The sequence below is a fragment of the Desertibaculum subflavum genome (assembly GCA_003576705.1).
In the GTDB taxonomy this organism is placed as follows: Bacteria; Pseudomonadota; Alphaproteobacteria; order Ferrovibrionales; family Ferrovibrionaceae; genus Desertibaculum; species Desertibaculum subflavum.
This window is the reverse complement of record QOZS01000025.1, coordinates 1-56,055: the sequence shown is the minus strand read 5'-3', so window position 1 is coordinate 56,055 and position 56,055 is coordinate 1. Positions and strand designations below refer to the sequence as shown.

The 56,055-nt window shown below is 67.9% G+C and carries 55 protein-coding genes and 2 tRNA genes (1 of these 57 only partly in view); 24 read left to right on the top strand and 33 right to left on the bottom strand.

The features are described from left to right. The 3 genes in view from DT074_RS14710 to DT074_RS14700 are tightly spaced (at most 24 nt apart) and all read left to right on the top strand, a layout consistent with a single transcriptional unit that may run on beyond the window. Positions 1–850, top strand: partial view of a URC4/urg3 family protein gene (locus tag DT074_RS14710; RefSeq protein ID WP_119420610.1) — the 3' portion only. It extends 428 nt beyond the left edge of the window; only the last 850 of its 1,278 coding nucleotides appear in the window; its start codon lies off the left edge, out of view; it ends in the stop codon at positions 848–850. Between the two features lie 24 nt (positions 851–874). Continuing rightward, positions 875–1,507, top strand: a complete 633-nt coding sequence (upp, locus tag DT074_RS14705; protein WP_119420609.1) for a uracil phosphoribosyltransferase — start codon at positions 875–877, stop codon at positions 1,505–1,507. A 22-nt stretch (positions 1,508–1,529) separates the two neighbouring features. Further along, positions 1,530–2,324 carry an alpha/beta fold hydrolase gene (locus DT074_RS14700; RefSeq protein ID WP_162914911.1) on the top strand — a complete coding sequence of 265 codons (795 nt, stop codon included), beginning with the start codon at positions 1,530–1,532 and terminating at the stop codon, positions 2,322–2,324. A 6-nt stretch (positions 2,325–2,330) separates the two neighbouring features. Here the strand turns inward: DT074_RS14700 and DT074_RS14695 are convergent, their stop codons facing one another. The 3 genes from DT074_RS14695 to DT074_RS14685 are packed head-to-tail and all read right to left on the bottom strand — an operon-like array spanning position 2,331 to position 4,369. Next, the gene (locus tag DT074_RS14695; RefSeq protein WP_119420607.1) at positions 2,331–3,215 is read right to left on the bottom strand and encodes an amidohydrolase family protein; all 885 of its coding nucleotides are present in this window, start codon (positions 3,213–3,215) and stop codon (positions 2,331–2,333) included. Further along, positions 3,212–3,436, bottom strand: a complete 225-nt coding sequence (locus tag DT074_RS14690; RefSeq protein ID WP_119420606.1) for a sulfurtransferase TusA family protein — start codon at positions 3,434–3,436, stop codon at positions 3,212–3,214. The genes DT074_RS14695 and DT074_RS14690 overlap by 4 nt, the downstream gene beginning before the upstream one ends. Positions 3,437–3,457: 21 nt before the next feature. Continuing rightward, the gene (locus DT074_RS14685; protein WP_162914910.1) at positions 3,458–4,369 is read right to left on the bottom strand and encodes a hypothetical protein; all 912 of its coding nucleotides are present in this window, start codon (positions 4,367–4,369) and stop codon (positions 3,458–3,460) included. Between the two features lie 114 nt (positions 4,370–4,483). On the opposite strand from DT074_RS14685, the gene DT074_RS14680 reads away from it, so the two are divergent. Beyond that, positions 4,484–5,719 carry an acyl-CoA dehydrogenase family protein gene (locus DT074_RS14680; protein ID WP_119420604.1) on the top strand — a complete coding sequence of 412 codons (1,236 nt, stop codon included), beginning with the start codon at positions 4,484–4,486 and terminating at the stop codon, positions 5,717–5,719. On the opposite strand, the gene hemN is transcribed toward DT074_RS14680, so the two are convergent. Further along, entirely contained in the window at positions 5,716–7,113 is a 1,398-nt protein-coding gene (hemN, locus tag DT074_RS14675; protein ID WP_368744680.1) for an oxygen-independent coproporphyrinogen III oxidase, read from the bottom strand. The two genes, DT074_RS14680 and hemN, sit on opposite strands and share 4 nt — an antisense overlap. Before the next feature lie 54 nt (positions 7,114–7,167). Here hemN and DT074_RS14670 point away from each other — a divergent pair, with 54 nt between their 5' ends. Both DT074_RS14670 and DT074_RS14665 read left to right on the top strand, forming a co-directional pair. Continuing rightward, entirely contained in the window at positions 7,168–7,392 is a 225-nt protein-coding gene (locus DT074_RS14670) for a hypothetical protein (RefSeq protein ID WP_119420603.1), read from the top strand. A 67-nt stretch (positions 7,393–7,459) separates the two neighbouring features. Beyond that, entirely contained in the window at positions 7,460–7,684 is a 225-nt protein-coding gene (locus DT074_RS14665; protein ID WP_119420602.1) for a hypothetical protein, read from the top strand. 23 nt (positions 7,685–7,707) lie between these two features. On the opposite strand, the gene DT074_RS14660 is transcribed toward DT074_RS14665, so the two are convergent. Continuing rightward, a tRNA-His gene (locus tag DT074_RS14660) sits at positions 7,708–7,784 on the bottom strand. Between the two features lie 108 nt (positions 7,785–7,892). On the opposite strand from DT074_RS14660, the gene DT074_RS14655 reads away from it, so the two are divergent. Beyond that, positions 7,893–8,936, top strand: a complete 1,044-nt coding sequence (locus DT074_RS14655; RefSeq protein ID WP_119420601.1) for a hypothetical protein — start codon at positions 7,893–7,895, stop codon at positions 8,934–8,936. 402 nt (positions 8,937–9,338) lie between these two features. Here the strand turns inward: DT074_RS14655 and DT074_RS14650 are convergent, their stop codons facing one another. From DT074_RS14650 to DT074_RS14640, 3 genes are all read right to left on the bottom strand, one after another. Next, positions 9,339–10,103: a methyltransferase domain-containing protein gene (locus tag DT074_RS14650; RefSeq protein ID WP_119420600.1), complete on the bottom strand. Its 765-nt coding sequence runs from the start codon at positions 10,101–10,103 to the stop codon at positions 9,339–9,341. A 76-nt stretch (positions 10,104–10,179) separates the two neighbouring features. Continuing rightward, a complete protein-coding gene (locus tag DT074_RS14645) occupies positions 10,180–12,069 on the bottom strand; it encodes a bifunctional sugar phosphate isomerase/epimerase/4-hydroxyphenylpyruvate dioxygenase family protein (RefSeq protein ID WP_119420599.1) in 1,890 nt (629 codons plus the stop codon). Between the two features lie 116 nt (positions 12,070–12,185). Further along, positions 12,186–12,851, bottom strand: a complete 666-nt coding sequence (locus DT074_RS14640; RefSeq protein WP_119420598.1) for a TetR family transcriptional regulator — start codon at positions 12,849–12,851, stop codon at positions 12,186–12,188. Positions 12,852–13,073: 222 nt separating this feature from the next. On the opposite strand from DT074_RS14640, the gene DT074_RS14635 reads away from it, so the two are divergent. The 11 genes from DT074_RS14635 (at position 13,074) to DT074_RS14585 (ending at position 25,013) form a co-directional block, all read left to right on the top strand. After that, positions 13,074–13,943 (top strand): shikimate dehydrogenase, encoded by an 870-nt coding sequence (locus tag DT074_RS14635; RefSeq protein ID WP_119420633.1) that lies wholly within the window; start codon positions 13,074–13,076, stop codon positions 13,941–13,943. Between the two features lie 66 nt (positions 13,944–14,009). After that, positions 14,010–15,011 (top strand): TRAP transporter substrate-binding protein DctP, encoded by a 1,002-nt coding sequence (gene dctP / locus DT074_RS14630; protein ID WP_119420597.1) that lies wholly within the window; start codon positions 14,010–14,012, stop codon positions 15,009–15,011. A 66-nt stretch (positions 15,012–15,077) separates the two neighbouring features. Continuing rightward, positions 15,078–15,596: a TRAP transporter small permease gene (locus DT074_RS14625; RefSeq protein WP_368744678.1), complete on the top strand. Its 519-nt coding sequence runs from the start codon at positions 15,078–15,080 to the stop codon at positions 15,594–15,596. After that, a complete protein-coding gene (locus tag DT074_RS14620) occupies positions 15,593–16,894 on the top strand; it encodes a TRAP transporter large permease (protein WP_119420596.1) in 1,302 nt (433 codons plus the stop codon). Before DT074_RS14625 ends, DT074_RS14620 begins: the two co-directional genes overlap by 4 nt. Positions 16,895–16,917: 23 nt before the next feature. After that, positions 16,918–17,367, top strand: coding sequence for a type II 3-dehydroquinate dehydratase (locus DT074_RS14615; protein ID WP_162914909.1), 450 nt, complete (start codon positions 16,918–16,920; stop codon positions 17,365–17,367). Between the two features lie 72 nt (positions 17,368–17,439). After that, positions 17,440–18,369, top strand: coding sequence for a DUF3500 domain-containing protein (locus DT074_RS14610; RefSeq protein ID WP_162914908.1), 930 nt, complete (start codon positions 17,440–17,442; stop codon positions 18,367–18,369). A gap of 91 nt (positions 18,370–18,460) precedes the next feature. Next, entirely contained in the window at positions 18,461–20,407 is a 1,947-nt protein-coding gene (locus DT074_RS14605) for a flavin-containing monooxygenase (protein ID WP_119420594.1), read from the top strand. Positions 20,408–20,458: 51 nt separating this feature from the next. Further along, positions 20,459–21,223 (top strand): FRG domain-containing protein, encoded by a 765-nt coding sequence (locus DT074_RS14600; protein ID WP_119420593.1) that lies wholly within the window; start codon positions 20,459–20,461, stop codon positions 21,221–21,223. A gap of 166 nt (positions 21,224–21,389) precedes the next feature. Further along, on the top strand, positions 21,390–22,379 hold the full coding sequence (locus DT074_RS14595; protein WP_119420592.1) for a TAXI family TRAP transporter solute-binding subunit: 990 nt from the start codon (positions 21,390–21,392) through the stop codon (positions 22,377–22,379). Between the two features lie 13 nt (positions 22,380–22,392). Continuing rightward, positions 22,393–24,276: a TRAP transporter permease gene (locus DT074_RS14590; RefSeq protein WP_119420591.1), complete on the top strand. Its 1,884-nt coding sequence runs from the start codon at positions 22,393–22,395 to the stop codon at positions 24,274–24,276. Between the two features lie 125 nt (positions 24,277–24,401). Beyond that, positions 24,402–25,013, top strand: coding sequence for a LysE family translocator (locus tag DT074_RS14585; RefSeq protein WP_119420590.1), 612 nt, complete (start codon positions 24,402–24,404; stop codon positions 25,011–25,013). 129 nt (positions 25,014–25,142) lie between these two features. On the opposite strand, the gene DT074_RS14580 is transcribed toward DT074_RS14585, so the two are convergent. The 7 genes from DT074_RS14580 to DT074_RS14550 all read right to left on the bottom strand — a co-directional run bounded on the left by DT074_RS14580 (position 25,143) and on the right by DT074_RS14550 (position 33,128). After that, positions 25,143–25,595 carry a YybH family protein gene (locus DT074_RS14580; RefSeq protein WP_119420589.1) on the bottom strand — a complete coding sequence of 151 codons (453 nt, stop codon included), beginning with the start codon at positions 25,593–25,595 and terminating at the stop codon, positions 25,143–25,145. A gap of 4 nt (positions 25,596–25,599) precedes the next feature. Beyond that, positions 25,600–26,754 (bottom strand): phytanoyl-CoA dioxygenase family protein, encoded by a 1,155-nt coding sequence (locus tag DT074_RS14575; RefSeq protein ID WP_119420588.1) that lies wholly within the window; start codon positions 26,752–26,754, stop codon positions 25,600–25,602. A gap of 119 nt (positions 26,755–26,873) precedes the next feature. Further along, a complete protein-coding gene (locus DT074_RS14570) occupies positions 26,874–28,115 on the bottom strand; it encodes a hypothetical protein (protein ID WP_119420587.1) in 1,242 nt (413 codons plus the stop codon). A 4-nt stretch (positions 28,116–28,119) separates the two neighbouring features. Beyond that, positions 28,120–29,610 carry an MBOAT family O-acyltransferase gene (locus tag DT074_RS14565; RefSeq protein ID WP_119420586.1) on the bottom strand — a complete coding sequence of 497 codons (1,491 nt, stop codon included), beginning with the start codon at positions 29,608–29,610 and terminating at the stop codon, positions 28,120–28,122. Positions 29,611–29,614: 4 nt separating this feature from the next. Next, entirely contained in the window at positions 29,615–30,379 is a 765-nt protein-coding gene (locus DT074_RS14560) for an SDR family NAD(P)-dependent oxidoreductase (protein ID WP_119420585.1), read from the bottom strand. 91 nt (positions 30,380–30,470) lie between these two features. Further along, complete coding sequence (locus DT074_RS14555) at positions 30,471–31,568, bottom strand: mandelate racemase/muconate lactonizing enzyme family protein (protein ID WP_119420584.1); 1,098 nt, start codon at positions 31,566–31,568, stop codon at positions 30,471–30,473. A 27-nt stretch (positions 31,569–31,595) separates the two neighbouring features. Beyond that, positions 31,596–33,128, bottom strand: coding sequence for an alkaline phosphatase D family protein (locus tag DT074_RS14550; RefSeq protein ID WP_119420583.1), 1,533 nt, complete (start codon positions 33,126–33,128; stop codon positions 31,596–31,598). 111 nt (positions 33,129–33,239) lie between these two features. Here DT074_RS14550 and DT074_RS14545 point away from each other — a divergent pair, with 111 nt between their 5' ends. The 4 genes from DT074_RS14545 to DT074_RS14530 are packed head-to-tail and all read left to right on the top strand — an operon-like array spanning position 33,240 to position 37,288. Continuing rightward, positions 33,240–34,634, top strand: coding sequence for a class II 3-deoxy-7-phosphoheptulonate synthase (locus DT074_RS14545; RefSeq protein WP_119420582.1), 1,395 nt, complete (start codon positions 33,240–33,242; stop codon positions 34,632–34,634). Between the two features lie 22 nt (positions 34,635–34,656). Next, entirely contained in the window at positions 34,657–35,796 is a 1,140-nt protein-coding gene (locus DT074_RS14540; RefSeq protein WP_119420581.1) for a beta/alpha barrel domain-containing protein, read from the top strand. Between the two features lie 8 nt (positions 35,797–35,804). Next, complete coding sequence (locus DT074_RS14535; RefSeq protein ID WP_162914907.1) at positions 35,805–36,602, top strand: enoyl-CoA hydratase/isomerase family protein; 798 nt, start codon at positions 35,805–35,807, stop codon at positions 36,600–36,602. Next, a complete protein-coding gene (locus DT074_RS14530) occupies positions 36,599–37,288 on the top strand; it encodes a rhomboid family intramembrane serine protease (RefSeq protein ID WP_119420579.1) in 690 nt (229 codons plus the stop codon). Before DT074_RS14535 ends, DT074_RS14530 begins: the two co-directional genes overlap by 4 nt. A gap of 3 nt (positions 37,289–37,291) precedes the next feature. Here the strand turns inward: DT074_RS14530 and DT074_RS14525 are convergent, their stop codons facing one another. From DT074_RS14525 to DT074_RS14490, 8 genes are all read right to left on the bottom strand, one after another. Further along, positions 37,292–38,275, bottom strand: coding sequence for a glycerophosphodiester phosphodiesterase (locus tag DT074_RS14525; RefSeq protein WP_119420578.1), 984 nt, complete (start codon positions 38,273–38,275; stop codon positions 37,292–37,294). Positions 38,276–38,327: 52 nt separating this feature from the next. Beyond that, positions 38,328–38,690: a nuclear transport factor 2 family protein gene (locus tag DT074_RS14520; protein WP_119420630.1), complete on the bottom strand. Its 363-nt coding sequence runs from the start codon at positions 38,688–38,690 to the stop codon at positions 38,328–38,330. Positions 38,691–38,883: 193 nt separating this feature from the next. Next, a tRNA-Ala gene (locus tag DT074_RS14515) sits at positions 38,884–38,959 on the bottom strand. Between the two features lie 98 nt (positions 38,960–39,057). After that, entirely contained in the window at positions 39,058–39,780 is a 723-nt protein-coding gene (locus tag DT074_RS14510) for a DnaJ domain-containing protein (RefSeq protein ID WP_119420577.1), read from the bottom strand. Further along, complete coding sequence (locus DT074_RS14505; protein WP_119420576.1) at positions 39,777–40,481, bottom strand: VWA domain-containing protein; 705 nt, start codon at positions 40,479–40,481, stop codon at positions 39,777–39,779. Before DT074_RS14505 ends, DT074_RS14510 begins: the two co-directional genes overlap by 4 nt. 90 nt (positions 40,482–40,571) lie before the next feature. Next, positions 40,572–41,318 carry an acetoacetate decarboxylase gene (locus tag DT074_RS14500; RefSeq protein WP_119420575.1) on the bottom strand — a complete coding sequence of 249 codons (747 nt, stop codon included), beginning with the start codon at positions 41,316–41,318 and terminating at the stop codon, positions 40,572–40,574. Positions 41,319–41,344: 26 nt separating this feature from the next. Further along, a complete protein-coding gene (locus DT074_RS14495) occupies positions 41,345–42,427 on the bottom strand; it encodes a patatin-like phospholipase family protein (RefSeq protein WP_119420574.1) in 1,083 nt (360 codons plus the stop codon). 46 nt (positions 42,428–42,473) lie between these two features. Continuing rightward, positions 42,474–43,259 carry a 3-hydroxybutyrate dehydrogenase gene (locus DT074_RS14490; protein WP_119420629.1) on the bottom strand — a complete coding sequence of 262 codons (786 nt, stop codon included), beginning with the start codon at positions 43,257–43,259 and terminating at the stop codon, positions 42,474–42,476. Between the two features lie 250 nt (positions 43,260–43,509). Here DT074_RS14490 and DT074_RS14485 point away from each other — a divergent pair, with 250 nt between their 5' ends. Then, positions 43,510–44,880, top strand: a complete 1,371-nt coding sequence (locus DT074_RS14485) for an alpha/beta fold hydrolase (RefSeq protein ID WP_438503681.1) — start codon at positions 43,510–43,512, stop codon at positions 44,878–44,880. 14 nt (positions 44,881–44,894) lie between these two features. Here the strand turns inward: DT074_RS14485 and DT074_RS14480 are convergent, their stop codons facing one another. From DT074_RS14480 to DT074_RS14445, 8 genes are all read right to left on the bottom strand, one after another. Then, positions 44,895–45,254 carry a hypothetical protein gene (locus tag DT074_RS14480; RefSeq protein ID WP_119420572.1) on the bottom strand — a complete coding sequence of 120 codons (360 nt, stop codon included), beginning with the start codon at positions 45,252–45,254 and terminating at the stop codon, positions 44,895–44,897. A 100-nt stretch (positions 45,255–45,354) separates the two neighbouring features. After that, on the bottom strand, positions 45,355–45,777 hold the full coding sequence (locus DT074_RS14475; protein ID WP_119420571.1) for a DUF1489 family protein: 423 nt from the start codon (positions 45,775–45,777) through the stop codon (positions 45,355–45,357). Beyond that, the gene (locus tag DT074_RS14470) at positions 45,777–47,165 is read right to left on the bottom strand and encodes an SLC13 family permease (protein ID WP_119420570.1); all 1,389 of its coding nucleotides are present in this window, start codon (positions 47,163–47,165) and stop codon (positions 45,777–45,779) included. The genes DT074_RS14475 and DT074_RS14470 overlap by 1 nt, the downstream gene beginning before the upstream one ends. Before the next feature lie 217 nt (positions 47,166–47,382). Next, entirely contained in the window at positions 47,383–47,910 is a 528-nt protein-coding gene (locus DT074_RS14465; protein WP_119420569.1) for a hypothetical protein, read from the bottom strand. Between the two features lie 29 nt (positions 47,911–47,939). Then, positions 47,940–48,842 carry a hydroxymethylglutaryl-CoA lyase gene (locus DT074_RS14460; protein WP_119420568.1) on the bottom strand — a complete coding sequence of 301 codons (903 nt, stop codon included), beginning with the start codon at positions 48,840–48,842 and terminating at the stop codon, positions 47,940–47,942. Between the two features lies 1 nt (position 48,843). Then, the gene (locus DT074_RS14455) at positions 48,844–50,859 is read right to left on the bottom strand and encodes an acetyl/propionyl/methylcrotonyl-CoA carboxylase subunit alpha (RefSeq protein ID WP_119420567.1); all 2,016 of its coding nucleotides are present in this window, start codon (positions 50,857–50,859) and stop codon (positions 48,844–48,846) included. Between the two features lie 4 nt (positions 50,860–50,863). Beyond that, positions 50,864–51,661: an enoyl-CoA hydratase-related protein gene (locus DT074_RS14450; protein WP_119420566.1), complete on the bottom strand. Its 798-nt coding sequence runs from the start codon at positions 51,659–51,661 to the stop codon at positions 50,864–50,866. 15 nt (positions 51,662–51,676) lie between these two features. Beyond that, on the bottom strand, positions 51,677–53,284 hold the full coding sequence (locus tag DT074_RS14445; RefSeq protein ID WP_119420565.1) for a carboxyl transferase domain-containing protein: 1,608 nt from the start codon (positions 53,282–53,284) through the stop codon (positions 51,677–51,679). A gap of 139 nt (positions 53,285–53,423) precedes the next feature. Here DT074_RS14445 and DT074_RS14440 point away from each other — a divergent pair, with 139 nt between their 5' ends. Further along, complete coding sequence (locus tag DT074_RS14440; RefSeq protein WP_119420564.1) at positions 53,424–54,197, top strand: SDR family NAD(P)-dependent oxidoreductase; 774 nt, start codon at positions 53,424–53,426, stop codon at positions 54,195–54,197. Here DT074_RS14440 and pcaD read toward each other — a convergent pair. After that, entirely contained in the window at positions 54,194–54,982 is a 789-nt protein-coding gene (pcaD, locus tag DT074_RS14435) for a 3-oxoadipate enol-lactonase (protein ID WP_119420563.1), read from the bottom strand. The genes DT074_RS14440 and pcaD overlap by 4 nt on opposite strands. Before the next feature lie 13 nt (positions 54,983–54,995). Next, positions 54,996–55,931: a DMT family transporter gene (locus DT074_RS14430; RefSeq protein WP_119420562.1), complete on the bottom strand. Its 936-nt coding sequence runs from the start codon at positions 55,929–55,931 to the stop codon at positions 54,996–54,998. Positions 55,932–56,055 lie beyond the last annotated feature (124 nt).

Below are 56,055 nucleotides of genomic sequence, written 5' to 3'. Positions count from 1 at the left end.
TGCGCGCTCCGAAGGCCTCGCGCTGGCGAGCCTGGAGCTGTTCCGGCGCGGCACGCTCTCCGACCAGGAGGACGACCCCTATCGCAGCGACGCGGCGACCTTGTCGCAGCTCGCCACCGCCGATGTCGGCAGCGCGTTCCAGGTATCGGACAGCAACCCGCTGGTCGGCCTGGAGGACCGGGTCGATCTGCTACGCCGCCTGGGCGCCTCGCTGATCGCCAACCCGACCCTCTTCGGCGTGCTGGAGCCGCGGCCCGGCCGTCTTGCCGACGCCGCGCTGGCCGCCTCCCGCGAAGGCCGCATCGCCGCCGCCACCCTGTTCTGGATGGTGATGCAGATGCTGGGGCCGGTCTGGCCGCGCCGCGTCGCGCTGCGCGGCATCTCGCTCGGCGATGTCGGCCGCCATCCGGCAGCGACGGCGACCGACGCGACCGCCGGCCTGGTGCCGTTCCACAAGCTGTCGCAGTGGATGACCTATTCGCTGCTCGAGCCGCTCGAAGCGCTCGGCCTCACCATCGACGGGCTCGATCAGTTGACCGGCCTGCCGGAATACCGCAATGGCGGCCTGTTCATCGATCTCGGCGTGCTGGTGCCGAAACATGCCGCGGTGTTGGGCCAGCCGCAGGCCGCGACCTCGGAAGTGGTCGTCGAGTGGCGGGCGCTCACGGTCTGCCTGCTCGACCGCGTCGCGGATGCCGTGCGCCGAACGCTCGGCCGGAACGCCGTGCAGATGCCGCTCGCCAAGGTGCTGGAAGGCGGCACCTGGGCGGCCGGGCGCCAGATCGCCCGCGACCGCCGGCCCGCCGGCGGCCCGCCAATCGAGGTGATTTCCGACGGCACGATCTTCTAACCGCGTCCCCGGGGGAGTTGGCGAATGAGCGCGCGCGTCACCGTGATCGATCACCCGCTGGTGCAGCACAAGCTCACCAACCTGCGCCGGCGCGAGACGCCGGACTGGGACTTCCGCCGCTATCTGCGCGAGCTCGCCATGCTGATCGCCTATGAAGTGTTGCGCGACCTGCCGATCGAGATGGTGGAGATCCAGACGCCGCTGACGCGGATGATGGCGCCGTCGCTGGCTGGCCGGCGCGTCTGCTTCGTCTCGGTGTTGCGCGCCGGCAACGGCCTGCTCGACGGCATGCTGGAAGTGCTGCCGACGGCGCGGGTCGGCCATATCGGCCTCTACCGCGATCCGGAGACGCTCGCCGCCGTGGAGTACTACAGCAAGCTGCCCGAGGATGTGAGCGAGCGCGAGGTGATCGTGCTCGACCCCATGCTGGCGACCGGGCACTCATCGGTCGCCGCGGTGTCGCGGGTGAAGGATGCCGGCGCCACCTCGATCAAGTACGTATGCGTGCTGGCGGCGCCGGAAGGCATCAAGACGCTCGGCGAAGGGCATCCCGACGTGCCGATCTTCACCTGCTCGATCGACAGCCATCTGAACGACCACGGCTACATCATGCCGGGCCTCGGCGATGCGGGGGATCGTATCTTCGGCACCAAGTAAACAACGAACCGGGGAGAGGGACATGCCCAAGGCCGATATCGGCGACGGCGAGATCTATTACGAGAAGGTGGGATCGGGCCCGGCGCTGATGCTGGTGCCGGGGCTTTCTGGTGTCGGCGTCGCCGGCTGGCGGCCGCAGATCGAGGCCTTTGCGCCCCACTTCACCGTCATCACCCACGACCATCGCGGCTGCGGCCAGAGCACGCATAGCCGCATCACCTATTCTGTCGACCAGATGGCGGCGGATGCACTGAAGCTGATGGATGCCCTCGGCATCAAGCAGGCGCATTACGTCGGCCATTCGACCGGCGGCGCGATGGGCCAGATCATCGCGGGCAAGCATCCCGACCGTATCGGGCGGCTGGTGCTGAGCGCCACCTGGCGCGTCGCCGACCCCTTCTTCAAGCTGCAGTTCAAGGTGCGCAAGCGGTCGCTGCTGGACAGCGGCGTCGAGGCCTATGCGGAAGCCGCGGCGCTCGCGCTGTACCCTCCCGCCTATATCCGCGACCACGCCGACCAACTGGAACGCGAGCGCCAGGCGGGCCTCGCCGCGGCCTCGGCGCCGGAAATCACCGCCAGTCGGATCGACGCCATCTGCGCCTTCGACGGCACGCCCCATCTCAAGTCGATCCGGGCGCCGAGCCTGATCGTGGTGGCGGAGGACGACACGGTGACACCGCGCTATCTCTCCGACGACCTGAAGGCGCATCTGCGCGAGGCCCAGTACGAGATCCTGCCGCGCGGCGGCCATCTGGTGCCGCGGGCCGAGCCGGTGGCCTACAACGCCGTGGTGCTGCCCTTCCTGCGCGGCGAGTAGGCCCGGTCAGAGCTTCAGCAGCCGCAGCAGATTGTCTTCCGCCACCGCCTTGCGCGCGGCCGGGCTCAGCTGGGCGAGGAAGTTCTGCACGCTTTCGATCTTGCCGCGGTCGAGGGCCTGATTTCTCTGCGTGGCGTCGGTGCCGACCAGGAACCGGGTCGGCATCGCCTCGATCAGCTTGAGCCATTCCGGCCAGACCTCGGCGCCGTTGCGCAGGATGGTGTAGTCCGGCGAGCGCGGATGCTGCGGCCAGGTACGTGCGCTCAGCTCGTAGTGCAGGTTCGGATGCCGGCGCAGCATGCGCTCGGCCAGGAATAGCGGCGAATAGCCGCCATGCGCCCAGATCACCTGCACCTCCGGATGGTGCTCCAGCAACTCGGAGAATTCGCGCAGCCGCGTGATCTCGCAATGGATCAGCACCGGCAGATCGTACTGTTTCGCCAGAACCATGATCCGCTGCATCACCGGCGAGAGCGGATCGAAATCGGCCTCGGGAAAGCCGGCGCCCGGGAAGTGCACGACCGAGATCTCGCCGATGCCGCGGAACTTGCCCGTCGCGAGCTGTGCCTCCAGCTCGTCCAGGCGCGGCGGCGCCGTGTCGGCCGTGTCGCGCGTCCACAGCGCGCGATAGGCCTGCCGCTCCGGCGAGATCGAAACGAAGGGAATGAACAGGTCCGGATGCGCGGCGGCCGCGGCCAGGATCGAGTCGTTGCTGCTGCTGCGTCCCCAGAACACCACGGCGCGCTTGATGCCGTACTCGGCCATCAAGGCGCGTTGCTGTTCGGGATTGTTCAGGTGCACATGGGCATCGATGAACGGGATGCGTTCCGCTCCCGTCGCGACGGGCCCGCCGGCCAGCAGCAGGAGCAGGCCGGCGATCGCGCCTCTCATCTGCCGCGGCGGATGCGCAGGCGGAAGCCGCCCTCGATGGTCTCGTCCGACAGCAGCTCGTGGCCGTCCATGATGCAGAGGTTGCGGATCTCGATCGGCGCCTGCGGATCGCTTGCCTCGACCTCCAGCACGTCGCCGGGCAGAAGCCCCGACAGCACTTTCTTGGTGCGGAACAGCGGCAGTGGGCAGGTCAGGCCCTTGGTATCAAGCTGGTGGTCCATGCCGCCAGCCTACCAGCAATCTCAGTACCGGATCACCAGGTCGGCATAGAGCCGCCAGTTCAGCAGGTCTTCCCGGTCGGTGACCGGAACCTCGTAGCCGAGGCCGAGCAGGATGTGCTCGTTGAAGCGGTAGCGGGCGCCGATCGCCGCCGTCACCACGGTGCCGGAATCGGTGGCGCCGAAATTGACCAGGTCGGTGCCTTCGAAATTGCCGGCCGTGCGGCGGCCCTTGTCGATGGTGGTGAAACCGTTCAGCTCGATCATCGGGAAGAAGTTCGGCAGCGCCTCGTAGTTCATGCTGGCGGAGTAGTGCAGCATCGAGCTGTCGTGACCGGCGTCGAGGGCGAGATTGGTCCCGATGCTGCCCTGCAGGCCGAGCCTGCCGAAGGCGGTGGCGCCGGTCAGGAACAGGTCGACGAAGCCGTCACCCTTGCCTTGCAGGCTGATCCCGCCGGTCTTGAGGTTGCCGCTCGGCGGCTCGTACTCGGCGCCGACGGTCAGGATCGTGTCGGTCTTCGGATCGGAGACGATCGCATATTTCAAACCGGCGGAGATGTTGGCGAAGCCGCTCTCGTCCGGCAGCGTGTGCTTGAAATCCAGGTCGGCATAGCCGTCCTTGGAGGCGATGAAGCCGAGCCGGTCGGTGATGGCGATGCGGATCTCGGCGGCGCCGAGGTCGATATTGCCGCCGCCGGTCAAGAAGCCGTTCGGGATGTCCTGGTGCAGGTAGATCGCGCGGAGTTCCGTCGTGATATACGGCGTCTCATTGAACAGCGGGTTGGCGATGCCCGGCACGTAGCGCTTGTGGCCGCCGGTCGCGCCGAACGAGCCTTTCAGGTCGAAGGCCCCAAGCAGATCCTGAGCGGCGGCAGGGCCGCCCGCGGTCAGCAGCGCAGCAGCAATGGAGGCCGGCAATAGTTTCGAGACGCTCATTTTTCACTCGCGAACGGAATTGCGACGCGCGCACTGAATGCTTCCTGGCGGCCTGTGCCATTGACACATGTCAAGCGCATCGGGAGGCTCGGCCTAACGAAATTGGAGGAAACCATGGCGGCGATCGGCTTCGACCTGCCCGAGGAGGTGCGCGCGGTGCGCGACGGCGTGCTGCGCTTCGTGCGCAGCGAGGTACTACCGCGCTACGAGCGCCACCACGACCTGCTGAACGACGGGCGCCGCCTGTACCAGGAGGACGGCCGTTATGCGCCCGCGGTGCGCGAGCTGATCCGCGAGATCCGCATGCGCTCGGCCGAGGCCGGCTTTTACGCCATGTGCGCGCCGCCTGCGATCGGCGGCGGCGGGCTCGGCTATCTCGCCTATTTCACCGCCTGGGAGGCGATCTACCACGCCTGCGGTGGGCACTCTGTGCTGACGCCCTGGGTGATCGCGCACTGGGCCTTCGGGCCGAGCCCGGTACTGACCCAGGTGACCGAGCGCGCCCGGGCCGAGATCCTCAAGGACATGCTGGCCGGGCGCACCTCGATGTGCTTCGGCCTGTCGGAGCCCGGCGCCGGATCCGACGCGGCGGCGATCAAGACGCGAGCGGTGCAGGACGGCGACGGCTGGCGCATCACCGGGCGCAAGCTCTGGACCACCAACGCGCCGACCGCGGAATGGTGCATCGTCTTCGCCGTCACCGATCCGGACAAGGCGGCGCGGCGCGAGGGCGGCATCTCGGGCTTCCTGGTGCCGACTTCGGCGCCCGGCTTCACCGTCGAGAGCGTGATCAAGCTGCACGGCGCGGTCGGCGGGCACGAAGGTGCGCTGGTCTTCGAGGATGTGAATGTCGAACCCTGGCAGCTGGTCGGGCAACTGCATGACGGCTTCAAGGTCGCCTTGCTCGGCGTTTCCCTGGGTCGCGTGTACAATACCGGCCGTGCCGTCGGCCAGGGCCGCTGGGCGCTGGAGAAGGCGCTCGACTATGCCAAGCAGCGCGAGACCTTCGGCCACAAGATCGCCGAGTACCAGGGCGTGAGCTTTCCGCTCGCCGAGGCGGCGACCGAGCTGCACGCCGCGCATCTGCTCGGGCTCAACGCCGCCATGCTGCTCGACCGCGGCGAGCGCGCGGTGAAGGAGCTCTCCATGGCCAAGGCCTATGCGGTGCAGGTCTCGCTCAAGGCGATCGACCGTGCGATCCAGGTGCATGGCGGTATGGGCCTGACCAACGAGGTCGGCCTGGTGCATGCCTGGCAGGACATCCGCATCGTCAACATCGCCGACGGGACCAACGAAATCCTGGCCCGCACCATTGCCCAGCGTCTGCTCGCCGGCGACGTCGAGCTCTAGACCGCAGCGGCGTGGCGGGCCGCGCTCGCTTCGAGGTAGCTGTCGAACACGGCGGCGACGGTGCGCACCGCGATGCGCGCCGCCGGCGGCACACTGATGCGCCAGCCGTCGATCTCGACCAGGCCGCGCGCCGCCAGCGGCCGGAGCCGGACGAGCTCCGGCGCGAAACGCTCGGGCGTCGCGCCGTGCCGGAGCGCCACCTCGGCCAGATCGACCGCGAGATTGCACATCACCGCCTCGATGACCTCGCGATGCAGACGATCGTCGGCGGAGAGCGCGATGCCGCGCAATGTGGCCGGCCGGCCGGCATCGATAACGGCGGCCCATGCTTCCGTCGCCGGCGCGCTCTGTGCATAGCCTTGGGCGAAGGCGGAGATGCTGCTCGGCCCGAAGCCGATCAGGGTCTCGGCCGCGTCGGTGGTATAGCCCTGGAAGTTGCGGTGCAGCCGGCCGGCGCGGGCGGCGACGGCGAGGGCGTCGTCGGGTTGCGCGAAATGGTCGAGGCCGACCGGCTCCAGCCCCGCGCCCTCGAGCGCTGTCCGCGCCGCCATGGCGAGCGCCGCACGGGCCGGCGCGTCGGGCAAGCCGAAGCGCTCCAGCGCCTTCTGGTGCTTCTTCATCCACGGCACATGGGCATAGCCGAACAGGGCGATGCGGTCGGGCGCGAGCCGCATCAGCCGTTCGACTGTCGTCCGCATGGTCGCCTCGCTCTGGCGCGGCAGGCCGTAGAGCAGGTCGAAATTGATGCCCTGCACGCCGGCGGCGCGGAGCTCCCAGACCGCGCGCTCCACCGTCTCGGCCGGCTGGATGCGGTTCACCGCGCGCTGCACGTCGGCATCGAGATCCTGCACGCCGAGGCTTGCCCGCGTCACGCCAAGCTGACGGAACATCGCCAGCATGCCGCGCGAGAGCGTGCGCGGGTCGATCTCCAGCGCGAACTCCATGCCAGGCCGGAAATCGAAATGCCGGCGCAGCGCCTCGACGATGGCGGCGAGTTGTTCCGGGCGGAGCAAGGTCGGCGTCCCACCGCCGAAATGGATCTGTGAGACGGATAGCCGGGTCGGCAGATGCCCGGCGATCAGCTCGATCTCGCGCAGCACCGTGGCGGTGAAGCTGGCGAGCGGCCCCTCCTCCCGGGTGATCTCGGTATTGCAGGCGCAGTACCAGCAGAGCCGCCGGCAATAGGGCACATGCAGGTAGAGCGAGACCGGCCGGGCCGGGTCGATGGCGGCGAGCCAGGCCGCGTAGCGCTCCGGCCCGATGCCGGCGTGGAAATGCGGCGCGGTCGGATAGCTCGTATAGCGAGGAATCCGGGCATCGAGGAGCGGCAGCCAGTCGGGACGCATGCGGCGGATGCTGCCGGTCCGGCCGGCCGGCGCCTTGACTTGGCGCAAGCGGTGCGTCCGGCCATGCTGCCGCGACGCCTTGTCCACGATTCGGGAACCCCGATGAACAACCTGCTGAGATTGATCGCCGTCGCGCTGATCGCCGCCGGCGTGGTCGGCCTCGTCTACCGCAGCTTCACCTATACCAAGGAGACGCACGAGGCGAAGCTCGGGCCGCTGCAGCTCCAAGTGCAGGAGAAGGACAGCTTCACCGTGCCGACCTGGGCCGGCGTGGCGGCCATCGCAGTGGGCGGCGGCATGCTGCTGTTCGCGGGCTTCCGCCGCTAGCCGGCGGCGGCGCAACCTTTACGGCCAAGCTCGCGTTGAGCATCCGGTCAACAACTGGGTGTGACGCATGAGCGGCTTGCGCATTCTGGCGATCGCCCTGATCGCCGCCGGGGTCCTCGGGCTCATCTACGGCAGCTTCAGCTACACCAAGGAGACGCACGAGGCCAATCTCGGCGCCCTCAAGCTCGAAGTGAAAGAGGAGGAGACGGTCAACGTGCCGGTCTGGGCCGGGATCGGCGCCATCGTGGTCGGCGCCGGGCTGCTCTTCGCCGGCGGCCGCGTCAGGGCCTGATTCAGCCGCTTCCGCGGGGGTGATGGGGCGAGCGACCGGGATCGAACCGGCGACCTCGAGAGCCACAATCTCGCGCTCTAACCGACTGAGCTACGCCCGCCATACCAGGGCGCGGGATTTAGCCGTCCCGGCCCCCGGGGTCAAGGCGCGCGGCCCCGATCTCCGGCTTTGCTATGCTGCCGCCCTGACAAACCGGGGAGGGACCGCCATGGCCGGGCAGCAGGGCCAGGTGCATCTGATCGGCAGCGTGCCGCTGGACAGTGCGGAAGCGGTGTTCCGCCAGGTTGCCGCGACGCTCGGCCCCTGGCTTTCCCGCCTGCCCGATGGAGAAACCGGCGAGCGGGCGCGCTGGATCCGCTATCAGCAGCTGATGCTGCAATCGCATCCGGACATGGAGCCGGATACCGACGCCCCCACCCTGAAATTCGTCCAGTGGGACGGCAAGCTGGTGCGCGAATGGCACCAGGTGCGGTTCCGCCAGGGCGTCGACCCGAAGCAGGTCGTCTTCGATATCGGCTACGACCGCGCGGCGGTCGAATCCTACGCGGTGTTCAAACGGCTGCGCGACCAGGGTGCGATCCCGAAGGGCGTGCGCTTCCAGGTCTGCCTGCCGACACCGCTTGCCATCGCGGTGATGTATGTGAGCCCGAACGCTCGACCCGCCTTCACCGAGGTCTACGAGCGCGCCATGCTCGCGACCATCCGGCGCATCCTGGAGAGCATCCCGGCCGCGGATCTCTCGATCCAGTACGACGTCTGCCAGGAGGTGCTGGTGTTCGAGAACTACTTCCCCGGCCGCCCATCGGATTACAAGCGCGAGGTGTTCGAGGGCCTTGCCCTGCTCGGCAACCTGGTGCCGGACGGCGTCGATCTGGGCTTTCACCTCTGCTACGGCTCGCCCGCCGACGAGCATCTGGTGCAGCCCAAGGACGCGGGCGTCCTGGTCGAGCTGATGAACGGCATCGGCGAGGGCGTGACGCGCCGCATCGACTTCCTGCACATCCCCGTGCCGAAGGACCGCACCGACGATGCCTTCTACGCGCCGCTCAAGGCCTGGCGCCGGCGGCCGGAGACACGGCTCTATCTCGGCCTGATCCACCATGCCGACGCGGCCGGCGACCGGAAGCGCATCGAGGTGGCGCGCCGCTTCGTGCCCGAGTTCGGCATTTCCAGCGAATGCGGCTGGGGCCGCACCGACCCGGCCCGCCTGCCCGGCCTGTTGGAGGCGCATGCCCGGGCGGCGGCGTTCTGAGGGCGGCCTATGGCCGCCTATGGCTGCCAATGGCGTCCTATGAGAGCCAATGATTGCCTATGGGAGCCTATGGAATCCTATGATTGCCTATGGCGTCCTATGGGGACCTATGGCAGGGAACGGTTGCGTCATCTAACTGGCTGATCCCGTAACTGGCTGATCCCGCTGCATCAGCGCTGTGCAAGTGTTCCCCGGGCGCAGTCCGGCGTCGTGCCGGTGCGCAAATGCCGATCTTCACCTGTCAAAGAGCGAGGTCCGCCGTGACGCGAACCTTCAGCGCATATGGTTGCGCCACGAGGGAATTTCAAGTGGCCGGCCGCTCTTCCTGAAGCAATCGAGACGGGGTTTGGGCGGTCAAAGCTCGGCACTTCCCATATCGATCTGGCGTGTGTCCGCCTTCCCCTACTTCCGGCAGATCGGCACGGCGTCGAGGTGGCGTTCGCCCGGCATGGCGGGGCGACAGGTTGCCGTGGCGTTCGGGAAGATGGTGCGGTCTTCGTAGATCCAGGGCTGCGTCGCCTGGTCGACCTCGGCCGACGTGACCAACTCGACCTCGGCGAAGCGCTCGCGGTAGCGGTCGTAGTAGTCGAGGCCGGGCGCGCGCACATGACCGTCGCCGTCGGTGACGCCCGGCGGGTACTCCACCGTCTTCGGCGCGACGATCGGGACCGGCAGGATGGCGATGCCCCCCGGCTTCAGGATGCGGTGCACCTGGGCGATGGCGGCGCGGTCGGCGGGAATGTGCTCCAGCACGTGGCTGGCATAGACAAGGTCGAAGGCGTCGTCCGGCAGTTCCATGCGGGTCATGTCGAGTACGATCGAGCCCTGCCTCGGCATGATATCGGCGGTGATGAAGTCGGCGCAGAGGCCGCACAGCACCGGCGTCATCGGATCCGGCGCGAATTGCAGGCCGCGCGCGCCCGCCGGCAGCCGGTCGCGGATGCGCTCGATCACCAGCCGCTGCAGCCGATGGCGCTCCGCCGCGCCGCATTTCGGGCAGCGGCAATAGCGCCGGGGCGCGTTGGCGCCGTAGGTGGTCGGGAAGCTGCCGATGAAGCCGCAGACCGGGCAGCGAAAGCGCGGGCCCGGCAGAATGCCGGCCAGTGCCATCGCCCGGCCGGCGCCATGCATCGCCTTGCGTCTCACCCGGGCGGCCAGCGCTTGCATGGCGGCAAGCTAGGCCGCACGCGAAAGCTGCGCCAATGACCGCGCCAGGACATCGCCGTGACCGAAAGCGGCCTAGCTAGATCTCCAGTCGTTGCTTCTGCGGCAGGCTGCGCTTCTGCGCGGCGATGCGGAACGGCGCGTTCGGCGCGCCATAGCCGCCATAGCGTCGCCGCTCGACGATCTCGAAGAAGAAGCCGTCGCCGTAATTGGGGCTGTAGATCTGGAAGTATTCGCCCTCGCCGTCGCGGTCGTACAGGATGTTATCGGCCTTGAGCCGGTCCAGCAGTTCCGGGTCGAGACCGAAGCGCGCCTCGATGTCGTCGTAGTAGTTCGGCGAGATGGCGAGCGGGCGGAAGCCGTTCGCCTTCATCGCCGCGACCGTGCGGAAGATGTCGCCCGTGGCGAAGGCGAGGTGCTGCACCGCCGAGCCGAAGCTTTCGGCGATGAAATGCCCGGCCAAAGTGCGGCGGTTTTCGGCACCGTTGAGCGTGATGCGGAGCGCGCCGCCCTCGCCCTCGATCACCTGGCTGCGCACCAAGCCGGCCGGATCGACGATGTCGACCATCGGCGTCTTACGGGTGGCGAAGATCGAGGTGTAGAACAGCACCCAGGTCAGCATCTCCTCGTAGTTCATGGTCTGCGCCAGGTGGTCGATGGCGAGGAGGCCGGCATCCTGGACCGTGCCGTCGTCGTCCACCGGGCCGAACTCGATCTCCCAGACGCGGCCAAGCTCGCTCTTGCCGTCGATGAAATGCATGACGCCGCCGCCGACGCCGCGGATCGCGGGAATGCCGAGCTCGCCCGGCCCGACCGCCTGCTCGAACGGCTCGGCGCCGAGCGCCCGCGCCCGCGCCACCGTCGCCCGCGCATCCTCGACCCGGAGGCCGATATCGCAGACCGAGGTGCCGTGCATGAGATAGGCGGAATGGGCGAAGCCTTCCTTCTCGGTATTGATGACGAGGTTGATGCCGCCCTGCCGCCAGAGCGTCACGTCCTTGGCCTTGTGCCGGCCTGCCCGGCGGAAGCCGAAGGTGCGGAACAGGCCGGCCAGTTCCTCGGCTTCGCGCTCGTCGGCGGTGAACTCGACGAACTCGACGCCCTCGGTGCGGATGCGGTCAGGGAAATCCGGAATAGGAATGCGGGTCCCGGATTCCTGCCGGCGCACGCGGTCCATCAGATTGACCAGCGAACGCTTGCCGTCGACCGCCACGGCCTTGGGCGAGCCGCCGCGGAACTGGTCGTTGAAGATCTCGAGCGAGAGCACGCCGTCATAGCCGGTCGCCGCCACGGCGCGCATGAACTCGGCCACCGGCAAGTCGCCCTGCCCCGGCATGTTGCGGTAGTGCCGGCTCCAATGCAGCAGGTCCATCTCGATCAGCGGCGCATCGGCGAGCTGGACGATGAAGATCTTCTCGCGCGGGATCGACCGGATCGAGTTCACGTCGATCCGGCGCGCGAGCGTGTGGAAGGAATCGAGGATCAACCCCACATTGGGGTGATCCGCCCGCCGGACGATCTCCCAGGCATCGCGGTGGTCGCTGATATGCCGGCCCCAGGCGAGCGCCTCGTAGCCGACCTTGAGGCCGCGCTTGGCCGCGCGCTCCCCGAGCGCGCGGAAATCGTCGGCGGCGCGGTCGATGCCGCCGAGGGCCAGCGGCGACACGTTCGAGCAGATCAGCATCAGGTCGGTGCCGAGCTCCTGCATGATGTCGAACTTGCGCTCGGCCCGGTCGAAGGTGCGGCCGCGCTGCGGCTCCGGCATGCCCTCGAAGTCGCGGAACGGCTGGAACAGCGTGATCCTGAGGCCGGCATCCGCCACCATGCGGCCGACCTCGCGCGGCGAGCCGTCGAAGGCGAGGAAGTCGTTCTCGAAGATCTCGACGCCTTCGAAGCCGGCGGCCGCGATGGCCTGCAGCTTCTCGATCAGCGTGCCGCTGATCGACACCGTCGCGATCGAGGTCTTCATGGGCGGCGGCTCTCCGTGCTCCCGGGGCGGCGATACCCGGCCCAGGCATGAACGTACGAGTTCGTACAAACTAGGATCGCAGGAGCCCGGGTGTCAAACGCGCAGCCGTGCCGCGATCAGACGGGGGATTTCAGGACGTTGCGGAGAATCATCTCCACCACCTGCGCGCGCAGGCGCGTGAGCGCCTTCTTCGAGGTGAGGTCGACGCGGAATATGCGGGAGAATGTCGCGCGGTTGGAGACGTTGAAGAAGCAGAGCGCGCTGATCTGCCAGTGGAGGTCGATGGCCGCCAGCCCTTTGCGGAACACCCCCGCCTGCAAGCCGCGCTGGTAGATGCGATCGAGCTCGCCGATCACCGAGACATTGAGGTCCTGAATGGTGCGGGATCGGGCCAGATAGTCGCCGTGATGGATGTTCTCGATCATCACCAGGCGGATGAAGGCCTCGTGCGAGTGGTGGTGGTCGAAGGTGAACTCGACCAGCCTGCGCAGCGCCTCGACCGGCGGCAGATGCTCGAGGTCGAGCTCCGTCTCCGTCCTGCGCACGCGGCGATAGGCCTCCTCCAGCACGGCGAGGTAGAGCCCCTCCTTGTCGCCGAAGTAGTAGTAGATCATTCGCTTGCTGGAGCCGGTCTTCTCGGCGATCTCGTCGACCCGCGCACCCGACAGGCCGTTGCGCGCGAACTCGCGGGTGGCGACGTCAATGATGTCCTGCCGGGTCGCTTCCGGGCTCCGTATCCGGGTCCCGGCTCGCTGGCGTCCGGCGCTGGGCGCTTTGTCCATCGTGTCGACTTCTCGCAGGCCCGTCCGGCGCGTTCAGGTGAGCGTTCTCGCGGCTCGGCGCATCATGCCGCGGCGACCGTGCATTGCAAACCGTACGCCCCGCCTTCGGTGCAATGCCGGCCAGAAATTGACTAAACGAACTGTTTCGTACATTGTGGCAGCGTAACGCTCCGGGGAAGCGCCGACGTGGATGAAGCCTGTCTCGACCAGCTGCGCCGGGTGGTGGCGGCGCATCCGGCGGCGGCGCGCGCGGGCGGCCGCTCGGTCCTGGTCGGCCTGATCGGCCGCGGCATCCAGCTGTCGCGGACCCCGGCGATGCACGAGCGCGAGGCGGCCCGGCTGGGTCTCGGCTGCGCCTATGTGCTGGTGGATTTCGATGTGCTGGGCCTGCCGGATGCGGCCCTGCCCGGCATCCTGGCGGCCGGCCGCGCGCTCGGCTTCCAGGGCTTCAACGTCACGCATCCCTTCAAGCAGGCGATCCTGGCCTGCCTGGACGAGCTGGCGCCGGAGGCGGCGGCGATCGGCGCGGTGAACACGGTGGTCTATGCCGAGGGGCGCACCACCGGGCACAACACCGACAGCTGGGGCTTCGCCGAGGGCTTCAAGGCCGGGCTCGGCGATGTCCCGCGCGGCATGGTCGTGCAGTTCGGCGCCGGCGGCGCCGGCGCCGCGGTGGCGCATGCGCTGATGCAGCTCGGCACCGGCGCGCTCGGCCTGTTCGACAGCGCGCCCGATCGTGCGCATGCCTTGGCGGACCGCATGCGGCGAAACTGGGGCGACCGGGTGCGGGTGGTCGAGGACGCGGCCGGGGCGCTTGCGGCGGCCGACGGGGTAGTGAACACGACGCCGGTCGGCATGGCCAAGTATCCCGGCACCCCCTTCCCCGACGGACACCTGCGCCGCGAGCTCTGGGTCGCGGAGATCATCTACTTCCCCGCCGAGACCGCGCTGTTGCGCGCCGCCCATGCGCTCGGCTGCCGCACGCTCGCCGGCACCGGCATGGCGATCGGCCAGGCCGTGCGGGCTTTCGAGCTGTTCACCGGGCGGAAATCGACCATGGCGTCGATGGCCGGCCATTTCGAGGCGGCGTGAGCCGCCATCGGAGGAACCGAGCGTAGACCACCGGACCTCAACCCAGCGGATCAAATGGGAGGAAACATGACCGCACAGACCACGCGCCGCCGCTTTCTCGCCGGCACCGGCATCGCCGCCGCTGCCCTGACCTTCCCTGCCCTGGACTTTCCGGCACTGGCGCAGAGCAAGCCGAAGCTCCGCTTCTCCGCGGTGTTCTCCGAGCAGGACATCCGCGCCGAGATGATGAAGCAGTTCGCGGCGTCCATCGCCAACGACTTCGCCTTCGAGGGCTATTACGGTGGCAACCTGTTCAAGCAGGGCACCGAGCTGGTCGCCATCCAGCGCGGCAATCTCGAAATGGGCAACATCTCGGCGCAGGACATCTCCAAGCAGATCCCGGCCTGGTCGATCCTGACCGCCGCCTATCTGTTCCGCGACGCCAACCACCTGGCCAAGTTCTTTGCCAGCAATGCCGGCGCCGAGATGAAGAAGATGGCGGACGAGAAGCTCGGCATCCACATCCTGGGACCGACCTATTTCGGCTCGCGCCAGCTCGGCCTGAAGCCGACCAAGAAGATCAACACACCGGCCGACATGGCCGGCATCAAGCTGCGCATGCCGCCGGGCGAAGCCTGGCAGTTCCTGGGTGAATCGCTCGGCGCCAATCCGACGGCGATGGCCTATGCCGAGGTCTATACCGGCCTGCAGACCGGCGCCATCGACGGCCAGGACAACCCGCTGCCGAACGTCGAGAACATGAAGTTCTACGAGGTGATGTCGCAGATCGTGCTGACCTCGCACCTGGTCGGCTTCGACCTGCTGACGGTGTCGAGCAAGGTCTGGAAGGGCATGCCGGCCGACGGCCAGAAGCGCTTCCAGGCGGCGGCCGATGCGGCGATCGACTTCTCGACCAAGAAGCATCTCGCGCGCGAGAAGGAGCTGGTCGACCTGTTCAAGGGCAAGGGGCTCAAGATCTACGAGCCGGACCAGGCGGCGTTCCGCAAGCATGCCCAGCAGAAATATCTCGCTTCCGACCTGGCCAAGGATTGGCCGAAGGGCATGGTCGACAAGATCAACGCACTCTAGTCCCGTGGTGGGAGCCGCGGTCGGCGCGGCTCCCGTCCCGTTTCCTGCGAGCCGCCGGGGGCGCGCGTGCATCCGAGACTGATCGGCCTGGGCGGCTTTCTCCACCGGCGCGCCGAGAACGTGCTGGCCGCCATGCTGGCGGTGATGTTCGGCGCCTTCATCCTGCAGATCGTGTTCCGCTACCTGCTCAACCTGCCGATCGGCTGGACCAACGAGCTGAGCAGCATCCTGTGGATCTGGCTGGTCCTGTGGGGTGCCGCCTTCGTGCTGCGCGAGGACGAGGAGATCCGGTTCGACATCGTGCTGGGCCAGGCGGGGCCGCGGGCGCGACGGGCGATGCTGCTCGCCTCTTCCCTGGCGCTGATCCTGCTCTACGGCCTCTCGCTGCCCGCCGCCGCCGACTACGTCGCCTTCATGAAGGTGGAGAAGACGGCCTATCTGAAGATCCGCATGGACTGGCTCTACGCGATCTACATCGTCTTCGTCGTGGCCGTCCTGGTGCGCCATCTCTGGCTCTGCGCGCGGGCGCTGCGCGGCGGCTCGCCGGACCGTGCCGATCCCGCCAAGCCGGCCTCGGGCATATGACCTTCGCCAGCCCGTTCTCGATCGCCATCGTGGCGATGACGGCGCTGGCCCTGCTCGGCCTGCCGATCGGCCACGCCATGATCGCCGGCTCGATCGTGTACCTGCTGCTCGCCGGGCTCGACATGGGCACGGCCGCCGAACAGCTGCTCAACGGCATGATGTCGAACTACATCATCCTGGCCGTGCCGCTGTTCATCCTGGCGGCGGAGCTGATGAATATCGGCTCGATGACCGAGCGGCTGCTGCGCTTCTGCGACGCCCTGGTCGGCCGGTTCCGCGGCGGCCTCGCCCAGGTCAACGTGCTGCAGAGCATCATCTTCGCCGGCATGTCGGGTTCCGCCATCGCCGATGCGGCCGGCACCGGCAAGATGATGCAGAACATGATGACGGCGGGCGGCAAGTACCGGCCGGCCTATGCCGCTGCGCTCACCGCCGCGACGGCGGTGATCGGGCCGATCATCCCGCCCTCGATCCCGATGATCCTCTACGCCTTGGTCTCCGATGCCTCGATCGGCTACCTGTTCCTCGGCGGCGTGCTGCCGGGACTGCTGATGGCCGGCGCCCAGATGGCGATCGTCGCCATCGGCGCCCGGCGCGGCAACTTTCCGGTCGAGCCGCCGACGCCGCTCCGCGACCTGCCGCGCGTCACCTTTGCCGCCTTCCCCACCCTGATGATGCCGGTGGTGCTGCTCGGCGGCATCTATAGCGGCGCCACCACGCCGACCGAGGCTGCGGCGGTCGCCGCGGCCTATGCGCTCGCCATCTCCGCCCTGCTCTACCGCAGCGTCTCGTTCCGCGACTTCTACCGCTCGATGCTGGACAGCGCGCGCACCGCGGCCTCGGTCGGCATGCTGATCGCCGGCGCGCTGGTGTTCAACTATGTGGTGACGGTCGAGAACATCCCGGAGGCGATCAAGACCTGGCTGACCGGGCTCGACCTCTCGGTCATCGGCTTCCTGATCCTGGTCAACCTGCTGCTGCTGGTGCTCGGCTGCCTGCTGGAAGGCACCACCATCCTGCTGGTCGTCGTGCCGGTGCTGATCCCGACGGCCAAGGCGCTCGGCATCGACCTCGTGCATTTCGGCGTGATGGTCGTGGTCAACATCATGCTGGGCCTGATCACGCCGCCCTACGGGCTGCTGCTTTTCGTGATGACGCGGATCGCCGCAGTGCCGATCCGCGACATCGTGCGCGAGGTGCTGCCCTTCCTGTTCGCCATGGTGGCGGCGCTGGCCGTCATCACCTTCGTGCCGGAGATCGTGCTCTGGCTGCCGCGCCAGCTCGGCTACCAGGGCTGAGCGAACACACCGAGGAGGCCGACTTGACCGCCGAAACGCCGATTTTCGTGCTGAACGGACCGAACCTGAACCGGCTCGGCAAGCGCGAGCCCGAGATCTACGGCCACACCACGCTCGCCGAGGTGGAGGCGATGTGTCGCGCGGCGGCGGGCGCGCGCCCGCTCCGCTTCCACCAGTCGAATTACGAGGGCCAGATCGTCGACTGGATCCACGAGGCGATCGAGGGAGGTGCCGCCGGCATCGTCATCAACCCGGCCGCCCTCACCTTCACCTCGATCGCCGTGCTCGACGCGCTGAAGATGTTCCCCGGACCGATCATCGAGCTGCACATCTCCAATATCCACCGGCGCGAGGCGATCTATCACAACTCGCTGGTCTCCAGGATCGCGACGGCGGTGATCGCCGGCCTCGGGCCGCAGGGCTACGGCGTTGCCGTGCGCGCCCTGCTCGGCTTGATCACGCGGAAGTCATAGCCCGACCGGCGAGGCCGGTTGCGCGACCGGTCCGGCCTGCCGCAGTTTTGGCCGCCGGACCGGAGGCGGATGATGGTCGCGCGATTGCTGCTCTGTGGAATGATCCTGCTGCTGGGCGCCGGCCCGGCGCTGGCCGATCCGATGGCGACCGCACAGGCTTTCCTGGATGGCCTCTCACCCGAGCAACGTGCGAAGGCCGTGCAGCCCTTCGAGGCGCGCAACCGGCAGGACTGGTACTGGGTGCCGCGCGACCGGGCCGGCATCAGCCTGAAGGAGATGGGCCCCGAGCAGCGCGAGCGCGGCTTCGCCATGGCCGGCGCGGTGCTGAGCGAGACGGGCCTCGCCAAGGCGCGCGCCATCATTGCCCGTGAGAGCGTGCTGGCGCGGACCGAGGGCGCCTCGTTCCGCGACCCGGAGCGCTACTGGTTCGCCGTGTTCGGCACGCCGGGCGACGCGGCGGGCTGGGGCTGGCGCCTCGAAGGCCATCACCTCTCGCTCAACGTCACGTTGAGGGGAAGCGAAGTGGTCTCGACCACGCCGGCCTTCACCGGCGCCAATCCCTCGGTGATGCCGGACAACACGCTGATGGGGCCGGAACAGCAGCTGGCGCGCGAATTGCTCAAGAGCCTCGACGGGGCGCAGCGTGGCCGGGCAGTGACAGGAACGCGGGTGCCCGGCGGCTTCATGATCGGCCAGCGCCGGATCGAGCCGCCGATCGGCCTGCCGGCCGCGGCGATGACCGAGCCGCAGCGCGGCCTGTTGCGCCGGCTGATCGCCGCCTATGTCGAGAGCTGGCGCGCCGACATCGCGGCGCGCGAGGTGGCCGCGATCGAGGCGAGCCTCGGCGAGACGCATTTCGCCTGGGCCGGCGGCGCGGAAGCGGGGCAGGACCACTATTACCGCATCCAGGGCCCGGCGCTGCTGATCGAGCATGACAACAGCCAGGCCCGGGCCAACCATATCCACGCCTTCTGGCGCAGCCCGCGGGATTTCGGGCGGTAGACGTCCGTCAGGGTTTGACAGCGCGGTCGGCCGGCTTTCTCATCGCGCATAGCCGCCCGGTTGGTGGCGCAACGACAAGAGTCCCGAGGAAATGTCCAGTACCGCCCTGCCCTACGCGTCCGAGCGGACGATCCCCGCGCTCGACCCCGAGGTTCTGCGCGACGCCATCACCGATGCCGATATCCGCGTGCTGTTGATGGTGGTGTTCCACCTCTCGGGCGACCACAAGTGGCTGTCCGCGCGCTACCGGCCGCAGCGGGACGTGCGCCTGATCGCCGACGAGGATGCCGGCCTCGCCCCGGAAATTCGGGCCGAGATCCTGGAAGCCGCCGTCGAGCTGCTGATCGACAAGGCCGGCCAGGCGCCGGCGGTGCGCGATCCGGGCAACGCGCTGATGCTGGAGATGATGCGCCAGTGCATGGCGGAGAACATCGCGCCCGACTACGCGCCGATGATGCGGGAGGAGATGGGCCTTGCCCCGCGCGACGCGCAGTGGGAGACGCAACCCTCACCGGCGCGGCTCGCCGCCATGCGGGTGCTGATCGTCGGCGCCGGGGCGAGCGGGCTGATCCTGGGCGCCCGGCTGAAGCGGCTCGGCATCAACTTCACCATCGTCGAGAAGGCGGCCGAGGTCGGCGGCACCTGGCGCGACAACCGCTATCCCGGCTGCGGCGTCGACACGCCGAACCACGCCTATTCCTTCTCGCTCGGCGCGCGCTATCGCTGGAAATCGTATTTCTCGCCGCGCGACCAGCTCTGGGACTATCTGCGCCGGGCGGCGGACGAGTTCGGCCTGCGGCCGGATATTCGCTTCGAGACCGAGGTGACGGCGGCGCGCTGGGACGAGGCGCGCAGGCTGTGGGTCGTCGCCGTGCTGACGCCGAAGGGCCCGGCGACCATCGAAGCCAATGTCCTGGTCAGCGCCATCGGCCAGTTCGGCCTGCCGTCGGTGCCGAAGCTGAAGGGCGCCGCCGGCTTCCGGGGCCGCATCTTCCACACCACCGAGTGGCCGGCGGATCTGGATGTCGCCGGCAAGCGCGTCGCCGTCATCGGCACCGGCGCCTCGGCGATGCAGATCGTGCCGACCATCGCGGGCGAGGTGGCGCAGCTCGACGTCTATCAGCGCAGCGCCCAATGGGCGCGGCCGATCCCGCGCTATCACGACGCGCTGACCGACAGCGCGCAATGGCTGCTGGAGCACGTGCCGTTCTACGCCGCGTGGTTCCGCTTCTCGATGCTGTGGCGTTATGGCGACGGCCTGCTGCCGTTCCTGAGGAAGGATCCGAGCTGGCCGCATCCGGAGCGCGCGCTCAACCGGGTCAACGACAAGCACCGCGAGGAGATGACGCAGCACATCCTGCGCGAGCTGGGCGACCGGACCGACTTGATTCCGAAATGCGTGCCGACCTATCCGCCCTACGGCAAGCGCATCCTGCTCGACAACGACTGGTACGCCACCTTGTGCCGGCCGAACGTGGAACTGGTGACGGATGCGATCGATCGCATCGCGCCGGACGGCGTCCTGACGGCAGACGGCAAGTTGCGCCCCGCCGACATCATTGTGCTCTCGACCGGCTTCCGGATGACGCAGATGACGACACGGCTCAACGTGACCGGCGCCGGCGGCGTCAACCTGCGCCAGGTCTGGGGCGACGACAACGCGACTGCGCATCTCGGCATCGCCGTGCCGGGCTTCCCCAACCTGTTCATCACCCAGGGACCGTCGACCGGGCTCGGTCATGGCGGCAGCGCGATCTGTCAGGCGGAATCACAGGCGCGCTACATCTCGGCGATGGTCGCGCAGATGATCGAGCGCGGCATCGCCGCGGTCGACGTGCGGCCGGAGGTGCACGACGCCTTCGTCGCCGAGGTCGATGCCCGCCACGAGCAGATGATCTGGACCCATCCCGGCATGTCCACCTACTACCGCAACCGCCACGGCCGGGTGGTCTCGGTGACGCCGTTCAGCCTGGTCGAGTACTGGTCGATGACGCACGACCCGAAGCTCGAGGAGTATCGGGTGGTGATGGCGGGATGAAACAGTCAGGATGAACCAGTAGCGAGCAGACGGTGCGGCGATGGTGGGGGCATGGCACAAGAGTATATTCTGGCGAAGCCAGAGGATTTGCTGAACGTTGGGTTTGGGATACACGCGGAGTTCGGTATCGGCCGGGCGTGGTGGAGAGGCCATGCGCGAAGTGATTGGCCTCTGGTGCCTAGCGTTTTTCGGTCCAGTGGCGTAGCCAATCGCGGGCCGCGATTTGAGATGAACATTTCCAATAGGTTTGTCCAAGGCGCTCGGATTAGGAGGTCGGACTGTCCCCCTCGTGACGATCACGCGAGTTGGTTGTTGTTGATGCAGCATTTCGGTTTGCCAACTCGGATGCTCGACTGGTCAGAGTCTCTGCTGGTCGCTTTGTACTTTGCTGTTAGCGACGACAAAAACGCTGATCAAGACGGTATCGTGTGGGCGCTGCACCCGACCATCTTCAATGAGCAGCACATTGGACGTCGTGGATTCGCTCATGCCCGCGGCAAGCTGCTTAACAATCTCCATGCCAAAGCGTTCAATGACGAAATTGCCTTAGGTAGTGCCCAGGCGGCTGCCGTTGACCCTCCTCACGGCGACCTGAGAATGCTGATTCAGAAGGCTTGCTACACAATTCAGGAGTTTCGCGATGGGTTGGAGACATTGCCCGGTTCGGAGAAGTGGCTAAGAAAAATTGTGGTGCCGCATGGTCGCAAAGATTACTGGGGCCGCGCCTTGGGATTTATGGGGCTTGATCAGGCAGCCATCTTCCCGGATTTGCAGAATCTCGCGTCGCACCTTTCGAAGTTGACATTCGAGGCTTAGGGCTGCCGGCGGGCCGACCGGTTGACACCCTCGGCAACCGCCCGGTACCGTCGCCTCCAATTCAAAAAGAAAGTCCAAGTGCCGCGTTTTGACTGCGCGTTGGGATCACTTCGGACCGCAGGTGCTGGGAGCGCCTGACAATAGGGACACATAAGGGAGGCTCGGGATGACCACTTCCGGCGGGAATCTGCCGCGCGTTGCGGCCGTATTGGCATTTGCCGTCTCGACACTGGCCGGCGCGGGCCTTGCGCAGGCGCAGCAGAAGGTCGAGGTGATCTTCAGCGCCGGGCCAACCGGCGGCAGCTGGACGCCGCTCGCCGCCTCGGTGTCGCAGGTGGTGAATACCCGCGCGCCGGATTTGAGCGTGCAGGTGGAGCCCGGCGCCGCCCTGGTCAACATGGAGAAGATCCGCAACGACAAGGCCGATATCGGCTGGTCGATGACCACGGTGATGGCGGATGCCCGCAAGGGCGAGGGCCAGTTCGTCGGCAAGGCGACCGACAAGGGCCTCTATGTCGCCAATTTCTATCCCAATGTCTGGCAGATGGTGGTGCCCGCCGATAGCGGCATCAAGAGCGTCAAGGACCTGAAGGGCAAGCCGGTGGCGCTGCCGGCGCGCGGCAATACCAGCCTCGCCGCCGGCTGGGAATACGTGCTCAAGGCCAACGGCATGACGCTCAACGACCTCGGTCCGAAAAGCTACGGACCGGTCTCGGCCAATGCCGAAGCGGTGAAGAACCGCCAGGCGATGGCGGCCGGCTGGTTCACCGTGGTGCCGGCCTCGTTCGTGATGGATCTCGGCTCCGCCATGCAGCTGCGCATGCTGGAAGTCACCGATGCCGAGTTCGCCGAGCTGAAGAAGCTGAACGCGGGCTTCGTGCGCCACAAGGTGAAGGCCGGCACCTACAAGGACCAGGGCATCGCCGGCGAGGTGAACACCTTCCAGTCGCCGACGGTGTTGATCGCCTCGTCCAAGGCCTCGGCCGATGTGGTCTACAAGCTGACCAAGGCGATCATCGAGGGCCGCGAGGAGTTCGCCAATGTCGTGCCCATCATGAAGGGCATCACGCCGGCCGAGATGGCGGTCGATATCGGCATGCCGTATCACCCGGGCGCCGAGAAGTACTACAAGGAAGCCGGCCTGCTGAAGAAGTAGCGGGCGAGCGCCGATGCGCAAGCTGACGGGCTATGCCGGCCTGGTGGTCGGCGTGCTGGCGGTCGTCATGTCGGTCTACCACGTCTATGCGCGGTTGACCGTCTATGCGCCCGACCAGCACGCCCTGCTGTTCATCACCCTTGGCTTCAGTCTCGTCCTCTCCTTCCTGCTCTGGCCGTTGCACAAGGACGCGACGCCGGACCGCGTGCCGTGGGAGGACCTTGCGCTCGCGGGGCTCTCGCTGTTCTGCGTCGGCTACATGTTCGTGAACTACGAATACGTGGTGAACCGGTTCCCGACCGCGGATGCGCTCAGCCCGATGGACATGGTGGTGGGCTGCATGGGCATCCTGCTGGTGCTGGAGGCGACACGACGCACCATCGGTGCCGCGCTGCCGATCGTCGCCGTCACGTTTCTCGCCTATGGCCTGGCCGGCCACTGGTTCGGCGGCTTCCTGCACCACCGGGGCCTCACGCTCGAGATCACCGTCGACCAGAGCTGGTTCACCACCGAGGGCGTGTTCGGCCCGCCGATGACGGTGGCCGGCACCTACGTCATCCTGTTCATCATCTTCGGCACCTTCCTGGAGAAATCCGGCGCCGGCGCTTTCTTCATGAACTTCGCCAATGCCATCGCCGGCGGCGCGCGCGGCGGGCCGGGCAAGGTGGCGGTGGTGTCGTCCAGCATGTTCGGCACCATCTCGGGCTCGGCCGTCGCCAATGTGATGGTCGATGGCTGGCTCACCATCCCGATGATGAAGAAGACCGGCTTCAAGCCGGAGGCGGCGGCGGCGATCGAGGCGGTGGCCTCGACCGGCGGCCAGATCATGCCGCCGATCATGGGCGCCGCGGCCTTCGTGATGGCCGAGTTCCTGGGTGCCAGCTACACCTCGGTGATGATCGCTGCGGCGATCCCGGCGCTGTTCTATTACGGGGCATTGTTCGCCGCGATCCACTTCAACGCGGTGCGCTCCGGCCTCAAGGGACTGCCGAAGGAAGAGCTGCCGATCCTCGGCCAGATCATGATCAAGCAGGCCCACCTGTTCATGCCGGTGGTGGTGCTGCTGGCGCTGCTGCTCCAAGGCTTCACGCCCACCTATGCGGCGATCATGGCGACCGTGGCGCTGGTGGCGATTTCCTGGCTCCGGCCGAAGACGGGCATGGGTCCGCGCGCCTGCCTCGACGCGCTGCGCGAAGGGGCGATCAACACCATTCCGGTCGCCATGGCTTGCGCCGCCGCCGGCATCGTGATCGGCATCGTGCTGCAGACCGGTCTCGCGCTCCGCTTCACCGCCTTCCTGATCGACTTCACCTATGGCCAGCTGCTGCTTGCCCTGATGATCACCATGGTCGCCGGCATCATCCTCGGCATGGGCATGCCGACCACGCCCGCCTACATCATGCAGGCGGCGCTGCTGGTGCCGGCCATCATCAAGCTCGGCGTCGAGCCCATGGCCGCGCATATGTTCGCCTTCTACTTCTCCTGCCTCTCGGCGGTGACGCCGCCCGTTGCGCTCGCCGTCTATGCCGCGGCGTCGATCGGCGGCGCCAATCTATGGGGCGCCGGCGTGCAGGCGATGAAATTCGCCGCTGCCGGCTTCATCGTGCCGTTCTTCTTCGTCTACAACCCGGCCCTGCTGTTCTCCGGCAGCTGGTACGAGATCCTGAGCGCGGTGGCGACCGGCATGGTGGGTGTGGTGGCGCTGGCGGCCGGGCTCGAAGGCTATTTCCTGCGCAACGCGGCGTGGTTCGAGCGGCTGCTGTTCCTGGCGGCGGCCTTCCTGCTGATCGATCCCGACGGCATCACCGACATCATCGGTGGCGGCGTCCTGGCGGTCGGCCTGCTCAGCCAGAAGCTGCGCAACGGCGCGCCGGTCACCGACAGCGCCAGGGCATGAGGCGGCGGAAATGAATCGGGCGCAACTGGTCCTGCTCACCGTCATTGCCGCCGTGGTGCTGGGCGGAACCGTGGCCTATGGTCTGCTCCGGCTGTACGCCTGAGCACTGGCCGCGGAGCCTGTCCGTGAGTTACGACTTCCTGCTGACCTCGCTGATCGTCGTCGTGTCGCCCGGCATCGGCGTGCTTTACACGCTGGCCGCCGGGCTCTCGCGCGGACCCCGGGCCAGCATCATCGCCGCCTTCGGCTGCACCCTCGGCATCGTGCCGCATATGGCGGCGGCGATCTTCGGCCTGGCGGCGCTGCTGCACACTTCGGCGCTCGCCTTCCAGACGCTGAAATATCTCGGCGTCGCCTATCTCCTCTACATGGCCTGGATGACACTGAAGGAGAGCGGCGCGCTCAAGGTCGAGCCGGACCAGGGCGCGCGGCCCGCGCTCAAGGTGATCGGCCAGGCCATCCTGCTCAACCTGCTGAACCCCAAGCTCTCGATCTTCTTCTTCGCCTTCCTGCCGCAATTCGTCAGCACGAACGAAGCCGCCCCGCTTGCCCGCATGCTGGAGCTCTCGGGCGTGTTCATGGCTATGACCTTCGCCGTTTTCGTCCTCTACGGCCTGTTCGCGGCCGCGATCCGCGCGCATGTGATCTCGCGGCCGCAGGTTCTCATCTGGATGCGTCGCGCCTTCGCGGGCGCCTTCGCGGCACTCGGCCTGAAGCTCGCCCTGGCGGAACGCTAGGCGATGGAACTGCACGCCATGCTCGCCTTTGCTCTCGTGCTCGGCATCGCCTGCGCCTGACCTGGGCCGTCATGGCCGGCGCGGCGGTGGCCGTCGCCACGCGCGCCTGAAGCTCAGCCGACCAAGGTTTCAGTCAAACTGCCCGTGCGAGCGGTCCGGCGTGCCGCGGAACAGCGACATGTGCGTATGGGTCGCGATCCAGGGATCGCCGATCTTCGTCCGCGCGAAGCTGACCGTGGCGCGGCCCTTGCGGTCGAATTTCGTGCCGTCCTCGCGGAAGCCGTCGGAATCGAACACGCCCATTCCCACCGCCGTCAGCCGGTCGGCGGAGACGATCGCCTGCACCTCGTCGAGCCGCCAACGGAAATTGCGGATCGTGCCCCAGACATTTCGCCATTGCTGCCGTTCGGCGCTCTCGCGGTCGAACATAAAGTCGGTGAAGGTGCCGAAGGCGATCATGTCCTCGGCGAAGATCGGCCGCGCGCCCTCGTAGTCGATCGCCTGCACGTGGTCGGAAAGGCGCTTGAACCACTGGCGGATCAAATCCAGATCGGCCGGATCGGGAGCTGCGCGGAGTTTCATCGCGTCAGATGCTGAGGTCGAGCAGGTTGTAGTCCTTGATGCTCGCCTTCGCCGCGGCGTCCCAGATGTAGCTCTCGCCGACCTGCGGCTGGTAGACGAACGGTGTCTCGTTCGGGAAGCGCTTCCGGCGCGCATCGATCGCGTAGCCGAGCAGCTTGGCGCGCTCGTGGATGCGGGCCTCGTCGTAGACGGCGCGGGCGTTGTGGATGCCGCCCGCCTCGACGCCGAGCACCGATTTCCGCCGGTGAAAGCCCATGTTCAGGGTGACGCGCCAGTCCTTGCTGGTATTGGCGAAGGAGCCGTGCACCGCCTGACGGTTGGTGATGGCCACATCGCCGGGCCGGCAGATGATCGGCACCGCGTCGGGCAGTCGATCGCTGCCGGCGGCGGCGCACATCGCCTTGATGTCGACCTTGTTCAGCTTGTGCGAGCCGGGCACCACCCAGACGCCGTTCGCCGCCGTGCAGCCATAGAGCTGGGCCATGAAGTTGAAGCCGTGCGTGCCCTGGTCCCAGTCCGGCGCGTTCCAATGGGTGACGCCGTCGCGGTGCCAGGCGACCGAGGCGCCGAGCCCCGGTTCCTTGATGAAGATCGCCTCGTTGAACGGCGTGAAATCGTCGCCGTTCACCGCGGCGGCGACGGCGAGCAGGTCCGGGTGACCGTAGACGCGGAGCGCCGCTTCGGAGAATTGCAGCGACCCGAGGATCAGATAGACGACCTCCTTCGGCGCGCCTGCCGCCGCCTTGGGCTCGAACATCTTCACCGGATGGCGGCCGGCCGCTGCGTCGGTGCCGCCGAACGGATCGCCGAGCGGCTTCGACCAGAAGAGCGTCGGCGCCTTGCAGCCCGCGGCCAGGGCCGGGCGTCCCTTCGCGTCGACCGGAGAGCCCTTCTCGGCCGGCAGACGGTCCAGGATGTCCTTGAAGTCCGCCTCGATATCGGCGAGCTCGTCCGGCTTCAGCACGCCCTCGAAGACGTAGAAGCCGCAGCGCCAATAGGCGTCCAGAATGTCGGGATGGATCTTGCCGTCGGCGGTAAGGCGGATCGGGCCGCGATTGCCGAGCGCGAAGGCGCGCTGCTCGCCCTCACGCAGATAGGCCTGCATGGCGGCCTCTTCCGTGCCGTAATCGACCGCGGGCTGGCGCAGAGCCTGGCTCATCCGGCGTCCTCCTCATTTCGTTGCGCCGAGGATAGAGCCGGCGGATGGCGCCTGACAATCGCACGAACGGCAGGCCGGCCCTGCTTGTCGCGCAACCTCCACCGCGATCGCCGGCCTCCTCAACGCTTCAGTGCGGTCAGCGCCGCCACCTCCTCCGCCCGCTCGGCGCGGTAGCGCTGGCGGGCGGCGCGGGTGGCGGCGAGCTGGGGCTCGATGGTCGCCGGCGAGAGGCGCGTGCCGAAGCCTTCCGGCACTTCGTCGCGGCCGAAGGCGAACATGCGCTCGGCGAGGACACGTCCCGCCGACGGCTTGTAATGCGAGGAATCCCAGTAGTAGCGCATGGTGGCGCCGGGCAGCGGCGGCGGCACCGCCTCGGTCGTCACCGCGTTGTAATCGCCGAAATCCCAGAGCGGGAAGGCCTGGCCGCTCGGCTGGCGCGCCGCGTCGATCTGGACCGCGACCACCAGCTCGCGCTTCCAATCCTCGTAGGTGTCCCACTGGCCGGCGAGATCCAGGATCTCCAGCACATGCGCGTGATAGGGATGGATGAACAGCGTGAGCTGGATGTCGGCGCTGCGCGCCAATGCCAATATCTTCTCCAACTCGGCGATGGAGCCGCGCGGCCAATGCGCCGACGGCTGCAGGCTCAGGCCCCGCTTGAGGCTGCGGCGCAGGTAGTTCCGGTCCTTCCGGCGGAACGCTTCGGCATAGCTGCCGGCGCCTTGCAGGAAATCGGCCTCGTCGATGGGATCGAAGCCGCTCGGGCTGCGCGTCGAGGCGCGCGGTTCGTGCTGCAGCGAGACCGTTTCGATCGAGCGCTCGACGGTGTCCCAGGCGACGAACAGGTTGAACAGGTCGGTGACGCGCTGGCTGTCGAACAGCGGCGTCGGCTGGTTGTCGGCCCGCATCATCAGCCGGCTCTCCAGGAAGTCGTTCTGGGTCGCCGGCAGCTGGGTGTTGAAGCTGAAGATGTCGAGCGCCACCACGATATGCTTGATGGTGCCGATCGCTACCGCGTGTTGCATGTAGCGGTGCAGCTCGTAGATGGTCGAACCGGGCAGGCCGGCATTGAAGATGCGCAGCCCGGTCTCGCGGCTGCGGCGGTCGGTGTCGAGACCGATCTCGACCCGCGAATTGCCCAGCACCATCACCTCGGGCTTCAGCGCCCGCATCTGATAGGCCTTGGCGAAGCGCACCTGGTTCTCGATGGCGGGCTTGCGCATGTTGAACCCTTCGATGTTGACCAGACGGAAGACGTCGTAGGGATCGACGATCATGTTGACCGCCAGCGCGACCAGCACGGTGAACGCGGCGCCGAGCGCGGCGAAGACGAGATAGCGGCGGCTGGTCCGGTCGTGCATCGGCCTAGAACCGGTAATAGAGGAATTCGCTGATCTGGGTCAGATTGAGCAGGCCGAGCGCGAAGATCGCGCCGGCCGCCATGGCCCAGGCCGGTCCCGGCTGCCAGACGAAGCGCGCCAGCAGATGGCGCAGCCACGGTGCCATCGGCTCCGCCACCGCCTGCATGTAGTCGAAGGCCGGCGCGTGCGCGCGCATGATCTGCTGCGTGGTGGGCCAGAGCCACAGCACGGCGAGCCAGAAGGCGAGCAGCACCAGATTCTCCGCCAGAAACCGGTCGAACACCGGCACGGCCAGCAGCGCGGCATACACGGCGACCGCGCCGTCCCAGGTCTCGGCCCGGAACGGCACCCAGGCGAGCATCACGGCGACGAAGGTGAGCAGCCGCGCGGCGCCGCGCGCGAGCGGATGCCGGCTCGGCTCGCCGATCAGTCGGCGCCATGCGTGGTTGACGATCAGGAAGCCGCCATGCAGGCCGCCCCACAGCACGAAGTTCCACCCGGCCCCGTGCCAGAGGCCGCCGAGCAGCATGGTGATCATCAGGTTCGCGTAGCGTCGCGCATGCCCATGCCGGTTGCCGCCCAGCGGGATGTAGAGATACATCTGCAGGAAGCGCGACAAGGTCATGTGCCAGCGGCGCCAGAAGTCGATGATACCGGTGGCGCGATACGGCGCATTGAAGTTCAGCGGCAGGCTGATGCCGAAGATCCGCGCCAGGCCGATCGCCATGTCGGAATAGCCGGAGAAGTCGAAATAGAGCTGCAGGCCATAGGCGACGCTGCCGCGCCAAGCGTCCAGTGCGGTGATCGCCCGGACCTGCTCGGCCGCGGTGAAGACCGGCGTGGCGATCTCGGCGAAGCCGTCGGCCAGCACCACCTTCTTGAACAGGCCGATGGCGAAGATGGTGAGGCCGACGGCCAGGTTGGCGCTTTGCGGCCGGAACCGCGCGGGATCGTTGAATTGCGGCAGGATCTCGCGGTGATGCGTGATCGGCCCGGCGAGCAGCTGGGGGAAGAACAGCACAAACAGCGAGAACTGCAGGATGTCGTGCGGCGCCGGGTCGCGGTAGCGCGCATCGACGAGGTAGGCGATCTTTTGAAAGATGAAGAAGGAAATGCCGACCGGCAGCAGGATCGGCGCCAGGATGAAGCCGGTGCCGGCGATCTCGTTCAGGTTGTCGACCAGAAAATTCGCGTATTTGAAATAGCCGAGCGTCGCCAGGTTGCCGCCGATGCCGGCCCACATGGCAAGGCCGGCCGCGCGCTCCTGCGCCCGCGCCCGGTAGCGGTGGATGATCCGGGCGCAGCCGTAATTGCCGGCGATCAGTGCCGCGACGAGAACCAGATAGATCGGATTCCACCAGCCGTAATAGAAGACCGAGGCGGCCACCAGCCAGATGACGACCAGCTGCGGCGTGCCGGCCCGGCTGAGCAGCAAGTAGCCGGCATAGACGACCGGCAGGAAGGCGAGGACGAACTCGAAGGAGTTGAACAGCATCCGGTCAGACGGCCGTGTAGCCGCCGTCGATCAGGAGGTCGGACCCGGTCATGAAGGCGGCGGCATCGCTCGCCAGATAGAGCGCGGCCGCCGCGATCTCCTCCGCCCGGCCGAGCCGGTTCAGCAGGTGTTTCGGCCCGAGCTCGCGTTCCGCCTGCGCCACGCTGCCGAAGCGATGCTCCAGCCGTTCGGTAGCGACGCCGCCGGGCGACAGCGTGTTGACGCGGATGCCGTCCTTGGCGTGGTCGGCGGCCATGACGCGCGCGAGCTGCAGCAGGGCGCCTTTGGTCGCGCAATAGGCCGGCCGCGCCGGGGAGCCGACCCGGGCGAGCTGCGAGGCGATCAGGATCAGCGAGCCGCCGCCCGATTTCGCCATCGCCGGCACGCCCTGCCGCGCGACCAGGAAGGCGCCGGTCAGGTTGACGGCGACGGCGCGGTCCCAATCGTCGGGCGCGAGGTCGACCACGGTCGCTGTCGGCTCCCGCGTCGCGGCGCCATAGACCAGCGCGCGCAGATCGGGCAGCCGGGCCAGCGCCGCCGACATGGCGGCTTCGACCGAGGCGCGGTCGCTCACGTTGCAAGCGAGGCCGAAGGCGCCCTGCCCCGCTTCCGCCGCGACTTTGCTCGCCGCGTTGCCGTCGAGATCGAGACAGGCGACCGTCGCGCCGGCGCGGGCGAATTCGATCGCGATGGTGCGACCGATGCCGGCGCCGACCCCGACGACAATGGCACCGCGACCATCGAGGCGATGCGGCGAAGCTGTGGTCATAGGCCCTCTCCCCTCCGTCAGGCGGGGCGACGATAGCGGGCCGAACAGAATTTTTCACCGTGCCGTCCCGGAGGACGGCGAAGCGCAGCCTCTACTTCACCCGATAGGTCTTGATCACGTCGGCATCCGGTTCCGGGCCGAGGCCCGGAACCTGCGGCACCTTGAAGAAGCCGTTCACCGGGTCGATCCACTTGCCGTAGATGCTGGCCTCGAGATCGAGGTGGAAGCGCTCGATCAGCCCGCCGGGCACGGCCCGCGCGGCGGCGAGATGCAGGGTGGCGAGGAAGCCCGGGCCGAAATAGGGCGAGTGCGGCATGACGGTGACGCCGAAGGAATCCGCGATCGCCGCCACCTTCTGGAACTCGGTGATGCCGCCGACCTTGGTGACCGAGGGCTGCACGTAGTCGACTGCCTCGGCGCGCAGCATCTGGGCGAACTCCATCGCCGTGCAGGCATTCTCGCCGGCGGCGAGCGCGATGCCCTCCTCGCGCCGCAGCCGCGCCAGGCTCAGGAAATCCTCGGGCGGGAAGATCGGCTCTTCCAGCCAGTGGATGTCGAACGGCTTCAGCTTGCGCGCCATCAGGCGGGCCTGTTCCGGCGTCCACGGGCAGTTGGTATCGACCATGATGGGAATGTCGTCGCCCGCCGCCTCGCGCGAGGCCCGCACCTCGGGCACCTCGGTCTCGTGCAGCTTGATGTATCTGTAGCCCTGGTCGAGCGCCATCTTGGTGCGCGCCGCCACCTGCTCCGCATTGCGGTACTTGAACAGGCTGGCATAGGCCGGCAGCTCGGTCCGGCCGGCGCCGCCGAGCAGGCGGTGCACCGGCACGCCGAGCGCCTTGCCGGCGATGTCCCACAGCGCGATGTCGAGGCCGGAGAGCGCGAAGATGGTGATGCCGTAGCGCCCCTGCAGGTGCAGGCCCTGCTGCAGGGCGCGGCTGAGGCCGGCGATGTCGCCGGCATCGCGGCCGATCGCCATCGGCGCGATCATGTGCTCGACCGAGGCGCGCACCGCCTCCAGGCAGGCATAGCAGAACGCCTCGCCCCAGCCGACGATGCCGGTATCGGTCTCGACCCGGACCAGCAGGATGTCGTTGGTGTTCCACACCTTGCCGCCCCAGCCGAACGGCTGGCCGCCGAAGGTGAACGGCACCTTGATGGCGATGGTGTCGATCTTGGCGATCTTCATTCTTGGTCTCCTCCCCGACCGCTTCTGTCAGGCGGTCAGCATACGCGGGTTGCGTTCCTCCACCACGTAGCGGGCGAGCGTGGATATGCCGCTGTCGCGTTGCAGGGCGTTGTCGACCGTCTGCATACTGACCGCCGTCCTGCGGCGGTCCATCTCGACCAGCGCGAAGCCGCGGATGTCGGACCGCGCCAGCTTGATATGCGGATTGTGCGGGCGCAGCTGGTCGATCTGGCGCTGCGGCAGGCCGAGCGAGGTGATCGAGCTGCCGATGAATTCCGGCGCCACGATCGGCGACGACGGGTCGCCGGCGCGGGCATGAATATCGGCGGCGTAGAAAGTGTGCACGTCGCCACCGATCACCACCGGATTGCGCACGCGGCCGGAGCCGAGCACATCGACCAGGCGCTGGCGCGCGGCGGGATAGCCGTCCCAGCCATCGGTCCAGAACCGTCCGCCGCCCCAATCGGCGGTCGCGATCAAGGTCTGCTGCGCCAGCACGTTCCAGGCGGCGGTCGAGCCTGTGAGCTGCCGCGCCAGCCAGGCCTCCTGCTCGCGGCCGAGCAGGGTCAGGTCCGTGTTCAGCCGGTCGGCGCATTCCCGCCCGACCGTGTTGCTGCCACCGTCGCGGTCGGGCCGCTTGCAGACCTGGTGCGATCGGTACTGCCGGTCGTCCAGCACATGGAAGCGCGCGAGACCGCCATAGTCGACGGTGCGATAGAGCTGCAGGTCCGGCCCGGTCGGGCGCTGCGCTGCGCGCAGCGGCATGTGCTCGTAATAGGCCTTGTAGGCGGCGGCGCGGCGGTCGAGGAAGCGTTGGCCCGGATTCTGCCGTTCCGGCCGGTCGTTGGCGTAGTCGTTCACCACCTCGTGGTCGTCCCAGGTGACGACCCAGGGACAGGCCGCATGCGCCGCCTGCAGCTCCGGCTCCAGCTTGTAGAGCGCGTAGCGGTTGCGGTAATCGGCCAGCGTGAAGGTGGCATCCGCGTCGTGGGTGCGGATGTAGTTCTGGGCGCCCCGCAGCTGGTACTCGTAGATGTAGTCGCCGAGATGCAGGATCAGGTCGGGGTCCGCCTTCGCCGCATGGCGCCAGGCGCCGTAGTATCCGACCTCCCAGCGCTGGCAGCTGGCGAAGACGACGCGGAGCTTGTCGCCGGCGCCGGCGGCCGGCGTGGTGCGGGCGCGGCCGATCGGGCTCTCCGCCTCCGGCAGTCGGAAGCGGTAGAAATACCAGCGGTCCGGCTCGAGCCCCTTCAGCTCGACATGGACGCTATGCGCCCAATCCGGTGTCGCGAGCGCCTTGCCTTCGCGCACCACCCGGCGGAAACCTTCGTCCTCGGCCACTGCCCAGCTGACCTCGACTGGCGTCTCCGGCATGCCGCCGCCGGCCAGCGGATCAGGCGCCAGTCGGGTCCAGAGCACGAAACCATCGGCCGAAGGCTCGCCCGAGGCCACGCCGAGCGTAAACGGATTGCGCGCCAGCCGGCCGGTGCGGGTGGCGCAGGCCGCCAGGATGGCGGCGCTGCCGGATAGAACAAACCCGCGGCGGGTCTGCGACAACATGGCTTTTTCCCCCGAATACTGGATGATGCGCCCCGACGATGGTCGTTGCTAGGCGGGGGGGCCCCCGTATAGCCTCGGTAATTGCCGGATTTGGCGGAAAGCAGCTGTGTGATGCCCGGACGTTGGACTCCCGAAAGCTGGCGGTCGAAGCCGATCGCTCAGGTGCCTGATTATCCCGATGCGGCGGCGCTCGCCAGCGTCGAAGCGACGCTCGCCCGCTTTCCGCCGCTGGTCTTCGCCGGGGAGTGCCGCAGCCTGCAGGCCGATCTCGCCCAGGTGGCACAGGGTAAGGCGTTTCTCTTGCAGGGCGGTGACTGCGCCGAAAGCTTTGTCGAGTTCTCCGCCAACAACATCCGCGACACCTTCCGCATCATCCTGCAGATGGCGGTGGTGCTGACCTTCGCCGCCGCCTGTCCGGTGGTGAAGGTGGGCCGCATGGCCGGCCAGTTCGCCAAGCCGCGCTCCGCCCCGAACGAGCGGCAGGATAATGTCGAGCTGCCCTCCTATCGCGGCGACATTATCAACGGTGCCGAGTTCACGCGCGAAGCCCGCACGCCCGACCCGCAGCGCCTGCTGCAGGCCTATTCGCAGGCGGCGGCGACGCTGAACCTGGTGCGCGCTTTCGCCAATGGCGGCTATGCCGATCTGCACCGGGTGCAGCGCTGGAATCTCGACTTCGTGGGCAAGAGCCCGCAGGGCGAGCGCTTTCATGAGCTGGCGGGGCGCATTTCCGAGGCGCTCAACTTCATGGAGGCCTGCGGCCTGACGCCGGAGCGCTTCCCGGAGCTGCGCACAGTCAACTTCTTCACCAGCCACGAGGCGCTGCTGCTCGGCTTCGAGCAGGCGCTGACCCGCCAGGATTCGACCTCGCCGACCGGCGAGTATGTCGATTGCTCGGCGCATATGATCTGGATCGGCGACCGCACCCGCCAGCTCGACGGCGCGCATGTCGAGTTCATGCGCGGCGTGATCAACCCGATCGGCATGAAATGCGGGCCGAGTCTGGAGCCGGACGACCTGCTTCGCCTGATCGACCGGCTCAACCCGCTCAACGTGCCGGGCAAGCTTACGCTGATCTCGCGCATGGGCGCCGACAAGGTGGAGGAGCGCCTGCCCGCCCTGATCCGCGCGGTGGAGCGCGAGGGCCGCAGCGTCGTGTGGAGCTGCGATCCGATGCACGGCAACACCTTCACGGCGACGACCGGCTTCAAGACACGCCCCTTCGACCGCATCCTGGCCGAGGTGCGCCGGTTCTTCGACGTGCATCGCGCCGAGGGAACCTATGCCGGCGGCGTGCATCTGGAATTGACCGGGCAGAACGTGACCGAGTGCCTCGGCGGTGCCCAGGCGATCGAGGAGCAGCACCTCGCCGACCGCTATCACACGCAATGCGATCCGCGGCTGAATGCGAGCCAGGCGCTCGAACTCGCCTTCCTGGTCGCGGAGATGCTGAAGAAGGAACGCGCCGGTGTCGGCTTCCCCGTCCCTCTCGCCCAGGCGTCCTGAATCCTCGACCGAGCGACCTGACATGGCAAGCGAGACCGCCGCCGAGGTCGAAGGGCAGATCTCGGGCTATACCGATCACTATTTCAAGCGCACGCGCGAGATCGTGCGCCGGTTCGGCGACAAGCGCGTCACCTATGCGGTTTTCCTGCGCCGGCCGGTGATCTGTGCGCCCAAACCGATGGTCGACTGGCTGGATCAGGTGGCGGCGGCACGCCGCACCAGGATCGGCGTCGAACTCCGGCAGAAGGAGGGCCAGTGGGTCGGCGCCGGCGAGCCGCTGGTCTATCTCTCAGGCGCCATGGTCGATCTGGTCGATCTGGAGACGCTCTACCTGCAGAAGCTCGGTGCGGCCTGCGTCGCCGCCTACAACGCCTATTCGATGTGCTGCGATCTGCCGAAGGTCCGGTTCCTCGCCATGGATGCGCGGCACTGCGCCGGCACCGAGATGGCTGAGCTGATGGCCTATGCCGCCTCGGTCGGCGGCGCGGCGGCGAAACGTGATGTCGGCGCCACCGGCTTCATCGGCAATGCGACCGACGCGACGGCGCATTGGTTCGGCAACCAGGGCGGGCTCGGCACCATGCCGCATGCCCTGATCGGCTATGCCGGATCGACGGTGCGGGCGGCCGAGATGTTCGCCGAGACCTATCCGGGCCAGCCGATGACGGTGCTGGTCGACTATTACGGGCGCGAGACAACGGACGCGCTCGACGTCTGCCGCCGTTTCCCAGAGCTCGCCGCCCAGGGCAAGCTCTCCGTGCGGCTGGACACGCATGGCGGGCGCTATGTCGAGGGCCTCGATCCCGCCGCGTCCTATGCGATCCTGGAGCGCCATGCGCCGAATGCCGTGCGGCAGTACCGGACGCATGACGAGCTCGCCTGGCTGGTCGGCACCGGTGTCAGTGCGGCGGCCGTGCATCACATGCGCGACACGCTGGACGCAGCCGGCTTTCCCAAGGTCGGCATCGTCGCCTCCTCGGGCTTCGGCCCGGCCAAGTGCAAGGTGATGGCGAGCGTGAATGCGCCCATCGACGTGGTCGGCACCGGCTCCTACCTGCCCGATCGCTGGCACGAGACCTATGCCACCGCCGACATCATCGAGTACGACGGCAAGCCGTCGGTGAAGGTCGGCCGCGAATTCCTGCTCAAGCCGCGCGCCTGAAGTCCCGCGTGACCTACGCAACCCTCGACGTTTCCATTGGCGACGGTATCGCCACTGTCGCCGTCGACCGGCCCGAAGTGCTGAATGCGCTGAGCTCGCAGGTCTTCGCCGACCTGCACGAGGCGACGGCGCGATTGCGCGACGATCCGACCGTGCGTGTCGTGGTGATTACCGGCGCGGGCGACAGGGCCTTCGTCGCCGGCGCCGACATCAAGGAGTTCGAGGGACTGGACGCGAACCGCGCCATCGCCCGAACCGCCGACGGCATGCGCGTCTACGACAACCTGCGCCGGCTGCCGCAGCCGGTGGTGGCGGCGATCAACGGTTATGCGCTGGGCGGCGGCATGCTGCTCGCCGTGGCCTGCGACATCCGGATCGCCGCCGACACGGCTGAGTTCGGCTATCCGGAAATCCGTCTCGGCGTGTTTCCGGCGACCGGCGGCACGGTGCTGCTGAGCCGCCTGATCGGCCCGGCGGCGGCGCGGGCGATCTGCCTGCTCGGCGAGCGCTTCTCCGCCGGGCGCGCCTACGAGCTCGGCCTGGTCACCAAGGTGGTGCCGAAGACGGGCCTGTCCGCGGAGGTTCGGCGGGTCTGCGATCTGCTCAAGGGCTACAGCCCGATCGCCCTGCGCGAGCTGAAGGCGGTGCTGAACGCCAGCCTGGAAGACGGCTTCGATGCGGCGCGCGATGTCGAGACACGGGCCTATGCCGAGCTGTTCCGCCACGGCGACGTGAAGGAAGGCGCCCGCGCGTTCCTGGAGAAGCGGCCGCCCCGCTTTGCTGCCCTGCCCGGGCCGCGCGGATGAACGAGAGCCACTATCGCGGCGGCTGGCCGCGCGATCGCCGGCGCGCAACCCTGCCGCATGCCGGCGGCCCGATGCTGAACCTGCCGCCGGTGCTGACCTGGCTGATCGGCATCAACCTTGCCGTCCATTTCGTGCGCTTCCTGTTGCCGGGCCATGCCGATGACACGGTGCTGATCAATCTCGGCTTCATCCCGGCCCTGTTCTCCTATGGCGGGCCGGTCCCGCTGCTCGCCCTGCTCTCGCCGCTCACCTACATGTTCCTGCACGGCGGCATGGCGCATCTCTTGATCAACATGGCGACGCTCGCCGCCTTCGGCACGCCGGTAGAACGCGCCTTCGGCGGCTGGCGGACCGTGGTCTACTACGTCGTTTCCGGCCTGATCGCGGCGCTGATCCATTTTCTCGTCTATCCGACCAGCCAGTACCCGCTGGTGGGCGCCTCCGGTGCGATCAGCGGTTTGTTCGGCGGCACCTTGATGCTGATGCGCCACTACAACCGGCGCGCCAGCGATCGCCGCACCAACGCGGCGCTGATCGCCGTCTGGGTCGGCATTACGTTGATGCTCGCCTTCTTCGACATCGGCATCGACGGCGAGAGCGTCGCCTGGCTCGCCCATCTCGGTGGCTTTGCCGCGGGCATCGCGCTGTTCCCGATCCTGCGTCCGCGGCCCCGACCGGAAGCCTGACGGTTATTGCAGGAGGGGCGTCGCCGCCGGCAGCGCCAGGCCCTTGTCGCCGGCGACCTTGCGCAGCCGGTCCGGATAATCGGAGATGATGCCGTCGACGCCGAGATCGATCAGGCGCGCCATCTCGGCCGCATCGTTGACCGTCCAAACCACGACCTTGAGTCCGAGCGACTTCGCCTCGGCGAGGCGCGCGGCGGTCAGATCGGGGAAGGCCGGCGACCAGATTGCGCAGCCGGCCGCCTGCACCAGCTTCGGCACCGAGCCACCGAAATCATCGACATCCAGGCCGGCGGTCCAGGCGCTCGCGCCCGGGCGGCCGATCTGCACGTTGTCGAGCCAGCGCTGCTCGGCGGTCAGGCAGACGCGCGGGATCTCCGGCGCCACCTCGCCGACGCGCTTCAGCGTGCGCCAGTCGAACGACTGGATGGTGGTGCGATCAGCCAGGCCGGCGGCGCGGATCGCCGCGACCAGGCGGTCGGTGAAAGCTTCCGGCGGCGGCGCGAGATCCGGCCTGCCAGGATCGCTCTTGGTTTCGATGTTGAAGCGGACGGCGCGGTTGCCGCTCCTGTTCGCCAGCGCAAAGACCTCCTCCAGCGCCGGCATGCGGGTGCCGTCGATCGGCTGCTGTTCGGGAAATTGCTGCGCGTAGCGATCGGCCGGGTTGATGCGGCCGACATCGAAGCGGCGCAGCTCGTCGAAGCCGAGCGAGCGCACGGCCGGCCCCGGCGCCGCGAGGAAGCGGCCCTCGGCATCGCGGACGATCTTGGGCAGCAGCACCGGATCGTGGCCGACCACCAGGCGATCGTCGCGGGTGATCAGCGTGTCGAATTCGAGCGTCGCCACGCCGAGGCGCAGGGCGACCGCGAAGGCCGGCAGCGTATTCTCCGGCGCGAGCCCGCGCGCGCCGCGATGGCCTTGCAGATCGAAGGCGCCGGCCGGAGACCAGAGGGCGGCGGCGAGCAGGGCGGCGGCAATGGCGGCTTTCATCCCGGTCTGATACCGCCTTCCTGGCCGCCACACAAACCGGCCGGCGCAAGCCTCAGGCGCGAAGATCGAAGTGGAACACCTTGCAGATGATCCGCCAGCGCCCGTCGACATGGATGAGGCTGAGAAAGTCGGTGAACAGCTTCGGCCCGATCGAGCACTGCACGCGCGCCAGCGCGGTGACCGGGCCGGCCAGCTCCACGCCGAGGATGCGGTCCGATCGTGCTTCGCCTCGGCTGGCCGGCGATGGGCGCTGGTCGACGATGGCGAAGTAGGCCTCCATGTCGAGATGGAGCGGGCCGCCCTCGGTGGCGCAGACATAGCGGGCGTCCGGATGGAACACGTCTCGCAACCGGCTCGTGTCGCTGTGATGCAGGCCGTCGAAATAGACGGTCAGCAGTTCGGCGATGGCGGCCAGCGCCGAGCCTTGCGGCGCGAACGGGCCTTCGGCCGGCGATGCGGTGATGGCGGACGGCACGTCGCGGATCTCCCCTGTCGATGCGGTCGATCGGGAGATAGGGCGGCACCGGCCGGCGGACAGCGGCCATGCGCGCGATAACGTGGCTTTGAGCGGTACCGGAAAAGTCCCGGCAGTCAGGCGTGGAAGGGCGTGGTGGAGCCGAGGGGAATCGAACCCCTGACCTCCTCATTGCGAACGAGGCGCTCTCCCATCTGAGCTACGGCCCCTTCCACGACTGGGGCGCCCGCGTCGCGGCGCGGCGGCCGGGCGCGAACGGCGGCGGAGAATGACCGCCGCCCCCCACCCTGTCAAGCGGCCGAAGGGCCTAGCGGCCCTTCAGCAGAAAGTCCTTGGCGGCATTGATCTCGCTGGCGAGATAGTCGCTGCCGCCCTGGTCCGGATGGACCTTCTTCATCAGCTTGTGGTGGGCCTCGCGAATCTGCTCGGGGCTCGCATCCGGCGACACCCCGAGGATGGCCGAGGCCCGCTCGGCCGTCATCTTGCCGTCTGCCGCCAGCGGGGCTTCAGCGGACGCCGCTCCCGCTTCGCCAGCGCGCCAATCCGGCCCGTGGGTGCGGTCGAGGAAGGCGTCGATCAGGCCGACCGACTGGCTGTCGTGGGCGCATTCGCGGCGCAGCGCCAGCAGCTCGTCGAGGGTCAGGGCGGAGAGCCGCCGGCCGCTCCGGATGCCTTGCAGCACCTCGCCGTCGACCGCGCCGGAGCCATGGTCGAGCCGCATGCGAAGCCAGGCCGTCGTCACTTCGGAAGCGCCGCCGGCGGTACCGCCGGTGCCCGGCCCGGCGGTACCGCCGCCGACATGGCCGAAGCCCGGCACGGCGCGGAACCGGCTGATCAGCGGCAGCAGCACGCCGAACAGGAAGGCGAGATCGATACGGCCGCGGATCACCAGTGCCACCACGCCGATCCCCACCAGCAAATAGAGCGCGCGGCGGAGCAGCTTGGCCTGCATCGCGGGCGGCACGCGCAGGAAAAGCCAGGCGAGCAGACCGATCGCCGCCAGCAGGCCGAGCGCGATCAGGACGTTCATGTACCGGGGCCGATCTGGCGGGCGAGCAGCGGCACGTCGCCGCCGGCGCGGCGGGCGAAATCCTGCAGTGCCGGCCGGCCCCCCGCGGCGAAGGCCGCCACCGCCTTCAACAGGTCGCGCAGCGCCTGCGGGCTCGCCGCGTCGAAGGCGAGATGGGCGCCGCGCGTAAGCTTCGCGATCTGGCCGTAGGCGAAGCGTGCCGCGGGGTCGTGGCCTTCCTGGAACAGGAAGACCGGCACGCCGAGCAGGCCGAGCTCGCCCGCCAGCGCACCCAGCCGGTCGACATCCTCCTCGCAGCAATCGCCGACATAGGCCATGGCGTCGATCTTCTGCGCCTTGGTTTCGTCGATCGCGTGGCTCAGCACCTTGGCGATCTGGGTATGGCCGGCGACGCATTGCACCGAGGCCATGCGCTGCGCCAGCACGCCGGGCTCGGCTATCCAGGACGAGGCACGGCATTCGCCGAAGCCGCGGAAGAAGCAGAGCTGGATCTCGAGCGAGCCGTGCAGCGCCGCCTCGGTGAACATCTCGGTCTGGATCTGAGCGGCGCGGTCCCAGGTCGGCCGGCGGCTTGCGGTTGCGTCCATGGCGAACAGAAGCCGGCCACGCCCGCTGCGCACGGCTTTGGGGGTCGCCGCCATGCGCTGCAGGAAGGCCTGGACGTCGCCGGCGCCTCTTTGGTCCGGGAGCTTGGTCGCCATGATCCCTAGTATATGCGCCCCGGCCGGCGCCGCTTCCAGGGGCCGGGGCACAAATATGGGCTGCGGCGGCTCCCGGCTCCCGGCGGCCGGTCAGCCCTTCAGGTAATCGTGCACGACGCGGCCGAACGGCAAGGTCAGGTCGGCCACGAAATGCCGGCCACCGACGATCTTCCGGATCGGCAGGTCGGCCACCGGCGCGTTGACATGCGGGATCAGGTGCAGCCGGGCCGGGCCGACCCAGGAGCCCTTCACCGTGATGTCGACCAGGTTGTAGGCGACCAGCTGGGCGATCGCCGGCTTGCCGTCCACGTCCGGAATCAGCTTCAGGTTGACCTGCATCTTCTGCAGCGAGGCCATGGTCTTCTTCGGGTCGCGCGCCAGGCTCTCGAACTTGTAGCCCATGGTGCCCATGGCGACCATCTGGCCGGAATAGTGCAAGGTGCCGGTCAGCGTGTCGTGCGCGACTTCCATCTTCGGCTGCGCGTACTTCTTGGGGAAGCCCCAGATCTCGCGGCCCGCGGCGATCGGCGGATCGCAGTCGAGATACATCTGCGCGACGAAGTTGCAAGCCTCGCCCTTGAAGGTGCAGGGGATGACCACGCCCGATTCCGTGTAGTCGCCGAAGCCGGAGGAATCCGGCATCTTGATCCACTCGTAGAACACCTGGTTGGACGGATCCGGCACCAGCGGCTCGGGCACCGCGGCGCGGATCGCCTCGGCGTCGCTCTCGTAGATGATGATCATGTATTCGCGGTTGACGAAGCGGTACGGCCCCATCGGGAAGCTCGGGCTGGCCGCCGGCATCGAGGGCAGTTTCAGGATTTCTTCGCGCTTCATGATTGACCCCTTTGCTTAGGTCCGTCTCAGAGGAATTTTTCTTCGAACGTGGTCGAGCTCTCGTGCCCGATCTTGTCGAAGTGGTCGTTCAGGAAGATCTCGGCGCGCTCGCGGCCGAGATCGCGCAGCCGGGTGAGAAATTCCCAATCGGCATTGAGCTTGGACGAAGCGCCGAGCCGGGACAGCACGTCCTCGGCATCGACGGTGTGGATCAGCATGCGCTTCAGCCGGCCGCCATCGGTGAAGCCGCTGTCCACCAGCTTGGTGACGAAATGGATGGCGCGCATCTCGCGCATCAGGCTGGAATTGAACGACAGCGTATTGATGCGGTCGAGGATCGCCTGCGCCGTCCGCGGCAGCTCGGGAATCTTGATCGGATTGAGCTGGATGATGAGAACGTCGCGGCTGTCGCAGTGATAGATGAGCGGATAGAGCGGCGGGTTGCCCATATAGCCGCCATCCCAGAAGTACTCGCCGTCGACCTCGACCGCCTGGAACATGAAGGGCAGGCAGGCCGAGGCCAGCACCGCCTCAACGCAGACATCCTCGTTGTCGAACACCCGGATCTTGCCGGTCAGGACATTGGAAGCGCAGAGGAACAGCTTCACCTTGCGCTCGCGGTGCAGGGCTTCGAAGTCGATAACCGAGGCGAGCGTGTCCTTCAGCGGATTGAAATTGGTCGGATTGAGCTGGTACGGCGAGAACATGCGGGAGACCGCGTCCAGGAAGATGTAGCCCGGCGAATTGTCGAGACTGCCGGGCTTCAGCATCTTGTCCCAGATCGACGGCTGCAGCGGGCTCATCCGTGCCGCCTCCGAGATCTTGGTCCAGAACGTGGCCAGCGCCTTGCGGGCGCCTTCCGGGCCGCCGACGGCGAGGCCATACGCCGTCACCGTGGCATTCATCGCGCCGGCCGAGGTGCCGACGATGCCCTCCACGTCGATCCGGTCGTCCTCCAGCAGGCGATCGATCACACCCCAGGCAAAGGCGCCATGGGACCCGCCGCCCTGCAGCGCGAGGTTGATTCTCTTCCTGCCCGAATCTTTGCCGGCGCTCTTGCCGGCGGAGGCAGCAATGCCTCCGCCGGGGCCGGAGGGTTTGCGCGCCATGGATCGCCTCGTCTGGGGCTGGACTTGTTTCGGTGCCGGCGTCGTCTCAGTGCGCGACCCAGCCGCCATCGACCGGGATGGCCGTGCCGGTGATCGAGGCCGCGAGGTCGCTCGACAGGAAGACGGCGAGTCCGCCCATCTCCTCGACGGTCGCGAACTTCTTGGTGGGCTGGTTGTACAGCATCACCTTCTTGATCACGTCCTCCTTGGACATGCTGTGCGCCTTCATCTGGTCGGGGATCTGCTTCTCGACCAGCGGCGTCCATACATAGCCCGGGCAGATCGCGTTGCAGGTGATGCCTTCCTCGGCGATCTCCAGCGCGGTGCACTTGGTGAGGCCGACCATGCCGTGCTTGGCCGCCACATAGGCGGACTTGAACGGCGAGGCGACCAGGCCGTGGGCGGAGGCGATGTTGATGATGCGGCCCCACTTGCGCGCCTTCATGCCCGGCAGCGCGGCCTTGGTGGTGTGGAAGGCCGCCGTCAGGTTGGTCGACAGCACCAGCTCCCACATCTCGTTCGGGAAGGTGTGGATCGGCTCCACGTGCTGGATGCCGGCATTGTTGACCACGATGTCGAGCTTGCCGAACTGCTTCTCGCATTCGGCGACCGCGGCATGGATCTCGCCCGCCACGCTCATATCGGCCGGCACGTAGATGACCTTGGCGTTGGTCTCGCGCGAGAGCTTGGCGGCGAGCTCGTCGGTCTCCTTGGTCGCCTTGCGGGCGTTGAGCGCGACAGCGCAGCCCTGCTTCGCCAGCGCCGTGGCGATGCCGAGACCGATCCCGCTGGTCGACCCGGTAACGAAAGCCGTCTTTCCTTCAAGCTGCATGGTTGCCTCCTGGACGAAACCGCGATGCAATTGCATATGCGGCACCGGAAGGAGGAACCACGCGAAGCCCTGCCGCCCCCCAAGGCGAACCGGACCGGCACCCACCCCCGATCGCCGATCGAACCCGAACTCCGCCATGTGGGCGCCGGCAATCGACCCGACTCATCGAGCGCCCGCATGGAATCTGCCGGACGATGCGTACTGCCTCGTCATTGCTGGAAAGTTACCGCATCGGCACAAGCCGGCACCAATGTCGATGCGCTATGATATCGATACGGTCTTGGCGGGAAATCAACTGAAAATGCCACGGATTGCGCTGGCGATCTTAATATTCGTTGTTTTGCTGCCTTTTCAGGCAGTGCGGGCGCAGCAGCCGCCGGTTCTGTTCGTCCATGGCAATGGCGATTGTGCGGCGCTTTGGATGACGATGCTGTGGCGCTTCGAGTCGAACGGTTATCCGCGCGCCCGCCTGCACACCATCGACTTCCGCAATCCGACCGCCCGCAGCGACGACGGCAAGCCACAGCCGTTCCGCTCATCCGCCGCCGACCAGCTGGCCGAGCTGACGGCGCGTATCGACGAGGTGCTGAAGGTGAACCGGGCCTCGAAGCTGGCCCTCGTCGGTGCCGCCCGCGGCGGGCTTGCGATCCGCAACTATCTGCAGAGCGTCGGGCCGGCCAAGGTCAGCCATGCCATTCTGGCTGCGGCGCCCAATCACGGCGTGATCGCCTCCACCACAACCCTGGTCGGCAGCGAGTACAACGCCAATGGGCCGCTGCTCCGGCGCCTGAACGGGTCCGCAAGCGAAACCGTGCCGGGCGTCCGCTATCTCACCTTGCGGAGCGATTCCAACGACAAGTTCGCCCAGCCTGATGGGCGCTATCTCGGCCTGCCCGGCATCCCCACCAATGTCGGTTTCGACGGGCCGGCGCTGGCCGGCGCGACCAACGTGGTGCTGCCCAGGCTCGACCACCGCGAGCTCGCCTTCCATCCGCAGGCCTTCCGCGAGATGTACCGTTTCCTGACCGGCAAGGAACCGCGCCTGGAGATCGTGCCGATGCGCCGGCCGGTGCTGGACGGCGTGGTCAGCGGCTTTGCCGACGGCGTGCCGACCAACAGCCCGGTCGGCAAGGCCGAGCTCGAGATCTTCGAAGTGTCGCCGGCGACCGGCGAGCGCATGGGCCAGGCGCGCTATCGCCGCACCACCGGCCCGGACGGCCGCTGGGGCCCATTCCACGCCTCGCCCAATGCCTATTACGAATTCGTCCTCGCGGTGCCCGGCTATCCGGTCACGCATATCTACCGCTCGCCCTTCCCGCGCTCCTCGGCGGTGGTGCACCTCCGGCCGGGCCGCATCACCGAGGCCGACCAGGGCGCCGGCAGCGTGGTGATCCTGAGCCGCCCGCGCGGCTATTTCGGCCATGGCCGTGACATCTTCCTGCTCGACGGCATCGTGCCGCCCGGCGTGCCGCCGGGGGTGCCGAGCGTCAACACGGCGACGCTTCGCCTGCCGCCTGGCCCGCTGCGCCCGGTGCGCGCGGTGGTCAACGAGGAGCGTCTGACCGTGCGCAACTGGCCGGTCGCCACCGGCCATGTGGTGATCGCCGAGGTGAACGATTGACAGGGAGCGCGCGCCTACGGCGGCGTGCTTTGCGGGACTTCGCGCAATACGTAGCCCTTCGAGCGCATGCAGAAATCGGTCAGGCGGCGGACCTCGCTGTCGCGCTGGAAGCGGTAGAAGAACTGGTCGTTCTGGTAGCGGCTATGGGCGCAGCTCCAGCCGCAATAGGGGCCGACATACCAGGCCGGGCTGGCGAAGAACGGCGGCCCGAAGGCGAAGAAGGCCTCCCGGTCGGCGGCGCGGGCGCAATCGCTGCGGTCGACTCTCACCTGTTCCGGCCCGACGCCTGGCTGGTACCATTCATAGGCCGAGCAGGCGCTCAGAAGCAGCGACAGGGCGAACAGCGGCAGCGCGAGCGATCGGATCCGTGTCATGGCCGGTTCTGGGGCACCGCCCCTCCCAATGCACCACTACGGGAGGAATATGGTGCCGATGCGGCGTAAATTCGAGGTGACCGGCGCCGGTCCCCTTCCCTCACAGCAGGCCCAACTCCTTCAGCTCGGCGATCAGCTGGGCCGGCAGGGCCTGGCCCTTGCCGCGCCTGCCGGCCTTGAGATCGGCCGGGGCGTCGGCCGGCTCCAGATAGCGCCAGCCCTGATGCGGCCGGCGCGCCTGCGGCTCGGTAGGCACCAGCACGGGGTCGAGCGACAGGCGGCAATAGCGCCCCTCCTCCTCCAGATGCATCTGGTCGATGTCGACGATGCGTTGCCGCAACCGGACGAAGCCCTTGATGATCCAGTAGATCGAGCCGCCATCGAGAATATCGTCAGCCCGCTGTGGCATCATGCGGGTGTGGTGCCAATGCGCCTTTCGCCGGCCGCGGCGCTGCTTCTGCACCCGCGCCAGGTGATCGATGTTGTCGATGCCGACACAGACTTTCAGGAGATGCAGCGCCATCAGATCCAACCGAGCAGGTGCCACCAGAGATAATCGATCGGCCAGAGAATGAGAATGCTCGGCACGGTCAGCCAGAGGCAGAGCCGGGTCGCGTGGCGCAGCGGCTCGCCGCCGAGCTGCATGCCGACCACCAGCGGCGCCGAGACATAGGGCAGCAGGATGGTGGAGAAGCCGAGCACCTGGGTCATCAGCACCGTCTTCAGCGGCAGGCCGGTGGCATCCGCCATCTGCTGGGCGAGCGGCGTCAGCACCGCCGGCACGCCGGGCAAGGTGGTGATTGGGTTGAGGATGGTGGCGACGAAGCCGAGCACGGCGAAATTGCCGGCTGGCTGGTCCGGCGCCAGCGGCAGCACCTTCAGCAGCGCGCCGATCAATGCGTCGCCGAGCCCGGTATCGGCGACCATGGCGCCGAGCCCCATGATGCCGGCGACGAAGAACAGCCCGCTGAAGCCGATGGCGTTGAAGCCGTTGGGCGGCAGCATCCGAGTCGCCGGGATCAGGCAGAACAGGCCGGCGGCGAGGCTGATCCAGGCCGGCGAGATGTGGTGCAGGAAATCGGTGACCCAGAAGGCGAGCGACAGCGTCAGCACGAGGGCGAGGTTGCGCTGGTCGGCCGTCAGCTTGCCCGCGGTCCTGGCTTCGGCGTGCGGGCCGGCTTTCACGCGATCGGGGAACAGCCACAGGATCAGGCCGAAGATCATCGCGGTCTTCAGCAGGCCGAGCACCGGGAAGTGCAGCAGCAGGTACTCGCCGTAGAGCGGCGTCAGGCCGTAGTGCTTCTCCATGGCGCCGACCAGCACCATGTTCGGGATGTTGGCCGGCAGGATGGTGAAGGTCGGCACGTGCACGCCGAAATTGACCGCCAGCACCATGCCGATGCGGCCGTTCGAGCCGCTCTCGAAGTCGAGCCGGCCGGCCAGCGCCACGGCGATCGGCATCAAGAGCGTCACGCGGCCGAGCGAGGACGGCATCAGGAATCCGAGCACGAGGCTGATGACCAGCAGCCCGCCGATGGCGGCGCCGTAACCGGAGGCGCAGTAGCGCACCAGCCCGCCCGCCACCCGCTCGCCGAGGCCGGTATGGCGCATCGCCATGCCGATGACGAGGCCGCCGAAGACGAGCCACAAAGCCGTCGATTCGAAGCCGCCGAACACCACGTTCGCCGGCGCCACGCCGAACAGCATGCAGAGCGTGAAGAAGCCGACCGCGGTGACATGCTCCGGCAGCGCCGCCGTCGCCCAGAAGCCGACCGCGATCACCGCCAGCGCCGCCGCCTTCGCCGCCCGCGGCTCGAGGCCCGAGGGCGGGAAGATGAACAGCAGGATGCCGGCGATCAGCGCGAGGCCGGCCGCGATCTGCCGCGGGCTGACGTGGCGGGCGGAAATCACGTCGCGGTCTCGGCAACGATCGCGGTCGCAAGCCCTCTCCGCCCTCGAAGAGGGGGGAGAGGGTTGGGAGAGGTGGGGAGGATGCGGCTTGCGGATGTGCACATACGCAGCCACGTTGCGCACCAGCAAATGTCGTCGAGGCGCGGCGCGCCCCACCTCTCCCAAACCCTCTCCGCCCCTGAGGGGCAGAGAGGGCTTTCACGGCACTGCATGCAGGTCATGCGGTCAGGCGACTGCGCCATCTGGCCAGCACTCCGCCGCCGAGAACCAGCAGTGCACCGACGAGGATCTTGAACGCGCCCACGCTGATCGACGCGAAATCGAACGAAGTCACTTCGAGCGGTATCGTCGGGTGAGGAACCGCCAGCAGGGCATGGAGCCTCAACTTGGCCAGAACGAACAGGAGTGTTTCAGTTCCCATCACCACGAAGTACACGCCCAGAACCACGTAGGCCACTCGCTCGAACTGCGAGGCATCGATCGATGACGGATCGCTGATGGGAATACGCAACGCCCGAGCTGCCACCTGTAGCGGGTATCTCAATAGGACGAGACCTACGGCCAGCTGAATCAGGGCAGGCGCCAAGTAAGCAGTGCCGTAGACCAGAGCGTCGGCCCTCGGCCCCGGGTCCCTTTGGGCAAGCAGGAAGTGCGGGAAGCTCGTCAGCAGAGTGGTCGCTGCGGTGACGACGACGAACAGGCCGGCCAGCCGAAGGGCCAGGATCACCAGTGCGCGCCCTTCCATCGGCTCGGCCCCCGGCAGCGTAGCGCGCCTCAGATCTTGTTCTTCAGCGCCTTTGCCACGCGCGAGACCGGCGGACGGCCGAGGTGGTCGGAGATCCACCAGGCGATGCGGACGAGCTGCTTCAGGTCGATGCCGGTCTCGATGCCCATGCCGTCCAGCATGTAGACCACGTCCTCGGTCGCCACGTTGCCGGTGGCGCCGGGCGCATAGGGGCAGCCGCCGAGGCCGCCGACCGAGCTGTCGACCTTGTCCACGCCGAGTTCAAGCGCCGCCAGGATGTTGGCGAGCGCCTGGCCATAGGTGTCGTGGAAATGCACGCCGAGCTTCTCGACGCCGACGCGGCTCGCGCAGGCCTCGACCATGCGCTGCACCTTGATCGGCGTGCCGGTGCCGATGGTGTCGCCAAGGCCGACATCGTAGCAGCCCATCTTCACCAGCCTCTCGGTGACGTCCGCGACCTTCTCCGGATCGACCTCGCCCTCGAACGGGCAGCCGCAGACGACGGAGACGAAACCTCGCACCGGCACACCCTGCTGCTTGGCGGCGGCGAGCAGCGGTTCGAACCGCTCCAGGCTCTCGGCGATGGTGCAATTGGTGTTGCGCTTGGAGAAGCTCTCGGTCGCCGCGGCAAAGACCGCGACTTCCGGCGTGCCGGCGGCCATCGCCGCCTCGAAGCCCTTCAGGTTCGGCGTCAGCGCCTGGTACGACACGCCCGGCTTGCGCTTGAGCCGCGCCATCACCTCGGAATTGTCGCCCATCTGCGGAATCCATTTCGGCGAGACGAAGCTGGTCGCCTCGATCGCCTGCAGGCCGGCATCGACCAGCCGCTCGATCAGCTCGACCTTGACCTCGGTCGGCACCGTGGCGGGCTCATTCTGCAGGCCGTCGCGCGCGCCGGCCTCCCAGATCTTCACTCGCTTGGGAATGGCCATCTCAAGCCTCCGCTTCCTTCAGCGCGATGAGGGCGGCGCCTTCCGCCACCTGGTCGCCGGCGGCGACATGCACCGTATCCACGGTGCCGGCGCCGGCGGCGGCGATGGTGTGCTCCATCTTCATCGCTTCGAGAACCAACAGGGGTTTCCCCTTCTCCACCTTCTCGCCGGCCGCGACCAGCACCTGGATCACCTTGCCCGGCAGCGGCGCGGTGATGGCGCCGCCGACGCCCTCCTCCACCTCGCCGACATCGAGCGGGTCGTGCAGGCCGAGCGCGGTACCGTGGCCGCGCTCCAGCACGATGATGCGGTCGCCCTGCCGCACCACGCCGACGCGGCGCTGCTGCCCGTCCAGCATGGCGACCAAGGTGCCGTCGTCGAGCGTGCCGGCGGCGAAGAGGGATGCGCCGCGAATGTTGAGCCGCCAGCCGGCGCCTTCCGGAAGCACGCCGATCGTGTGCAATGTCTCGCCGGCCATCAGCTCCAGACGCTCTTCATAGGCGCCGTTCATGCGCCAGCCGTCGGCAAGGCCCCAGGGCGAATGCGGGTCGCCGGAAGCGCGCCGCGCCGTCGCGGCCTGGTCCGCCCGCTGCAGCAGCAGCGCCACGGCCGCCAGCGCCAAGGTGTCCGGCGCGACTTCCGCCGCTTTCGGAATCAGATCGGCCTTGTGCCGGTCGATGAAGCCGGTATCGAGATCGCCGTCGACGAAGGCCGCATGCCCTACTACCTGGGCCAGGAAGGCGACGTTGTTGGCCGGGCCGACGATCTCGGTCTCGTGCAGGGCCTGGCGCATCCTGCGCAAGGCGGCCCGGCGGTCGCGGTCGTGCACGATCAGCTTGGCGATCATCGGGTCGTAATAGGGTGTCACCTCATCGCCCTCGCGCACGCCGGTATCGAGGCGCAGATGCGGGCCCTCCGGCGGGGCGCGGAAGCGCACCAGGGTGCCGGTCGAGGGCAGGAAGTTGCGCGCGGGGTTCTCGGCATAGAGCCGCACCTCGACGGCATGGCCGTCGATGCGGATCTCGTCCTGCTGTAACGGCAGCTTCTCGCCGGCGGCGACCCGGATCTGCCACTCCACCAGGTCCTGGCCGGTGATCATCTCGGTCACCGGATGCTCGACTTGAAGACGGGTGTTCATCTCCATGAAATAGAAGCGATCCTGCCGCAGGCCGTCGCTGACATCGGCGATGAACTCCACGGTGCCGGCGCCGACATAGCCGATCGCCTTGGCGGCGGCGACGGCGGCCTCGCCCATCGCCTTGCGCATCGCTTCCGGCATGCCGGGGGCCGGCGCCTCCTCGATCACCTTCTGGTGCCGGCGCTGGATCGAGCAGTCGCGCTCGAACAGGTGCACCGCGTTGCCGTGGCTGTCGGCGAAGACCTGGATCTCGATATGGCGCGGCTTCACCAGGTACTTCTCGATCAGCACCTTGTCGTCGCCGAAGGCCGACGCCGCCTCGCGCTTGGCGCCGGTCAGGGCGCGCTCGAACTCCGCCTCGCTGTCGACCCGGCGCATGCCCTTGCCGCCGCCGCCGGCCACCGCCTTGATCAGCACCGGATAGCCGATGCGGGCCGCCTCCTTCTGCAGGGTGGCGAGGCCCTGGTCGTCGCCGTGATAGCCCGGCACCACGGGCACCTTGGCCTTCTCCATCAGCGCCTTGGCCGCGCCCTTCAGGCCCATGGCACGGATGGCCGCGGGCGGCGGGCCAATGAAGGTGATGGCCGCCTTGGCGCAGGCCTCGGCGAATTCGGCGTTCTCGGAGAGGAAGCCATAACCCGGATGGATCGCCTTGGCGCCAGCGGCCTTGGCGGCGGCGATGATGACGTCGCTGCGCAGATAGCTTTCGCGTGCAGCCGGCGGCCCGATCCGATGCGCCGCATCGGCCATGGCGACATGCCGCGCCTTGGCATCGGCATCGGAATAGACCGCGACGGTGCGCAGGCCCAGCCGCCGCGCCGTCTTGATGACGCGGCAGGCGATCTCGCCCCGGTTCGCGATCAAGACAGAGTCGAACACGTCGCTACACCCCCGGCATCCAGGCCGCCTTCCGCTTCTGCAGGAAGGCCGTGGTGCCTTCCTTGCCGTCGTCGGAGGCGCGGGATTCGGCGATGAACTGCGCGGTGCCCAGCACCAACTCGGCATTCACCTCGCGCCCTGTCACATAGGCGATCAGCCGCTTGCTGTCGTGCTGCGCCTGTGGGCTGCCCTGCCGGAGCCAGCCGATAATGCGGTCGCGCGCCTTTTCCAGCGCGGCCTGGTCCTCCACCACCTCGTGCAGCAGGCCGAAGCGGTGGGCCGCCTCGGCGTCGAACCGCTCGGCGGTCAGGAACAGGCGGCGCGCGTTGCGGGCGCCGATGGCGCGCACCACATGCGGCGAGATGGTGCCGGCGATCAGGCCGAGCCGCACTTCCGTCACGGCGAACTTGGCAGATCTAACGCCGATGGCGATGTCGCAGGCCGAGATCAGGCCGAGGCCGCCGGCATAGGCCTGACCGTTGACCAGCGCGATGGTCGGCTGCGGCATCTCGCTCAAGGTCTTGAACATGTTGCCGAGCGCGATCGCGTCTTCCAGGTTGCGCTCGCGCGTGTAGTCGGCGGCGCGGCGCATCCAGGCGAGGTCGCCGCCGGCCGAGAAGCTCTCGCCCTCCCCCGTCAAGGTCACGATGCGGACGTCCTTCCGCCGGGCGAGGCCCTTCAGCGTATCGGTCAGCTGGTCGATGACCTCGTCGTCCATGGCGTTGTGCACGTCCGGGCGGTTCAGCTTCACCGCCGCCACGCCGTCGACATCCACCTCGGAGAGAACTTTCGGATCGGCCACGATCGCTACCTCAACTCACATGCGGAACACGCCGAAGGTCGTCTTCTCCACCGGCGCGTTGAGCGCGGCGGAGAGCGACAGCCCCAGCACGCGGCGGGTATCCGCCGGATCGATGATGCCGTCGTCCCAGATGCGGGCCGAGGCATAGTACGGATGCCCCTGGTGCTCGTACTGCTCGCGGATCGGCGCCTTGAAGGCGGCCTCCGCCTCGGCCGGCCAGGTCTCGCCGCGCGCCTCCATGCCTTCGCGGCGCACGGTGGCGAGCACGCTCGCCGCCTGCTCGCCGCCCATCACCGAGATGCGCGCATTCGGCCACATCCACAGGAAGCGCGGGCTGTAGGCGCGGCCGCACATGCCGTAATTGCCGGCGCCGAACGAGCCGCCGATGATCACCGTCAGCTTCGGCACCTTGGCACAGGCGACCGCCGTCACCAGCTTGGCGCCGTCCTTGGCGATGCCACCGGATTCGTATTTGCGACCGACCATGAAGCCGGTGATGTTCTGCAGGAAGACCAGCGGGATGCCGCGCTGGCAGCACAGCTCGATGAAATGCGCGCCCTTCAGCGCCGATTCCGAGAACAGGATGCCGTTATTGGCGAGGATGCCGACCGGATAGCCGTGGATGCGGGCGAAGCCGGTGATCAGGGTCGTCGCGTAGAGCTTCTTCCACTCGTCGAACTCGCTGCCATCGACCACGCGGGCGATCACCTCGCGCACGTCGTAGGGCGTGCGGGTGTCCTGCGGCACCACGCCGTGGATCTCGGCCGGGTCGTAGAGCGGCGCGCGCGGCTCGGCGAGGTCGAGGCCGACCTGCTTCCGCGTGTTCAGGTTGGCGACGATGCGCCGCGCCAGCCCAAGCGCATGGCGGTCGTTCATCGCGTAGTGATCCGTAACCCCTGACGTGCGCGAATGCACGTCGGCGCCGCCGAGATCCTCGGCCGAGACGATCTCGCCGGTGGCCGCACGCACCAGCGGCGGTCCGCCGAGGAAGATGGTGCCCTGGCGGCGCACGATCACCGCCTCGTCGCACATCGCCGGCACATAGGCGCCGCCGGCCGTGCAGGAACCCATGACGACGGCAACCTGCGGAATGCCGGCCGCCGACATGTTGGCCTGGTTGTAGAAGATGCGGCCGAAATGCGTGCGGTCCGGAAACACTTCGTCCTGGTTCGGCAGGTTGGCGCCGCCGGAATCGACCAGGTAGATGCAGGGCAGCCGGTTCTCGACCGCGATTTCCTGCGCGCGCAGGTGCTTCTTCACCGTCAGCGGATAGTAGGTGCCGCCCTTCACGGTGGCGTCGTTGCAGACGATCACGCATTCGCGGCCCTGCACGCGGCCAATGCCGGTGATCACGCCGGCGCCGGGAATGTCGTCGTCATAGACCCCGTGCGCGGCGAGCTGGGACAGCTCCAGGAATGGCGTGCCGGGATCGAGCAGCATGTTGACCCGGTCGCGCGGCAGCAATTTGCCGCGGCCGACATGGCGGTCGCGCGAGCGCTGGTCGCCGCCGAGCGCGGCCTTGGCCACCTTGGCGCGCAGGTCGGCGACCAGCGCTCCCATGGCTTCGGAATTGGCGCGGAAGGCGGCGCTGCGGCTGTCGAGCGTGCTGGTCAGAACGGACATGACGGACTGGCGTTTTCTCTCCCGGCGGCAGGCAACATGCGGCCCGCGCCGCGACCCGGCAAGTGGTTTGTGCGGCGGCGCGCGGCCCCTATAGTCCGCCGCCAGAAGCACAACGAAGCTTACGAGGAGACGTATCCAGATGGCCTACAAACCCTTCGACCTGACCGGTAAGGTCGTGCTGGTCACCGGCGGCAATGGCGGCATCGGGCTCGGCATGGCCCAGGCCTGCGCCGAGGCCGGGGCGGATGTCTGTATCTGGGGCAACAACCCGAAGAAGAACGAGGAAGCGACGGCGCAATTGAAGGCCACCGGGCGCAAGGTGCTGACGCTCCAGTGCAACGTCGCCGACGAGGCCGAGGTGGCGCGCGGCTTCGCCGAGACCGTCAAGACGCTCGGCAAGGTCGATGCCTGCTTCGCCAATGCCGGCGTCTCCGGCTCCAGCGGCAAGCCGTTCACCGAGTTCGACACCGCCGACTGGCATCGCGTGATCGGCGTCAACCTGCACGGCGCGATGTACACGCTGCGCGCGGCGGCGAAGCACATGGTGGAGCGCGGCCAGGGCGGCCGCCTCGCCGTCACCGCCTCCACCGCCGCGATCATGGGCGCGCCGCGCGGCGAGCATTATGCCGCCACCAAGGGCGGCGTCATCGCCATGATGAAGGGCCTGGCGGTCGAGCTCGCCCGCTACAAGATCACCGCCAACTCGATCCTGCCGGGCTGGATCGTCACCGACATGACCGAGCGGCGCATCCATGGCGACGCCTTCATGACCAAGGTGCTGCCGCGCGTGCCGGCCCGCCGTTGGGGCGAAGGCGGCGATTTCGGCGGCATCGCGGTCTATCTCGCCTCGGATGCATCCGCCTATCACACCGGCGACAGCTTCGTGATCGACGGCGGCTACACCTTGTTCTAGCCCTCGCCCAGGAAATCGATCAGGGCGCGGTTGAAGGCTTCCGGCTGCTCGATGTTCGGCAGGTGGGCGCCGGGGGCGATCTCGATATAGCGCGAGCCGGCGACCAGCTTGTTCATCTCGCGCATGCCCGAGGGCGGCGTGCCCTGGTCGTCGGCGCCGCAAATGAACAAGGTGCGCGTCTTGATCCGCGGCAGCTTGCCGAGCAGGTCGAGCCGCATGATGGCGCGGCCGCAGCCCTCGTAGCCGTCGAGCGAGGTATGGCGGATCATGTCGCGGATCGTGTCCAGCACCGGCGGGTTCCACTTGACGAAGGCGGGCGTGAACCAGCGCCCGAGCGTCTCGTCGACCAGGCCGGCCATGCCGCCCTGCCGCGCCTTGGCGATGCGCTCCATCCACATCTTGTCGCTGCCGGGTGGCGCGTCGCTCCGGCTGTCGGCGCAGACGAAGCTCAACAGCCGGTCGCCGTAGTCGATGGCCAGCTCCTGCCCCGTCATGCCGCCGATCGAGAGGCCGACGAAATGGCTCCTCTCGATGCCGAGGGCGTCCCACAGCCCGACCACGTCGCGGGCGAGATCCTGGATCATCCAGTCGCGGCCCGGTGCCGGCGTCTGGCCATGGCCGCGGCGGTCGTAGCGCAGCAGGCGATAGCGGCCCTTCAGCGCCGCCGCCTGGAAATCCCACATGCGGTGGTCGGTGGCGAGCGAGTTGCAGAAGGTGACCCAGGGCGCGCCTTCCGGCCCTTCGACCAGACAGTTGAACTCGATGCTGTTGGCCTTGATCCGCATCGTTCTCTCTCCCCTATCGTTTGAGTCTGCGGGCCTGCATCTGCACCACGCCGCCGAGCACGAGCAGGCCGCCCATGACCTGCACCCAGGTCCAGTCGGCGCCGAGCGCGGCGGCGAACAGCACGCCGAACACGCCCGACAGGTTGCCGTACAGGCTCGCCACCGGCGCGCCGATCCGGCTCACCCCGATATTCCATAATACGACCGAGAAGGCGGCGCCGGTCACCCCGATCCAGGCGACCTTGGCCCAGTCGGCCGGCGCCGTCATCGTGGTCGCGCCATAGGTCAGGCCGGCCGCCTGCACGAGCAGGAACACGCCGACCAGCACCACGCCGCCGACGCCGGCGGTCAGCGCCGAGAGGCGGAGCTGGCCGAGCCGATAGGGCCCGAGCCATTCCTGCGCCCGCATCGAGTACCAGGCCCACAGAGTCGACGAGACGAGATAGAGCAGCTCGCCGCCGCGAAAGCTGAGCGCCGCGCCCTGCGGCCGGCCCAGCACCACGGCCACGCCGCCGGCCACCACCAGCGCGATGGCAAGCCCGAGCCCCCGCTCCAGCGGCGCGCGGTAGAGGATGCGGGCCAGGATCGCGTAGATCACCGGCCCCGCGCTCATCAGCACCGCCGCCGTCACCGGATCGGCGAAGGTGAAGCCGAAGGAGAAGCAGACCGCGAAGCCGGCGATGCCGAAGGTGCCGAGCTTGACGATGCGCCACCACGGCAGGCCCGGCGGCACCAGCCGGCCGCGCTCCAGCACCAGCACCATGATCAGGATGGCGCCGACGCCGAACACATAGCGCAGCAGCGAGACGAAGACCGGGTCGTAGGCCTGTACCAGCTGGTGGGTGAACGGCACCATGCTGCCCCACAGCACGGCGCAGCCGACCAGGCTGGCCGGCGCCACCAGGCTGCTGCTCGCGGACTCCGGCCGGCTGGTGATCTCAACTGTCATCGAACGCGTTTCCCCCTCCAACACTCCAACATGTCATGGCCGGGCTTGACCCGGCCATCCACGCGGTGGGGGCGGCGCGGCGGAGAGCCGTGGATGGCCGGGTCAAGCCCGGCCATGGCGTCCC

Bases quoted from the DNA above. Each gene is read 5' to 3' on its own strand.
- DT074_RS14620 (WP_119420596.1), top strand. From the start codon at position 15,593: ATGACCTTCGCCAGCCCGTTCTCGATCGCCATCGTGGCGATGACGGCG.
- DT074_RS14545 (WP_119420582.1), top strand. From the start codon at position 33,240: ATGCCCGGACGTTGGACTCCCGAAAGCTGGCGGTCGAAGCCGATCGCT.
- DT074_RS14555 (WP_119420584.1), bottom strand. From the start codon at position 31,568: ATGAAGATCGCCAAGATCGACACCATCGCCATCAAGGTGCCGTTCACC.
- DT074_RS14490 (WP_119420629.1), bottom strand. From the start codon at position 43,259: ATGCAGCTTGAAGGAAAGACGGCTTTCGTTACCGGGTCGACCAGCGGG.
- upp (WP_119420609.1), top strand. From the start codon at position 875: ATGAGCGCGCGCGTCACCGTGATCGATCACCCGCTGGTGCAGCACAAG.
- DT074_RS14465 (WP_119420569.1), bottom strand. From the start codon at position 47,910: ATGGAAGGGCGCGCACTGGTGATCCTGGCCCTTCGGCTGGCCGGCCTG.
- DT074_RS14550 (WP_119420583.1), bottom strand. From the start codon at position 33,128: ATGTTGTCGCAGACCCGCCGCGGGTTTGTTCTATCCGGCAGCGCCGCC.
- DT074_RS14485 (WP_438503681.1), top strand. From the start codon at position 43,510: ATGTCGATGCGCTATGATATCGATACGGTCTTGGCGGGAAATCAACTG.
- DT074_RS14645 (WP_119420599.1), bottom strand. From the start codon at position 12,069: ATGAAGACCTCGATCGCGACGGTGTCGATCAGCGGCACGCTGATCGAG.
- DT074_RS14525 (WP_119420578.1), bottom strand. From the start codon at position 38,275: ATGAAAGCCGCCATTGCCGCCGCCCTGCTCGCCGCCGCCCTCTGGTCT.
- DT074_RS14655 (WP_119420601.1), top strand. From the start codon at position 7,893: ATGGCCGGGCAGCAGGGCCAGGTGCATCTGATCGGCAGCGTGCCGCTG.
- DT074_RS14570 (WP_119420587.1), bottom strand. From the start codon at position 28,115: ATGCACGACCGGACCAGCCGCCGCTATCTCGTCTTCGCCGCGCTCGGC.
- pcaD (WP_119420563.1), bottom strand. From the start codon at position 54,982: ATGCGGATCAAGGCCAACAGCATCGAGTTCAACTGTCTGGTCGAAGGG.
- DT074_RS14695 (WP_119420607.1), bottom strand. From the start codon at position 3,215: ATGAGAGGCGCGATCGCCGGCCTGCTCCTGCTGCTGGCCGGCGGGCCC.
- DT074_RS14590 (WP_119420591.1), top strand. From the start codon at position 22,393: ATGCGCAAGCTGACGGGCTATGCCGGCCTGGTGGTCGGCGTGCTGGCG.
- DT074_RS14560 (WP_119420585.1), bottom strand. From the start codon at position 30,379: ATGACCACAGCTTCGCCGCATCGCCTCGATGGTCGCGGTGCCATTGTC.
- DT074_RS14700 (WP_162914911.1), top strand. From the start codon at position 1,530: ATGCCCAAGGCCGATATCGGCGACGGCGAGATCTATTACGAGAAGGTG.
- DT074_RS14610 (WP_162914908.1), top strand. From the start codon at position 17,440: ATGGTCGCGCGATTGCTGCTCTGTGGAATGATCCTGCTGCTGGGCGCC.
- DT074_RS14475 (WP_119420571.1), bottom strand. From the start codon at position 45,777: ATGGCGCTGCATCTCCTGAAAGTCTGTGTCGGCATCGACAACATCGAT.
- DT074_RS14685 (WP_162914910.1), bottom strand. From the start codon at position 4,369: ATGAGCGTCTCGAAACTATTGCCGGCCTCCATTGCTGCTGCGCTGCTG.
- DT074_RS14445 (WP_119420565.1), bottom strand. From the start codon at position 53,284: ATGTCCGTTCTGACCAGCACGCTCGACAGCCGCAGCGCCGCCTTCCGC.
- DT074_RS14595 (WP_119420592.1), top strand. From the start codon at position 21,390: ATGACCACTTCCGGCGGGAATCTGCCGCGCGTTGCGGCCGTATTGGCA.
- DT074_RS14690 (WP_119420606.1), bottom strand. From the start codon at position 3,436: ATGGACCACCAGCTTGATACCAAGGGCCTGACCTGCCCACTGCCGCTG.
- DT074_RS14495 (WP_119420574.1), bottom strand. From the start codon at position 42,427: ATGGCGCGCAAACCCTCCGGCCCCGGCGGAGGCATTGCTGCCTCCGCC.
- DT074_RS14640 (WP_119420598.1), bottom strand. From the start codon at position 12,851: ATGGACAAAGCGCCCAGCGCCGGACGCCAGCGAGCCGGGACCCGGATA.
- DT074_RS14650 (WP_119420600.1), bottom strand. From the start codon at position 10,103: ATGCAAGCGCTGGCCGCCCGGGTGAGACGCAAGGCGATGCATGGCGCC.
- DT074_RS14580 (WP_119420589.1), bottom strand. From the start codon at position 25,595: ATGAAACTCCGCGCAGCTCCCGATCCGGCCGATCTGGATTTGATCCGC.
- DT074_RS14440 (WP_119420564.1), top strand. From the start codon at position 53,424: ATGGCCTACAAACCCTTCGACCTGACCGGTAAGGTCGTGCTGGTCACC.
- DT074_RS14510 (WP_119420577.1), bottom strand. From the start codon at position 39,780: ATGAACGTCCTGATCGCGCTCGGCCTGCTGGCGGCGATCGGTCTGCTC.
- DT074_RS14665 (WP_119420602.1), top strand. From the start codon at position 7,460: ATGAGCGGCTTGCGCATTCTGGCGATCGCCCTGATCGCCGCCGGGGTC.
- DT074_RS14530 (WP_119420579.1), top strand. From the start codon at position 36,599: ATGAACGAGAGCCACTATCGCGGCGGCTGGCCGCGCGATCGCCGGCGC.
- DT074_RS14460 (WP_119420568.1), bottom strand. From the start codon at position 48,842: ATGGCCATTCCCAAGCGAGTGAAGATCTGGGAGGCCGGCGCGCGCGAC.
- DT074_RS14505 (WP_119420576.1), bottom strand. From the start codon at position 40,481: ATGGCGACCAAGCTCCCGGACCAAAGAGGCGCCGGCGACGTCCAGGCC.
- DT074_RS14430 (WP_119420562.1), bottom strand. From the start codon at position 55,931: ATGACAGTTGAGATCACCAGCCGGCCGGAGTCCGCGAGCAGCAGCCTG.
- DT074_RS14680 (WP_119420604.1), top strand. From the start codon at position 4,484: ATGGCGGCGATCGGCTTCGACCTGCCCGAGGAGGTGCGCGCGGTGCGC.
- DT074_RS14605 (WP_119420594.1), top strand. From the start codon at position 18,461: ATGTCCAGTACCGCCCTGCCCTACGCGTCCGAGCGGACGATCCCCGCG.
- DT074_RS14540 (WP_119420581.1), top strand. From the start codon at position 34,657: ATGGCAAGCGAGACCGCCGCCGAGGTCGAAGGGCAGATCTCGGGCTAT.
- DT074_RS14500 (WP_119420575.1), bottom strand. From the start codon at position 41,318: ATGAAGCGCGAAGAAATCCTGAAACTGCCCTCGATGCCGGCGGCCAGC.
- dctP (WP_119420597.1), top strand. From the start codon at position 14,010: ATGACCGCACAGACCACGCGCCGCCGCTTTCTCGCCGGCACCGGCATC.
- DT074_RS14600 (WP_119420593.1), top strand. From the start codon at position 20,459: ATGGCACAAGAGTATATTCTGGCGAAGCCAGAGGATTTGCTGAACGTT.
- DT074_RS14480 (WP_119420572.1), bottom strand. From the start codon at position 45,254: ATGACACGGATCCGATCGCTCGCGCTGCCGCTGTTCGCCCTGTCGCTG.
- DT074_RS14670 (WP_119420603.1), top strand. From the start codon at position 7,168: ATGAACAACCTGCTGAGATTGATCGCCGTCGCGCTGATCGCCGCCGGC.
- DT074_RS14575 (WP_119420588.1), bottom strand. From the start codon at position 26,754: ATGAGCCAGGCTCTGCGCCAGCCCGCGGTCGATTACGGCACGGAAGAG.
- DT074_RS14565 (WP_119420586.1), bottom strand. From the start codon at position 29,610: ATGCTGTTCAACTCCTTCGAGTTCGTCCTCGCCTTCCTGCCGGTCGTC.